Source organism: Ponticaulis sp., assembly GCF_029210165.1.
In the GTDB taxonomy this organism is placed as follows: Bacteria; Pseudomonadota; Alphaproteobacteria; order Caulobacterales; family Hyphomonadaceae; genus Ponticaulis.
In genome coordinates, this window is sequence record NZ_JARGNT010000001.1 from 370,698 (window position 1) to 428,368 (window position 57,671).

Annotated in this window: 54 protein-coding genes (1 of these 54 only partly in view); 26 read left to right on the forward strand and 28 right to left on the reverse strand. The window is 56.3% G+C overall.

The annotated features are described in order from the left end of the window. Nucleotides 1-335: 335 nt before the first annotated feature. Nucleotides 336-1,640, forward strand: a complete 1,305-nt coding sequence (locus P1U45_RS01830; RefSeq protein ID WP_301057221.1) for a UDP-glucose/GDP-mannose dehydrogenase family protein — start codon at nt 336-338, stop codon at nt 1,638-1,640. Here the strand turns inward: P1U45_RS01830 and P1U45_RS01835 are convergent, their stop codons facing one another. Further along, nucleotides 1,641-2,759, reverse strand: a complete 1,119-nt coding sequence (locus tag P1U45_RS01835; RefSeq protein ID WP_301057222.1) for a PAS domain-containing sensor histidine kinase — start codon at nt 2,757-2,759, stop codon at nt 1,641-1,643. Nucleotides 2,760-2,839: 80 nt separating this feature from the next. Between P1U45_RS01835 and P1U45_RS01840 the strand changes: the two genes are divergently transcribed. From P1U45_RS01840 to P1U45_RS01875, 8 genes are all read left to right on the forward strand, one after another. Beyond that, nucleotides 2,840-3,022 carry a hypothetical protein gene (locus P1U45_RS01840; RefSeq protein ID WP_301057223.1) on the forward strand — a complete coding sequence of 61 codons (183 nt, stop codon included), beginning with the start codon at nt 2,840-2,842 and terminating at the stop codon, nt 3,020-3,022. Then, nucleotides 3,019-3,582 (forward strand): PIN domain-containing protein, encoded by a 564-nt coding sequence (locus P1U45_RS01845; RefSeq protein ID WP_301057224.1) that lies wholly within the window; start codon nt 3,019-3,021, stop codon nt 3,580-3,582. Before P1U45_RS01840 ends, P1U45_RS01845 begins: the two co-directional genes overlap by 4 nt. Before the next feature lie 60 nt (nt 3,583-3,642). Beyond that, complete coding sequence (ubiE, locus tag P1U45_RS01850; RefSeq protein ID WP_301057225.1) at nt 3,643-4,458, forward strand: bifunctional demethylmenaquinone methyltransferase/2-methoxy-6-polyprenyl-1,4-benzoquinol methylase UbiE; 816 nt, start codon at nt 3,643-3,645, stop codon at nt 4,456-4,458. After that, nucleotides 4,459-6,021, forward strand: coding sequence for an AarF/UbiB family protein (locus tag P1U45_RS01855; RefSeq protein ID WP_301057226.1), 1,563 nt, complete (start codon nt 4,459-4,461; stop codon nt 6,019-6,021). 104 nt (nt 6,022-6,125) lie between these two features. After that, entirely contained in the window at nt 6,126-7,016 is an 891-nt protein-coding gene (locus P1U45_RS01860) for a UrcA family protein (protein WP_301057227.1), read from the forward strand. Between the two features lie 123 nt (nt 7,017-7,139). Continuing rightward, the gene (gene coaBC / locus P1U45_RS01865) at nt 7,140-8,330 is read left to right on the forward strand and encodes a bifunctional phosphopantothenoylcysteine decarboxylase/phosphopantothenate--cysteine ligase CoaBC (RefSeq protein WP_301057228.1); all 1,191 of its coding nucleotides are present in this window, start codon (nt 7,140-7,142) and stop codon (nt 8,328-8,330) included. A gap of 30 nt (nt 8,331-8,360) precedes the next feature. Further along, nucleotides 8,361-8,825, forward strand: coding sequence for a dUTP diphosphatase (dut, locus tag P1U45_RS01870; protein ID WP_301057229.1), 465 nt, complete (start codon nt 8,361-8,363; stop codon nt 8,823-8,825). Nucleotides 8,826-8,903: 78 nt separating this feature from the next. Beyond that, entirely contained in the window at nt 8,904-9,140 is a 237-nt protein-coding gene (locus P1U45_RS01875) for a hypothetical protein (protein ID WP_301057230.1), read from the forward strand. Here P1U45_RS01875 and P1U45_RS01880 read toward each other — a convergent pair. Next, the gene (locus tag P1U45_RS01880) at nt 9,137-10,279 is read right to left on the reverse strand and encodes a serine hydrolase domain-containing protein (RefSeq protein ID WP_301057231.1); all 1,143 of its coding nucleotides are present in this window, start codon (nt 10,277-10,279) and stop codon (nt 9,137-9,139) included. The two genes, P1U45_RS01875 and P1U45_RS01880, sit on opposite strands and share 4 nt — an antisense overlap. A 143-nt stretch (nt 10,280-10,422) precedes the next feature. Here P1U45_RS01880 and P1U45_RS01885 point away from each other — a divergent pair, with 143 nt between their 5' ends. Beyond that, on the forward strand, nt 10,423-11,064 hold the full coding sequence (locus tag P1U45_RS01885) for an exopolysaccharide biosynthesis protein (protein WP_301057232.1): 642 nt from the start codon (nt 10,423-10,425) through the stop codon (nt 11,062-11,064). 74 nt (nt 11,065-11,138) lie between these two features. Continuing rightward, nucleotides 11,139-11,681 (forward strand): disulfide bond formation protein B, encoded by a 543-nt coding sequence (locus P1U45_RS01890; RefSeq protein ID WP_301057233.1) that lies wholly within the window; start codon nt 11,139-11,141, stop codon nt 11,679-11,681. A gap of 2 nt (nt 11,682-11,683) precedes the next feature. On the opposite strand, the gene P1U45_RS01895 is transcribed toward P1U45_RS01890, so the two are convergent. Next, a complete protein-coding gene (locus P1U45_RS01895) occupies nt 11,684-12,547 on the reverse strand; it encodes a hypothetical protein (RefSeq protein ID WP_301057234.1) in 864 nt (287 codons plus the stop codon). A gap of 338 nt (nt 12,548-12,885) precedes the next feature. Here P1U45_RS01895 and P1U45_RS01900 point away from each other — a divergent pair, with 338 nt between their 5' ends. Next, nucleotides 12,886-15,126, forward strand: a complete 2,241-nt coding sequence (locus P1U45_RS01900; RefSeq protein WP_301057235.1) for a TonB-dependent receptor — start codon at nt 12,886-12,888, stop codon at nt 15,124-15,126. Nucleotides 15,127-15,178: 52 nt separating this feature from the next. Here P1U45_RS01900 and P1U45_RS01905 read toward each other — a convergent pair whose 3' ends face one another. The 5 genes from P1U45_RS01905 to P1U45_RS01925 form a co-directional block, all read right to left on the reverse strand. Beyond that, on the reverse strand, nt 15,179-15,658 hold the full coding sequence (locus P1U45_RS01905; RefSeq protein ID WP_301057236.1) for a 2TM domain-containing protein: 480 nt from the start codon (nt 15,656-15,658) through the stop codon (nt 15,179-15,181). Between the two features lie 115 nt (nt 15,659-15,773). Beyond that, entirely contained in the window at nt 15,774-16,634 is an 861-nt protein-coding gene (locus P1U45_RS01910) for a TauD/TfdA family dioxygenase (RefSeq protein WP_301057237.1), read from the reverse strand. 187 nt (nt 16,635-16,821) lie between these two features. Then, nucleotides 16,822-17,484, reverse strand: a complete 663-nt coding sequence (locus P1U45_RS01915; protein ID WP_293607828.1) for an OmpW family outer membrane protein — start codon at nt 17,482-17,484, stop codon at nt 16,822-16,824. A 195-nt stretch (nt 17,485-17,679) separates the two neighbouring features. After that, nucleotides 17,680-18,984, reverse strand: coding sequence for an MFS transporter (locus P1U45_RS01920; RefSeq protein ID WP_301057238.1), 1,305 nt, complete (start codon nt 18,982-18,984; stop codon nt 17,680-17,682). Between the two features lie 57 nt (nt 18,985-19,041). Further along, on the reverse strand, nt 19,042-20,610 hold the full coding sequence (locus P1U45_RS01925; protein ID WP_301057240.1) for a long-chain-fatty-acid--CoA ligase: 1,569 nt from the start codon (nt 20,608-20,610) through the stop codon (nt 19,042-19,044). A 112-nt stretch (nt 20,611-20,722) separates the two neighbouring features. On the opposite strand from P1U45_RS01925, the gene P1U45_RS01930 reads away from it, so the two are divergent. From P1U45_RS01930 to P1U45_RS01940, 3 genes are all read left to right on the forward strand, one after another. Then, nucleotides 20,723-21,313: a pyridoxamine 5'-phosphate oxidase family protein gene (locus tag P1U45_RS01930; RefSeq protein ID WP_301057241.1), complete on the forward strand. Its 591-nt coding sequence runs from the start codon at nt 20,723-20,725 to the stop codon at nt 21,311-21,313. Nucleotides 21,314-21,403: 90 nt separating this feature from the next. Beyond that, nucleotides 21,404-22,357 (forward strand): glutathione S-transferase family protein, encoded by a 954-nt coding sequence (locus tag P1U45_RS01935; RefSeq protein WP_301057242.1) that lies wholly within the window; start codon nt 21,404-21,406, stop codon nt 22,355-22,357. A gap of 71 nt (nt 22,358-22,428) precedes the next feature. Further along, nucleotides 22,429-22,677: a hypothetical protein gene (locus P1U45_RS01940; RefSeq protein ID WP_301057243.1), complete on the forward strand. Its 249-nt coding sequence runs from the start codon at nt 22,429-22,431 to the stop codon at nt 22,675-22,677. A 61-nt stretch (nt 22,678-22,738) separates the two neighbouring features. Here P1U45_RS01940 and P1U45_RS01945 read toward each other — a convergent pair whose 3' ends face one another. From P1U45_RS01945 to P1U45_RS01960, 4 genes are all read right to left on the reverse strand, one after another. Continuing rightward, the gene (locus P1U45_RS01945; RefSeq protein WP_301057244.1) at nt 22,739-24,691 is read right to left on the reverse strand and encodes a hypothetical protein; all 1,953 of its coding nucleotides are present in this window, start codon (nt 24,689-24,691) and stop codon (nt 22,739-22,741) included. Between the two features lie 67 nt (nt 24,692-24,758). Then, nucleotides 24,759-25,658: an MBL fold metallo-hydrolase gene (locus tag P1U45_RS01950; protein ID WP_301057245.1), complete on the reverse strand. Its 900-nt coding sequence runs from the start codon at nt 25,656-25,658 to the stop codon at nt 24,759-24,761. Between the two features lie 71 nt (nt 25,659-25,729). Then, nucleotides 25,730-26,251: a GNAT family N-acetyltransferase gene (locus P1U45_RS01955; RefSeq protein WP_301057246.1), complete on the reverse strand. Its 522-nt coding sequence runs from the start codon at nt 26,249-26,251 to the stop codon at nt 25,730-25,732. A 60-nt stretch (nt 26,252-26,311) separates the two neighbouring features. After that, on the reverse strand, nt 26,312-27,229 hold the full coding sequence (locus P1U45_RS01960) for a hypothetical protein (protein WP_301057247.1): 918 nt from the start codon (nt 27,227-27,229) through the stop codon (nt 26,312-26,314). Nucleotides 27,230-27,417: 188 nt separating this feature from the next. On the opposite strand from P1U45_RS01960, the gene P1U45_RS01965 reads away from it, so the two are divergent. After that, nucleotides 27,418-29,043, forward strand: a complete 1,626-nt coding sequence (locus P1U45_RS01965; RefSeq protein ID WP_301057248.1) for a carboxylesterase/lipase family protein — start codon at nt 27,418-27,420, stop codon at nt 29,041-29,043. A 56-nt stretch (nt 29,044-29,099) separates the two neighbouring features. On the opposite strand, the gene P1U45_RS01970 is transcribed toward P1U45_RS01965, so the two are convergent. The 5 genes from P1U45_RS01970 to P1U45_RS01990 form a co-directional block, all read right to left on the reverse strand. Beyond that, nucleotides 29,100-30,596 (reverse strand): MFS transporter, encoded by a 1,497-nt coding sequence (locus tag P1U45_RS01970; protein ID WP_301057249.1) that lies wholly within the window; start codon nt 30,594-30,596, stop codon nt 29,100-29,102. 162 nt (nt 30,597-30,758) lie between these two features. Beyond that, on the reverse strand, nt 30,759-31,097 hold the full coding sequence (locus P1U45_RS01975) for a Kazal-type serine protease inhibitor domain-containing protein (protein WP_301057251.1): 339 nt from the start codon (nt 31,095-31,097) through the stop codon (nt 30,759-30,761). After that, entirely contained in the window at nt 31,094-32,143 is a 1,050-nt protein-coding gene (locus P1U45_RS01980) for a LacI family DNA-binding transcriptional regulator (RefSeq protein ID WP_301057253.1), read from the reverse strand. Before P1U45_RS01980 ends, P1U45_RS01975 begins: the two co-directional genes overlap by 4 nt. Before the next feature lie 130 nt (nt 32,144-32,273). Next, nucleotides 32,274-32,594, reverse strand: a complete 321-nt coding sequence (locus P1U45_RS01985; RefSeq protein WP_293607815.1) for a 2Fe-2S iron-sulfur cluster-binding protein — start codon at nt 32,592-32,594, stop codon at nt 32,274-32,276. A 14-nt stretch (nt 32,595-32,608) separates the two neighbouring features. Next, a complete protein-coding gene (locus tag P1U45_RS01990) occupies nt 32,609-33,856 on the reverse strand; it encodes an FAD-dependent oxidoreductase (RefSeq protein WP_301057254.1) in 1,248 nt (415 codons plus the stop codon). 93 nt (nt 33,857-33,949) lie between these two features. On the opposite strand from P1U45_RS01990, the gene tsaE reads away from it, so the two are divergent. From tsaE to trxA, 6 genes are read left to right on the forward strand one after another with little or no spacing between them, the layout of a single operon-like run. Then, nucleotides 33,950-34,423, forward strand: a complete 474-nt coding sequence (gene tsaE / locus P1U45_RS01995) for a tRNA (adenosine(37)-N6)-threonylcarbamoyltransferase complex ATPase subunit type 1 TsaE (protein ID WP_301057255.1) — start codon at nt 33,950-33,952, stop codon at nt 34,421-34,423. Beyond that, a complete protein-coding gene (locus tag P1U45_RS02000; RefSeq protein ID WP_301057256.1) occupies nt 34,401-35,498 on the forward strand; it encodes a phosphotransferase in 1,098 nt (365 codons plus the stop codon). Before tsaE ends, P1U45_RS02000 begins: the two co-directional genes overlap by 23 nt. Before the next feature lies 1 nt (nt 35,499). Continuing rightward, entirely contained in the window at nt 35,500-36,225 is a 726-nt protein-coding gene (locus tag P1U45_RS02005) for a nucleotidyltransferase family protein (protein WP_301057257.1), read from the forward strand. Then, nucleotides 36,222-39,320 (forward strand): double-strand break repair protein AddB, encoded by a 3,099-nt coding sequence (gene addB / locus P1U45_RS02010; protein WP_301057258.1) that lies wholly within the window; start codon nt 36,222-36,224, stop codon nt 39,318-39,320. Before P1U45_RS02005 ends, addB begins: the two co-directional genes overlap by 4 nt. Beyond that, nucleotides 39,317-42,838, forward strand: a complete 3,522-nt coding sequence (gene addA / locus P1U45_RS02015; RefSeq protein ID WP_301057259.1) for a double-strand break repair helicase AddA — start codon at nt 39,317-39,319, stop codon at nt 42,836-42,838. Before addB ends, addA begins: the two co-directional genes overlap by 4 nt. Nucleotides 42,839-42,891: 53 nt before the next feature. Continuing rightward, nucleotides 42,892-43,215, forward strand: coding sequence for a thioredoxin (trxA, locus tag P1U45_RS02020; RefSeq protein WP_199285717.1), 324 nt, complete (start codon nt 42,892-42,894; stop codon nt 43,213-43,215). 10 nt (nt 43,216-43,225) lie between these two features. Here the strand turns inward: trxA and P1U45_RS02025 are convergent, their stop codons facing one another. From P1U45_RS02025 to P1U45_RS02050, 6 genes are all read right to left on the reverse strand, one after another. Continuing rightward, entirely contained in the window at nt 43,226-44,503 is a 1,278-nt protein-coding gene (locus tag P1U45_RS02025; RefSeq protein ID WP_301057260.1) for a folylpolyglutamate synthase/dihydrofolate synthase family protein, read from the reverse strand. Nucleotides 44,504-44,538: 35 nt separating this feature from the next. Then, nucleotides 44,539-45,483, reverse strand: coding sequence for an acetyl-CoA carboxylase carboxyltransferase subunit beta (locus P1U45_RS02030; protein ID WP_301057261.1), 945 nt, complete (start codon nt 45,481-45,483; stop codon nt 44,539-44,541). 11 nt (nt 45,484-45,494) lie between these two features. Beyond that, nucleotides 45,495-46,325 carry a tryptophan synthase subunit alpha gene (trpA, locus tag P1U45_RS02035; RefSeq protein ID WP_301057262.1) on the reverse strand — a complete coding sequence of 277 codons (831 nt, stop codon included), beginning with the start codon at nt 46,323-46,325 and terminating at the stop codon, nt 45,495-45,497. Beyond that, the gene (gene cutA / locus P1U45_RS02040) at nt 46,325-46,648 is read right to left on the reverse strand and encodes a divalent-cation tolerance protein CutA (RefSeq protein WP_293607805.1); all 324 of its coding nucleotides are present in this window, start codon (nt 46,646-46,648) and stop codon (nt 46,325-46,327) included. The genes trpA and cutA overlap by 1 nt, the downstream gene beginning before the upstream one ends. 22 nt (nt 46,649-46,670) lie before the next feature. Beyond that, the gene (gene trpB / locus P1U45_RS02045; protein WP_301057263.1) at nt 46,671-47,882 is read right to left on the reverse strand and encodes a tryptophan synthase subunit beta; all 1,212 of its coding nucleotides are present in this window, start codon (nt 47,880-47,882) and stop codon (nt 46,671-46,673) included. A gap of 67 nt (nt 47,883-47,949) precedes the next feature. Further along, the gene (locus P1U45_RS02050; RefSeq protein WP_301057264.1) at nt 47,950-48,327 is read right to left on the reverse strand and encodes a SnoaL-like domain-containing protein; all 378 of its coding nucleotides are present in this window, start codon (nt 48,325-48,327) and stop codon (nt 47,950-47,952) included. 181 nt (nt 48,328-48,508) lie between these two features. Here P1U45_RS02050 and P1U45_RS02055 point away from each other — a divergent pair, with 181 nt between their 5' ends. Then, on the forward strand, nt 48,509-49,183 hold the full coding sequence (locus P1U45_RS02055; RefSeq protein WP_301057266.1) for an FAD-binding oxidoreductase: 675 nt from the start codon (nt 48,509-48,511) through the stop codon (nt 49,181-49,183). Between the two features lie 18 nt (nt 49,184-49,201). Here the strand turns inward: P1U45_RS02055 and P1U45_RS02060 are convergent, their stop codons facing one another. Together P1U45_RS02060 and P1U45_RS02065 are read right to left on the reverse strand one after the other, a co-directional pair. Further along, nucleotides 49,202-50,128 carry a putative metalloprotease CJM1_0395 family protein gene (locus P1U45_RS02060; RefSeq protein WP_301057267.1) on the reverse strand — a complete coding sequence of 309 codons (927 nt, stop codon included), beginning with the start codon at nt 50,126-50,128 and terminating at the stop codon, nt 49,202-49,204. A 103-nt stretch (nt 50,129-50,231) separates the two neighbouring features. Continuing rightward, nucleotides 50,232-50,876 (reverse strand): phosphoribosylanthranilate isomerase, encoded by a 645-nt coding sequence (locus P1U45_RS02065; RefSeq protein ID WP_301057268.1) that lies wholly within the window; start codon nt 50,874-50,876, stop codon nt 50,232-50,234. 114 nt (nt 50,877-50,990) lie between these two features. Here P1U45_RS02065 and bioB point away from each other — a divergent pair, with 114 nt between their 5' ends. Further along, nucleotides 50,991-51,962 (forward strand): biotin synthase BioB, encoded by a 972-nt coding sequence (bioB, locus tag P1U45_RS02070; RefSeq protein ID WP_293607799.1) that lies wholly within the window; start codon nt 50,991-50,993, stop codon nt 51,960-51,962. A 24-nt stretch (nt 51,963-51,986) separates the two neighbouring features. On the opposite strand, the gene P1U45_RS02075 is transcribed toward bioB, so the two are convergent. After that, a complete protein-coding gene (locus tag P1U45_RS02075; protein WP_301057269.1) occupies nt 51,987-53,813 on the reverse strand; it encodes a protein-arginine deiminase domain-containing protein in 1,827 nt (608 codons plus the stop codon). Between the two features lie 249 nt (nt 53,814-54,062). Between P1U45_RS02075 and P1U45_RS02080 the strand changes: the two genes are divergently transcribed. Together P1U45_RS02080 and P1U45_RS02085 are read left to right on the forward strand one after the other, a co-directional pair. Continuing rightward, nucleotides 54,063-54,665, forward strand: coding sequence for a peroxiredoxin family protein (locus tag P1U45_RS02080; protein WP_293607797.1), 603 nt, complete (start codon nt 54,063-54,065; stop codon nt 54,663-54,665). Between the two features lie 100 nt (nt 54,666-54,765). Then, a complete protein-coding gene (locus P1U45_RS02085) occupies nt 54,766-55,563 on the forward strand; it encodes a hypothetical protein (protein WP_301057270.1) in 798 nt (265 codons plus the stop codon). On the opposite strand, the gene P1U45_RS02090 is transcribed toward P1U45_RS02085, so the two are convergent. Both P1U45_RS02090 and hemN read right to left on the reverse strand, forming a co-directional pair. Continuing rightward, nucleotides 55,560-57,506: a hypothetical protein gene (locus P1U45_RS02090; RefSeq protein WP_301057271.1), complete on the reverse strand. Its 1,947-nt coding sequence runs from the start codon at nt 57,504-57,506 to the stop codon at nt 55,560-55,562. The genes P1U45_RS02085 and P1U45_RS02090 overlap by 4 nt on opposite strands. 87 nt (nt 57,507-57,593) lie before the next feature. Continuing rightward, on the reverse strand, nt 57,594-57,671 hold the end of the coding sequence (hemN, locus tag P1U45_RS02095) for an oxygen-independent coproporphyrinogen III oxidase (protein ID WP_301057272.1). Its footprint extends 1,281 nt past the window's final position; 78 of the gene's 1,359 nt are visible here — the last part of the coding sequence; its start codon lies beyond the right edge, outside the window; its stop codon occupies nt 57,594-57,596.

Below are 57,671 nucleotides of genomic sequence, written 5' to 3' on the forward strand. Positions count from 1 at the left end.
TAAAAACAAGTTTGCCTCTCTTTTTTTATTACCAAAAAACGAACGGTCGTTTTTCCGCTTCCAAAAGTGGAAGCACTTAATACAGAAAAAGGGTCATTTTATACTGAAATCAACTAAGACTACGCTATACATGTTCAAAGCAACTCTCAGGGGAACTTTAGTTTTGTAACGACTTTCAGATCATCGGACGGGGTAGAGAAAACCACACAGCCGATCTGTCGCGCCGTGTTTATGCCCTTTAGACTTGACGTTCGCGCCTAAAAAACGCACCCCTCCGCCATTAGATTTCCGGTGTAATATCGCCGAACGCCATCGCATCCAGACGGAGTATCCCAATGCGTGTAACAATGATCGGAACGGGCTATGTGGGCCTTGTCTCTGGCGCATGTTTTGCAGATTTCGGGCATGTTGTGACATGCGTGGATAAGGATGCTTCCAAGATCGACAAGCTGAAGGCGGGTGAGATTCCGATCTTTGAGCCTGGCCTTGATCAGCTGGTTGAGAAGAACGTCAAGGAAGAGCGCCTCTTCTTCACGACAGACCCGACTGACGCCATCAAAAATGCTGATGCTGTGTTCATCGCGGTTGGTACGCCGTCACGTCGCGGTGATGGTCATGCGGACCTTTCATACGTCTATGGCGCAGCGGAAGAAATTGCCGGCCTGATGGACGGCTACACAGTGATCGTCAACAAATCGACGGTTCCGGTTGGAACAGGCGATGAAGTCGAAGCCATTATCAAAAAGACCAATCCTGAGGCTGACTTTGCCGTCGTCTCTAACCCGGAATTTCTGCGCGAAGGCGCAGCGATCAAAGACTTCAAGGTTCCAGACCGCGTAGTCGTCGGCACAGATGATGAGCGCGCCAAAGAGGTGATGACAGAGCTTTACCGACCGCTTTATCTCAATGAGACGCCAATCCTCTTCACAAACCGCCGCACATCCGAGCTGATCAAATACGCAGCCAACGCCTTCCTCGCGGTGAAGATTACTTTCATCAACGAAATTGCAGACCTGTGTGAGAAGGTTGGCGCGAACGTTCAGGAAGTCTCCCGCGGCATCGGGCTTGATAACCGCATCGGGAAGAAATTCCTCAATGCCGGCCCTGGCTATGGTGGTTCATGCTTCCCGAAAGACACGCTGGCGCTTTCCAAGACGGCCAATGATGTTGGCGCTCCGGTTCGCATTGTCGACACGGTTGTTGAAGTGAACGCCAACCGCAAGAAAGCCATGGCCATGAAGATTATCGACGCGATGGGCGGCGATGTCTCCGGCAAGACAATCGGCATTCTGGGCCTCGCCTTCAAACCCAATACCGATGACATGCGCGATGCGCCAAGCCTCGATATTATTCCAGCCCTTCAGGAAGCTGGCGCAAAAGTCCGCGCCTATGACCCTGAGAGCATGGAAGAGGCGAGCCATTCGCTGAAAGACGTGATGTTCTGCGATGGCCCGTATCACGCGCTGGAAGGCGCTGACGCGATGGTCATCATTACAGAGTGGGATCAGTTCCGTGCGCTCGATATGGAACGCGCCAAGTCCATCCTCAACGGCAATGTCGTTGTGGACCTGCGCAATATCTACACCAAGGCAGATATGACCAAGCGCGGCTTTGACTATACGAGTGTAGGTCGGCCTTAATCAGTCGACCGCGTGGGTTTTAGGCTCACGCAGCTGAACGACATCTTTCCACGGAACTGAAATACGGAATTCAGCGCCCTCATCAGGGGTGCTGAAAGCCTGAATGCTCCAACCATGTTGAGCGATCAGTTCAGCACAGGTTGCCAGGCCAATGCCCGCGCCCTCGCGTTCATTACTGAGGCGACCGAACAACTCGAAAATCTGCTCGGCTGCGTCTTCCGGAAAACCAATCCCGTTATCGCGAACGACGATTTCAGCGCTCTCCCCCTCACCGGTCGCAAGGACTTCGACCTTTAACGGTCGGTCATCTGATTTGAACTTCAGCGCGTTCGAGAGAAGGTTTTGCAGAACGATCTCCATCAACGCCCGGTCAGCATGAACGATTGGCAAATCGCCTACTTCAAGCCAATCACCATCGCCAGGTGCCATCAGGCTTGCGCCAACGCTTCGCACGATTTCGGTGACATCAACGTCCTGACGCGCCAACCCACGTGAAGAACTTGTCGAATAGTTGAGAAGTCCGATAAGCAGGCGCTCCAGTTCACCGGCAGACGCCTCTGCCATCGTCAGAAGTTCTTCGCGGGTCTCCAGCGCGACATGCTCTTCATCATCACGGTATAATTCAAGCGCCATCCGAATATTTCGCAAAGGGCCGCGGACGTCATGTGCCACCCGGTGCGCGAAGGACGTTAGCCTCTCATTGGTTGTCCGTAGTGTTTTGGAAGCACGCCGTTCTTGCTGCGCGTTTATTTTCGCGCTTTCAAGATCGTCCTGAAGCCGCGTCACTGCGCGCCTCTGAAGCGTTTCGTGAGACAATTCCACCGAGTACAGCATGCTCTTATCTGCAGGCTGTAATCTGATGGCCCTCATATCGGCCACTTCATCATTTGCTACGACACGTGTGACGAAAGAGTCCGTCCAGGCATCCTCCCGGTCGGCCATCCGGAACATATCATCCAGAACGTCCGTCTCGAACAGATAGTCTGCCGGCATACCGGCGATCTCGTGTCGATCCTTTTTCAGGAACTGGCAGGCCGAACGGTTTGCGTCGATGATGGATCCGCTAGCATCAATCAACAGGAAGGCTTCCCGGGCACGAAAGAAAAAAGACTCAAACATTTTGCCAACCCGACGCGAAGATGCGGTTTGCAGCACTTCCGTTAAAAAGTATTCTGACACCAAACCGCGGAGCAGAATGCATGTCTGAAAAAATCAAAAGTAATAAAGGACGTGCCCTGAAAGCCCCGGAAATCAAGAACGACAACCAAGGTTTCCCGAACAAAAAGCACAGCCTACCCAATACAACGATTACAGAAAATACCACACTTATCAAGCTCATTAAGGCAGATTACACGGCATGGTTGAAAGTGAGCCCACAATGATCCGTGCAGTAATCGACGCCTGTATTCTGGCGGGCACAATCAGGCGACACATGGTGCTGCTGTTTGCCCATGAAGGCCTTTTGGAGCCGGTCTGGTCACTGCGAATTCTGCATGAAACTCAGCGCGCTATCCCGAAAACACTCAAGGCGAGCGGCATGGATAAAGAGACGCTCGCCAAGCATGCCGGGACAGTGTGTGACCTGATCCTCGAGAGCTTTCCTGAAGCGCTACAGGAACCTCAATCCATGACACTTCGAGCGCCCCTTCCCGATCCTGATGATGAACATGTGCTAGAACTCGCGTTATCGGCAAAAGCGTCCGTCATTGTGACCGAAAACCTGCGCGACTTCCCGAAAAAGGCCCTCTCCGGCACAGGCATACGCGCCATTAATACAGATCACTTCCTCACAGAACTGGCAGAACAGTCTCCTGATGCGGCGCAACGCGTCATGGCTAATCTCATCCAGATCATTGATAACCGCGTTTTCGATGAAGCAGCCTGTCTTACCCGTTTGAAACAGGTTGGCCTCAAGCGATTGGCAAAAACGTTAGCGGCCTAAAATGCCACCCGCGCCAATCTGGCGCTTTTCTCAATGGCCAACCGGGTTTAGAGGATAGTCATGACTGATCAGATCCAAAACACCGCCGACACTCAAGCGCCAGCTGAAGAGAAAGTCTCTTTCGGTTTTGAAGACGTAAGCGCAGATGAAAAAGTCTCGCGCGTCAAAGGCGTGTTCCGCTCTGTCGCGGGTAAATACGATCTGATGAACGATCTCATGTCCGCCGGCGTTCACCGCGTCTGGAAAACCATGACAATGGACAGGCTGAACCCGCAACCGGGCGAGTCCTTCCTTGATGTCGCTGGTGGCACGGGCGACCTGTCCCTCGCCTTTCTGAAACGCGCCCGCCTGCAGGGTGAGCGTCATGGCCGCCATCATGTCCGCGCTAATGCCATTGTCTGCGATATCAACGATGCCATGCTGGCCGCAGGTCGCGAGCGTGATGATGTTGCCCGCGTTGCTGATCAGATGAGCTGGGTATGCGGCGACGCGATGGCTCTGCCGTTTGAAGATAATACTGTCGACGCGCTCGCCATTTCCTTTGGTATTCGCAACGTGGCTGACATTGATAAAGCCTTCCGTGAATTCCGCCGCGTACTGAAACCGGGCGGGCGCTTTGCCTGCCTTGAGTTTTCTCACATGACAGCGACGCCGCTGCAAGAAGCCTACGACCTTTATTCCTTCAACGTGATCCCGAAGCTCGGCGACTGGGTGGCAGGCGATGCGCCGTCTTACCAGTACCTTGTTGAGTCTATCCGCCGTTTCCCGAAACAGGATGAAGTGCTTCGCCGCATTGAAGAGGCAGGCTTCAGCAATGTGTCCTGCACCAACTTTACCGGCGGCATTGCGGCGCTTCACTTCGGCTGGGCTGTCTAGATGTTTTCAGCGATTGCAGATTACTGGCGCCTCATGCGCGCGGGCGTCACGCTGGCACGTCATGATGTGATCCTGCCTGCAGAATACGCCAGCCGCATGCCGCTTCCGGCCAAGGCATTCGGCGGCTTTCTGCGCGCCACTGGCGGCAAACCGAAAGGGCGCCCTGGCGAACGTCTTGCTGCTGCTCTGGAATCGCTTGGCCCCGCCTATATCAAACTCGGCCAGTTCCTTGCGACGCGCCCTGATGTATTCGGCGTGGAGACGACAACAAACTTGTCACGCCTGAAAGACAAGCTGCCGCCGTTTGGCGATGAGAAAGCAAGAACCCAGCTCAATCTGGAATTCGGTGAGGACGAAGCGAAACGTCTCTTCCCCGAAATCGGGCCTGCCATCGCTGCGGCGTCCATCGCGCAGGTTCACCGGATGGAAACACCGGACGGCACGCGCGCGGTCAAAATTCTCCGCCCTGATGTCGAACGCCTGATCCTGACCGAACTTCGAGCGATGAAGCGCGCGGCCCGCACTATCGAAACGGTGGACCGAAATTCCAGACGCATGGAGCCGGTTGCCTTCGTTGAGACGGTGGCGACCTCTATGGAAAAAGAGCTCGACCTGCGCCTTGAAGCAGGCGGCGCATCAGAGTTTGCAGAAGTCTCGGCAAAGTCCGGCGGCTCTTTCCATGTTCCGGAAGTCGACTGGGAACGTTCGGGCAAAACCGTCCTCACAACAGACTGGGTCACCGGCACAAGCCTGACCGACACCGAAGCCCTCGCAAAGCGCGAGTTCAACCGCATCGAGCTTGCGAACAAAGTCACACGCGGATTCCTTCAGGCCGCTATCGGTCATGGCGTGTTCCATGCGGATATGCACGAAGGCAATATGATCCTCGGTGATGATGGCGAGCTGTATCTGATCGACTTTGGCATTGTTGGCCGTATCGGCATGGCCGAGCGCCGCTTCCTCGCTGAAATCCTCGATGGCTTCATCCGCCGGGATTACAAACGCGTGGCTGAAGTGCACTTCGAAGCCGGATATGTTCCGCCAGACCGGTCTGTCGGTGACTTTGCACAGGCACTGCGCTCCGTCGGCGAGCCGATCCACGGCAAGTCTGCGCAGGAAGTCTCCATGGGCAAACTTCTGCTCCAGCTTCTCGATTTCACCCACACATTCGGTATGCATTTGCGCCCTGAACTGGTCCTCCTTCAAAAGACCATGGTGCAGGTGGAAGGCGTCGCGCGCACACTCGACCCAACCCACAATATCTGGGACGCCGCCAAACCTGTGGTTCAAGAATGGATACGTCAGGAGTTCGGCCCTGCTGGCATTGCCAAACAGTCCGGCATCGCACTTCGAAGCCTTGCCCAGCGCGCGGTTCAGCTTCCGGAAATTCTGGACCGTGTCGACCGCGTTCTGGAAGCGCAGGACGCTCATGCCCGCCAGAGCAAATCCATGCGTTTGCCCGGCTATATCCGAAAGCCAGTGACCAGCCTGATCGTGCTCTCAGGCACGATCATTATCAGCGTCGTGGTCGGACTGTCTCTCTATGAGACGTTTTTCTCCTAAAACGCGCCTTCCTGAACAGTCAGGTGCGTCTACTGGATTCTTAAGTTGCTGAACTTCCCCTTTCAGTGGTAACTTCTTGTTAACACTTTGGAGAGGGTGAATTGATGCGCGCTGTAAAACTTATCTGTTCTGCTGTACTTGCGATGACTGCAGTCAGCCTGCCTGCGCTGGCTGGCGAGCCGGGACCGAACTTCCATCCGGCACCAGCGCCGCAACCTGCGCCTGCCCCGCATGGGCACGGCTATCACCAGTCTGAGCATGGATGGGGCCACTCCCAAGGCAGCGGCACCAATACGCGCGACCTCAACATTCAGTCCATGCACTCCATCCACACCGTGCAGCCTGCGCCCGCAGCGACGTACAGCTACTCGTCCGGTCATGCTTCCGGCTATTCTTCTGCGTCCAGCTATTCGTCAGCACCGACGCGCACCTACACGACGACAACATCTGGCTGCTACACGCCAAATCCATGCGCGAGCCACCACGCCGCGCCAACGCGCACAACCACGACGACCCGCACTTATGTGCGCAGCGTGCCATCCGCGACACCTTGCTACACGCCAAACCCGTGTGCAGCGCCGCCCGCGCCAGCCGTCGTCTACCACCAGCCTGCTCCGGCTCCACAACCTGCTCCGCAAATCGTTCGCTATGACTGGCTGGCAATCGAGCAATGCCGTGAGAACACAATCCGCCGCCTGTCCACCAGCCGTGATGGCGAACGTTCTTACGCTGTCTGCTATGCGGACCTGATGCATCTGTCAGATTACGACCGTAACTCCGAGCTTCTGGAGCGTATCGAGACAGCATCCCGCCGCGCCTGCCGCGATCAGGGGATCAGCGCTTTCTATTCATCCCGTGCACGCCGCGAATGCCGCGACGAAGCGACCGAGGATGCCGTTTATGCTGCAAACCTTCCGAGTCTGGTTGATCTCTACAACCACCGCGAGGGCAATTATACGCCAAACGTGAATGTGGGCCGCCCGATCATGAACTGATCACGGCGGTTTTGGGGGAACGACAGGGGGAGCAGCCACGCGCTGCTCCCTTTTTGTTTACGCCGCTTCCATTTCCCTTTTCTTCAGCTCCGCTTTATAGAAGCGAAGACGAAAGAGGTGTTCATGTCAGATCGCAGCATTCTTCTCATTATCACGGGCGGTGTCGCCGCGTTCAAAAGCCTGGAGCTGATCCGCGAGCTGGGCCGTGCGGGTGTGAAATCGCGCGTCATCCTGACAAAAGCCGCGCAGGAATTTGTGACGCCGCTGTCGGTCTCTGCCCTATCCGGCGAGAAGTGTTTTACAGAGCTTTTCGACCTCGATGATGAAGCGGAGATGGGTCATATCGAGCTGTCACGTTCGACCGATCTTGTTGTCGTTTGCCCGGCCAGCGCGGACATAATGGGCAAGGCGGCGAACGGCCTCGCCAACGACCTCGCTTCGACTGCGCTTCTCGCGACGGACAAGCGCGTCCTCTACGCACCGGCCATGAATGTGCGCATGTGGGACCATCCCGCCGTGAAGCGCAATGTCGAGACACTGCGCGCCGACGGATCCATCGTTCTGGAACCGGATGAAGGCCTGATGGCATGTGGCGAATTTGGCCCCGGCCGCCTGCCGGAAGTCGCGCGCCTCAAAGAAGAAATTCTCACTGCACTAAGCCCTGACCGCTCGCTCGAAGGTAAGCATATCCTCGTGACAGCGGGCCCGACACGCGAACCGATTGATCCGGTACGCTATATCTCCAACCACTCTTCCGGCCGTCAGGGCTATGCGATCGCTGCCTCCCTGCGTGACCGTGGCGCGAAGGTGACCCTTGTCTCCGGCCCTGTGTCTATTCAACCGCCAGCGGGTGTTGAGTTGCAGAAGGTCGAAACGGCTCTGGAAATGCTGGACGCTGTCGAAACTGCTTTGCCCGCAGATGCCTTTATCTCTGTTGCGGCCGTGGCAGACTGGCGACCAGCGACTGCGTCAGACACCAAGCTGAAGCTCAAAGGCGGCGATGAGCCCGTCTCCATGACCTTTGCTGAGAACCCCGACATCCTCAAAACCATCTCGAACCTCGCTGAGAACCGCCCGGGCCTCGTCATCGGCTTTGCCGCCGAGACCAATGACGTTTCTGCCCATGCGCAGGGCAAACTTCAGCGCAAGGGCTGTGACTGGATCGTCGCCAATGATGTGTCCGGCGACGTGATGGGCGGCGAAAACAATGAGGTGAGCCTCTTTACGAAAGATGGTATGGAGGCCTCGCCCCGCATGTCCAAGGCACAGATTGCCGATTGGATCGCGGCGCGAATCGCGAAAGCCCTCTCATAAACAACACCGCCACTTTTCGGGGGAAATTATATGTCCGCTGCCACCATCACACTCCACGTGCGCCCGCTTCCGCATTTTGAAGGTCTCAACCTGCCGAAATACGAAACCGCAGGCTCTGCCGGGATGGATGTGCGCGCAGCAAACCCCGAAGATGAGGACATCATCCTGAAGCCTGGTCAGCGCGCTCTGGTGCCAACCGGCCTCTCAATGGCGATACCTGACGGTTATGAGATGCAAGTCCGTCCACGTTCGGGCCTCGCCTTCAAGCATGGCATCACCTGCCTCAACACGCCGGGCACGATTGATTCTGATTATCGCGGCGAGCTGAAAGTCCTTCTGATCAATCTTGGCGATCAGGCTTTCACCATTGAACGCGGTGAGCGCATCGCGCAGCTTGTCATGGCACCTGTCACACAAGGCCTCTGGGAAAAGGTGAACGTTCTGCCTGAAACAGATCGCGGCGAAGGCGGTTTTGGATCCACCGGCAAGGGCTAATTGAATTTAGCCTCTTCACAGCACCTGATTCTCATCTTATATTATCGATATTCAATAATGGATCGAAAGATATAGAAGATGTTTGGAATGGAAGCGCCGTTCACTATGGTCGTGCTGATCGTGATCATTGGCGTTGGCGGTGGGGTCATCAACAACTGGATCAAAGCGAAGCGCGATCGCGAGGCCGCTGTTGGCAGCGGTGAAGTCGACAGCCTGCGCCGTGAAGTCGCCGACCTGCGGGAGCGTGTTAAAACGCTCGAAAAGATCGCGACTGACTCAGAACGCAATCTCGCCCACGAGATTGGCCGCCTCTAATCGAGGCAGTCATACACTGCATCAAACAGTCGTTGTGCGCGCGGGTCGCCCTGCAAATACGCCGACTGTTTGTTCATGACATATGCGCAGGAGAGCCGGTTATCCGGATCTCCGAAAGCAGCTGAACCGCCCCAGCCCGAATGGCCCCAACTATTCGGGTTTGGCCCGTAAAAGCCGGAATTATTCCCCATCACGCCCGCAGCGAACTCGATATTGAATGGCAGGACACGGTCCTGCCCTGTCGTGCGGACCGTCAGAAAATCATTCCAGGTATCGCTGCTCATGAGCGGTGATTTCACCACGCCCTGATCGGCAAAGGCTGAATAAAGCCGCGCAACGCTTTGCGCGCTGCCATGACCATTCGCCGATGGAATTTCCACTTCCCGCCAGACTTTCGTACCGCGCTCCGGCGCTGACCATGCCGTCAGGAATGCCGCCTTGTTGCAGCGATTGAGATCTCCAAGCTTCGGCATTTCCTTCGGACGCATGATCTCGCTGATCCGGTCATGCTGACTTTCCGGTGTGCCGACCCAGAAGTCGATCACATCATCGCCGCCCGCTGCTGTGCCGGTAATATCATCGGCCAGAACTGTGCCAAGCGAATGACCCGCAAGACGCTCGACGATTTCACCCGCCAGATAGCCCCATGTAAGTGGATGATAGCCACTCGTACCATCGGGAACCGGTGACCAGAGAGGAGTTGTTTCTGCAAGCTTTGCGCTCAGTTCACGTGGCTTCAGCCAGAGCGCTGGATCAATCCGTTCTTCAAAGCCGCAAAGCCCTGCCTGGTGGCTCAGCAAATCTGCGATAGTGAGATCGTCTTTCCCTTCGGCGGCAAATTCCGGCCAGAACTCTGCGACACGCGTATCCAGCGTGATGCCGGGCGCCTGATCGACCACATGGCCGACGACCAGCGCGGCGATCGGCTTGGTCGTAGAATAAACCGGTGTCAGCGTATGCTCGTCGAAAGGTCTGGTTTTCGCGCGGTCTGCAAAGCCGCCCTGCAGGCTGATAATGCATTCGCCATCCTGATAGGCAGCAAAGCCTGCACCCAATTCACCATCATCAGCGAAATTCTCTTCGAACACGCGACGTACGTCTTCGAAACCGGCTTTCACATGTCCGCGAGAGAGTTCCATATCACCTGCCTATCCAAACCTGCTGCAGCATATGGCTTAAATCCATTCCTCCCTGCATTCAAATACTGCAGCCGCACAGATTTTAAGAAAGCCGGTAATTTGGGAGTTTCCCCTTTGCGCCAGATGCGCGTAAGAGTTGCCATATGACCGACACCGCCTCCATCGAGAACGAAGATACATCGATCCTGACCGCGCTTGACCGTTTAAGCGAGAGCGCGCCGGAAGAGGGGCTGACACTGCGCGAAATTTTCGATGCGCTGGACGAACGTGCATTCGGCGCAATTCTGTTTGCCCTTGCGCTGCCCTGCTGCATCCCGTTTCTCTACGCCGTGCCGCAGATCGTGTCCTTGCCGATGGCAGCTATCGCTTTTCAGATGGTGCTTGGCCGGAATGAACCATGGCTTCCTGAGAAATTCGCTGCTCGCCGTATCGACAAGGCAGGTCTTGAGCGCATTTCACGCTCGGGACGCAAATTCTTTGGCTGGGCCGAAAAGATTGCGCGCCCGCGTCTGACCTTTCTTGTCCACTCTGCCGCAGAGCGCGTGATCGGCGCGTTTCTTTGCCTGTTCTGCGGATCAATTCTGGTTCCCCTGCCGCTAACCAACACCACGCCTGGCTTCGCCGTTGCACTTGTCTCCTTCGGCTTAATGGCGCGTGACGGCGCGATGATGATTGCCGGCCTGATCATCGGCATCAGCTGGATTGGAATGTTGTTCATTCTCGGGCCGGTAGCTCTCAAAGAATTAATCAAAGGCGTGCTTGCCATGATGGGAATTGGCGGCTGATAAAGTGATGCCTGCGGTCTCCGGTCGCAGTGTCACATTTGCAAATCACTGTCATTCTCTCAGGAATGCCTGAAATGAAGCTAAAGCCCGAATCCTGGCCGGTACTGGCCTTCATCGCCTCTGCCGCCCTGATCGCAGGCGCGCACGCATTCGAGCGTTTCGGGCACTATCTTCCCTGCGAGCTCTGTCTTCGCCAGCGCGAAATTCACTGGGCTGCGATGACCATCGCTGCAATAGGCTTTGTCGTCGTAAAGCGCTGGTCCACACCACGTCTGCTCGGCGCGGTGAATGTGCTTCTATTCCTCATCTTCATGACGAGCCTAGTCGTTGCCGCCTATCATGCTGGCGTCGAATGGGAGATTTTTGAGGGGCCTTCGGGTTGTTCATCCACCGCGGGTGGCGCAAGTGCTTCAACTATTCCGAATGGTATTCCGTCGTTTGAAGACCTCAACCGACCTATCGGGACCGTGTCTTGTGATGTTGCAGCCTGGCGCCTGTTCGGCATTTCCATGGCCGGATACAATGCGCTTATCTCGCTGGTACTAGCGGGTGCGTCAGCCTTCTTCGCGACCAAAGCTCTCGCCCGCGCAGACAAACCAATCGACCCGGTTTACTAGGACTAGCGACACCCTTTCGGATGGAACTGGCCAAGCGACGCATCGAGCGGCGAGCTGAGCTGTATATTGCAGCTTGTCCCGCTATCTGCCCGCGCAAACATGACATCTCCATCGAACCAGACTGCTGCCTGCTCGGATGAAACCGGATCAAAGAAGCCGAGTTCACCGGTATCGACTTCCGCTCCGCATTCTTCATAGCGGCCCACCCCATCAACGAGGATCATGCCGACCGTGCCTTGCTCTCGCGGATAAAGCGCGCGCACAAAACGCGGTCCGTCCGCAGCCTCAAGACAAGCATCAATCGCCTCAATCGAGCCCGGAACGAGTTGATACCAGAGAGGCAGGTCACCGCCATCGCGAACTTCGGTCGTCTCCATTCCGGCGCACCCGACATACTCGGCATCTTCAAAGAGGACGGTGACGCTGAGCTCACTATCAGCCGCTTCGCATCCACCCGTCGCAAGCGTGATATCGAGGCCCTCAGTGTTAAACCGCATGCGTCCATTGCCAGCGTCTGGCAACTCAGGAATTGGCACTTCGATCAGCGGAAGTCCGGGCCGGTCGAGCGTGATCCAGCCGCCTTCAAAACTGCCTGACCAGAAAGGCTCTGTACCGGACATAATAATTGGAAGATCAACGCCGAGAATCTCATCTGGCATATTGAGCACGACAGGTTCCTCAATGACCGGTGCTGTCACGCGTTCAGTCTCTGACGCAATCACGACCGGGCGCTCAATATTGCCGGCCTGAGTCGTTGGAGACGCCGCGTCAGACCGCTCTTCTGACTCTGTCCCGCCACATGATGCCAGTGCCGACGCCGCCGCAGCGCCGAGCATGAACTTTGAAATATGCCTGATGCCAGTCATATCCATCTCCCCCCGGTGAGACTCAAAGTTTACCACGTTTCGCGTGATCGAACAGATAGATCGCTATGCATTGTCGATGAGCCCCTATGCTCCGTACACGACGCATCTGGCGCGACAGGAATTTAGCCCCGAAATCGGCCTCATATTGTGACGCGAAAAGCACGATGTGACTTAATAAACACGTTAATGCCGCTCACCCTGCATTTCAGTCTTGCTCTGATGAAACAGTTTATGACTTACACACCCCAAGGCTGGAGGAAGCCCCGTTTTACATAGAAGTCATCCGGAACTGTTTCGAGATGACCGGTCTCACCCACTTCTCAAACAGGAACGTGAAAATGACCTCGATCAAATCTCTTTGCAGTACATCCGCTATCGCCCTTCTCGCACTCGCCGTGTCTCCAATGGCAACTGCGCAGGAAGAAGAATCCCGCCTCGATACCGTTACGGTTTCAGCCCAGCGCCTTGAAGAAAGCCTTCAGGACGTTCCGCTTTCCGTAAGCCAGGTTTCCGGCGAGCGCCTCGACGTGATCTCGTCTGGTGGCGCTGACATCCGCTTCCTGTCTGCACGCGTTCCTAGCGTCATCGCAGAGAGCTCTTTCGGTCGTGCATTCCCGCGCTTCTACATTCGCGGCATCGGCAACACAGACTTCGACCTGAATGCGTCCCAGCCGGTTTCTCTGGTTTATGACGATGTTCCTTACGAAAACCCGATCCTCAAAGGCTATCCGGTTTTCGACATTGAAGACATCGAAGTTCTGCGCGGCCCACAAGGCACGCTGTTCGGCCGCAACACACCAGGTGGCATCATCAAATTCGACTCAGTTGCACCAACTGACGAGTTCGACGCTTATCTCGACGTGACCTACGGGTCTTACAACACCGCCGAAATCGAAGGCGCTGTCGGTGGCCGTGTTCACGAAGCCCTCGCTGTTCGCCTGTCCGGCCTCTACCAGTACCGCGACGACTATGTCGACAACGCGTTCACGGGCTATGACGACGTCTATGAAGGCTTCCAGGAATACGCCGTTCGTGGTCAGGCACTCTTCACGCCATTCGACAACGACTTCGAAGCGCTCTTCAACGTTCATGCACGCTCAAACCGCTCTTCAGCGCGTCTTTTCCGTGCGAACATTATTGATCCGGGCACAAACGGTGTCGGCTCCAACTTCGACCGCGACACGGTTTACTTCGATGGTCAGAACGGTCTCTCCCAAAACGCCTGGGGCTCAACCATCACACTGACGAAATCTCTGTCTGATGCGATCAACGCAACTTACATCTTCAGCTTCGAAACTGCAGACGTTGAATCTGTTGGCGACATTGATGGCGGCTTCGGCGCGGCCTTCCTCGGCGCTGGCAATTTCGGCCCGGGCTTCATTCCGTTCCCGTCTGAAAGCGGCGGACGCGTCAACAATATCGACCAGTACACAAACGAGCTTCGCCTTGCCTATGACAATGGCGGCCGTCTGACAGGTCAGGCTGGTTTCTTCCTGTTCGACGAAACGGTCGATATCACGTCTACAAGCTTCGACACGCTCTCACCGGGCAACCCGCTCAACGGTGAAGCTGTCCGTACTGGCGACACAGAATCTTCAGCTCTGTTCGCGTCTCTGACATATGATCTGACTGAGCGTCTCTCCGTTCAGGCGGGTGCGCGTTACACCCAAGAAGACAAGACCTTCTCTGTTGCACGTACGCTTGGCCCGTTCGGCGCACCGCCACTCGGCCCGATCGACGGCGCGACAGGCGATGACTTCATCAGCTGGGACGTCACAGCGATGTATGACCTGAACGAAGACACCAATGTGTACGGCCGTGTCGCACGTGGCTTCCGCGGCCCGTCCATTCAGGGTCGTCTCGTATTCGGTGACCTCGTCTCTATCGCTGACACTGAGTCCGTTATCTCTTACGAAGCGGGTGTGAAGTCTGACATTCTGCCGAACGTTCGCGGTAGCGCGTCCGTCTTTTACTACACTCTGGAAGACCAGCAGCTGACAATCGTTGGCGGCCTGAACAACACAGTTGCTCTGTTCAACGCAGACGAAGGCCGTGGTTACGGTTTCGAGGCTGAAGTTGAAGCGGCGCCGATCGAGAACCTGCTTCTCACAGGTGGCCTGTCTTACAACAACACCGAGATCCTTGATGACGTACTTGTTGCACCGGGCTGCGGCGCGCCATGTACCGTTCTTGATCCGGAAGTTTACGACAGCAACAACAACTTCCTCGGCTACAACATCTCCGGCAACCCGTTCCCGAACTCTCCGGAATGGATTGCTAACTTCACAGCACGCTACGCGATCCCATTCCGTGAAGGCGAGTTCTTCGCTTACACAGACTGGGCTTACAAAGGCGACACTAACTTCTTCCTCTATGAGAGCGTCGAGTTCTCTGAAGACGGTTACTGGGAAGGCGGCCTGCGTGCAGGTTACGCAAGTGATGCTGGCTGGGAAGCTTCTGTGTTCGCACGCAACATCACCGATGTTGAAGTGCTCGAAGGCGCAATCGACTTCAACAACCTGACAGGCTTTGTGAACGAGCCACGCATTGTTGGCGTGTCCTTCTCGATCCACAATTAAGCGTCAGCGATAACCTGATACGAAAAGCCCGCTCATCCGAGCGGGCTTTTTTTTATTTCTGTCGCATGCGCTTTTCAAACTCGCGCTGTTCCCACTCTCGCCCCAAAACGATCCCGTCTCCGAACACAAACCAGGCATGCGCTGCGAGACCGAAAATCCACGGCAAAGTCATATAGATCACCCAAATATCGTTCGGGTACGTCAGCAAATTGAACGCCAGCATTCCAGCATTAAAAAGAATAAAGCAGACGAGGTGGAGGTAAAACTCTTTGATCGCTTCGACTTGCTCGATGACCTCCTGCTCGCGGTCAGTTCGCGGTGTTTCGGGCATAGTTTGGACAGGCATGGGTTGCTGCTCCTCAATGAGAGTGCTGACACTCGTTTCCAGTACAGCAGCCAGACATTTCAGAGATTCCAGACCGATCTTATTCCCGCTTTCCGCGCGCTGAATTGTGCGCACGCTCACGCCGGAAACCTGAGCAAGGTCTTCCTGTGACCATCCTTTTTCCGTGCGTCGTGAAGCAAGGCTCATTGCCGGTTTCCCTTTTCGTCTGCTGCCAGACTGACATCGTGCGAAGAGGCGCCACGTACCACGACAGAAACCCGACAAAAACCCGCCAAACAGCTTTGGCGGGGCTCCGTTTAACCTATCTTTCCGGATCGAAGAAAGGCCTGTCACCGGCAATAGTAACACGCTCCATAACGCGGCGCTGCGGGAAGTAGTCACTCGCGGCGTAATGTTGGCAGGCACGATTATCCCAGAAGGCGAGGCTACCGGCTTCCCATCGGAACCGGCATTGATGCTCAGGAACAGCCGCGAAGGTGTAGAGATGCGCAAGCAGCCAGTCGCTCTCCTTCTTTGAGAGCCCGACAATCTGGTCTGTGAAGGCTGTATTCACATAGAGCGCTCGACGCCCTGTTTCCGGATGTGTCCGAACGACCGGATGCTCTTGCACCGGATATTGGGCGTGAAGCTCTTCGATGGACTTATTGAGCCGTCCTGCAAACACGCGGGCAATGTCATGGCGAGCAGTAAGGCCACTCACCCAGTCTTTCATGGCAGGCGAAAGCGCATCATAGGCGGCATACATGCATGAAAACAGCGTATCACCGCCAAAGGGTGGAACTTCACGTGCACGCAGAATTGAGCCCAGTGACGGCTCCGGTCGCCATGTAACATCCGAGTGCCAGGCATTCTCGCGGCCTTTAGACGTCTCATCATGCGTGATGCGAAGGATTTCCGGGTCCTCCTGCCCTTTCGGTGTGGCAGGGTGAATTTCCAGATCACCGAACCGGCGTGCAAAAGCGATATGCTCTGCAGCCGTCAGCTCATGCTGGTCGCGGAAGAAGACGACTTTAAATTCCAGAAGTGCGCGGCGAATTTCCGAGATTGCCGCATCAGGCAGGTCACCTGACAGTTTAAGACCGGAGAGCTCGGCGCCGATCATGGGCGACAGCTGTTTAATCTCAAAAAAGGTGAAGTCCGCCGGATTAACGTTCACGGTCATGCTTTTTCCTCCCGATATTTTATTTTGCAGGGAGCGTAACTCCAAAGCCGGAAATCACGAAACGGCACAAAAAAATCGGGGCGGATTGCTCCGCCCCGTATCGGGTCCAGTTAGTTGCTGACCTGTAGAATGGACCCAAGTTCAAAACTGCTGGGAGGATGTTGCAGTTTAAACTTTGTGTCCGTTCCTAGTAGCGGTAGCCAAAGCCTACGCCGACCACGAGCGGGTTGATGTCCACGTCAGCGTCAACTGTTGCGCCGAGCGCAGTTGTGAAGTCGACGGTCACGTCTGTGTTGATCCAGATTTTCTTCACATCGACGTTGAACAGCCAGCCACCCGGCTCACCGTCGAGGTCGTAATCGAGACCAGCCTGCAGAGCGAGGCCGAAGCTTGGGTCATAGTCGATGTCATCAGCAACCGGACCTGCGTTCTCGTTAAAGAAAAGCGTGTAGTTGAGGCCAACACCTGCATAAGGCGTAATGTTGGTTTCGTTGTTGAAGTGATATTGCAGCGTCAGAGTTGGCGGCAACAGTGTCACGTCGCCAAGGTCAACGTTTGCACCACCGACAGCCGCAACGTTTGTTGCTGTCACATCGTGTGGTGTCACACCGAGGATCAGCTCAGCTGCGATATTGTCTGAGAAGAAGTATGTGATGTCGAGCTCAGGAACGTATCCTGCATCGATATCAGCGTCACCGCCGAGAGGTGCACCACCTACGCTGAGGTCAGCACTTTCGGACGGGAAAACACCGAGTACGCGACCACGAATCTGCCATGGGCTTTCTGCCATAGCAGACGTTCCCAGAAGGGCTGTTGTGAGTGCGAGAAGGGCATATTTAGATTTAGACATGAAGCGCTCTCCGTCTGCGCGTTTTGTTGATGCCCCCTTGTGCACCCATATAACCCGCATAAAAAGTGCGTGTTTTGACGCGCGTCATCCTGTCACTCAGACGACTGAATTACTTGACTTTCTAATTAATACCTACAAGGTTATTGTGGGTAATCTGCGCATTTTTTAGGGCAACGCGCAGGATCACCTAGCCTGCTAATCAGACTGAACTTCTTCCAATTTTACAGCCATCAGCGCAGCACCGACACACATCAGCGCGAAGATGCCGAGCACGCTCAACGCACCAGCAAATGATGCGATAATGCCGAACACGCCGCCGGCTAAAAGCACGACACCGATGATCGTATTTGAAAGCGCCGTATAAGCTGCGCGCGTATCTTCATTGGCCATGTCGACAAGATGGGTAGACCGGCCGAGACGGACGCCCTGATAGGCAATCATCAGTCCGAACAACAGAACCGGCAAAAGAAGCGGCACCCCAAGATAACCCAGAGCGCCCGCAACCGACGTCGCAATGAGCGCAACCGCGCCTGCCACCGCGGAGAACATCAGAACCTTCCGGCTCGACCTGTCTGCCAGATAGCCCCAGACCGCGCTGGAGACGAGAGAGGCAATTGCAGAGGCCAGAACCAGAAACCCAAGACCACCATAACCATCGGTTCCGCCCTCACCTGCCGCTGTAATCATGAAAGGCGGTGCAAGCGCCGTAGCCGTCAGCAGACCGCGCGTGATGATGAAAAGCCTTAGCTGGCGGTCCTCCTTCAACAGCGTGATATTTGAAACGGCCGCTTCCAGAGAATTCTTTCCGCCGTCCGTCGCGCCTTTTTCCTCACGAAGTCCGGTGAAATTCAGCGCGGCAATCATCCAGAACAGCCCGGCGAGACTGATAGCGCAGAGCACGAGAAGCTCACGCTCTACCAGATCAAAGGTCAGGATGAGCGCAAATATAATGACCGCGCCCGCAGAGAGCGATCCCGCCAGCCCTGTCGCCGTGCCCCTATGGGATTTATCGACCGTCTTACCAAGCACATCCTTATAGCTCACCGAGCAGACACTGCGCGCGACGGCCAGAACGGCAAGCGAGCCGACAATTGCCAGCCCAGCCTGTAAGCCCGACAGGAATAGTGCTGAGAGCGCGATTGCCAGCGCAGACAAACCCTGCACAAGTGCGCCAAGCGCCCACGCCCATTTGCGACGCGGCAGCTCACGGATTTTCTTGGCTGTCAGAAGCTGGGGAAGTAGAGCACCCGCCTCGCGCACCGGCACAAGCGCGCCGATTAGATAGGCAGGCGCGCCGAGATGGGTAAGAAGCCAGCTAAGCACCAGCTTCGGGTCGATCAGGCCATCAGAGCTTTTAGACAGAGTGAGCGATACAACATGGCGGAGGAAGTTGTTTCCTTCCTCCCTGCAGGCGCTTTCTGGAATATCCCGGCAGGCGCGTCCGGCATCATCAATTTCAATCGCCTGCATGGCCGGTTTCAGCCAATCGGGAGTGCTCATCCTGTCGTCCTTTCGTCTTCCCTCACGGTGTATATGCAGGGAAGACAGAAGAACGCATCAGCTGACGCGACGTTCCCGTCCTTCCCAATAAGGTTCCCGCAAATCTTTACGCAGGATCTTACCGGACGGATTGCGCGGCAATGCCTCAATAAAATCAACCGATTTAGGCGCCTTGTACGCTGCGATGCGTTCTCGCGTGAAAGCAATGATGTCTTCTGGTGCTGGCTCTTCGCCCGGCGCTTTAACGACAATGGCTTTGACTTCCTCGCCCCACTGGTCAGACGGGATGCCGATCACCGCGACATCTGCCACACCAGGATGGCTGAAGATCGCATTCTCGACCTCTGCCGGATACACATTCTCACCGCCGGAGACGATCATGTCTTTCACGCGGTCATGGATGTAGAGAAAGCCGTCCTCATCGAAGTAACCTGCATCACCAGTATAGAACCAACCATCACGAACGGAATCGACGGTCGCATCCGGCTTGTTCCAATAGCCCTTCATGACAAAGTTCGACTTGATGACGATCTCGCCGACTTCATGCGGCTGGGTCGGGTTACCGTCACCATCGACAGTGCGCACCATTGCGCCCGGCCATGGCACGCCGCATGAGCGAAGCTTACCCCAGCTCGGGTCATGCGCTTCGCTTGGCAGATAGGTCGCTGCGCCCGCAGTTTCCGTCAGACCGTAGAGCTGGGTGAATTTACAGCCCATAATATCGATAGCCTGTTTTAGAAGGTCTTCTGCAATCGGAGAGGCCCCGTAGGACACGCGTTTCAGGCTGGAGAAGTCAGTTGAATGGACTTCTGGCAATTGCGTCAGCATCAGAATGACGGCTGGCACCCAGAAGGCATGGTTGATCTTCTTCTCTTCAACCAGCTTCAGGATTTCCTGCGGAATAATCTCGCGCAGGATGACCACCTCAGCGCCTTGTACCATTCCGAAAATGCCGAAATTGACGCCCGCCACATGGAAGAGCGGCATGGCGTTCATGACTGCTTCGCCCGCGTCATAATGAGCCCAGTCGACAAAGTTCAGCTGACCGAACATGCCCATATAATTGCTGCCCGTAAGCTGCACGCCCTTCGGGAATCCGGTCGTGCCGGATGTATAGAGCTGGACGACATCATCATCTGCCGGATGCGGCAGATCGAGCGGTGCATCAGAACCTTCAGCGACCATACGGTCATAGCTCAGCCAGCCTTCGCGTTCGCCTTCAACGCAGACGATATTTTTCAACTTCGGGCATTCAGACTGAATTTGCGCGATCACATCGAAGAATTCAGGCGTTACAAACAGAGTAGACGCGCCGCTATCATTGATCGCGTAGACAAACTCCGGCGCAGCGAGGCGGTTATTGATACCGGTCATCGCGCCGCGCACTTTCACAGTACCCCAGAGGATCATGTAAAAATAATCGGTATTCTTACCGAGATAACAGACCCGCTCACCCGGCTGCACACCAAGTTCCAGCAAAGAATTCGCAATTTTGTTGGAGATCGCCTCGGTCTGGTTGAAGCTGGTTTCGCGGCCTTCAAACCAGAAGGCTGTCGCGTCTCCCCAGGTTTCAGCGGCATAGCGGGGAATATTGGCGAAGTGGCCAATCTTCTCGATATCAATCATTGTGTCCTCCCAGACGAGCGACGGTGCGACGAAGGCACTCTTTTTTGTTTCGCGTTTCGCCGCCTATACAAGACCGACTGCACGACATGATCAATACTGAAACAGAGCTCTTATGACTGACCAGATCGACCGTTTCGACAAAACACCCAGCCTGATGCCTCTTCGCCGTGATTTATTGCGCCGGCTCGCCCATGCTGCGGATGAGACAGGCTCTCCTTTGCGGCTGACATCATTTGCCAGCGTGTCTCCTGACGGCACGCCTCAGGTACGCACCCTGGTGCTCCGTCACTTTGATCCTGAAACAATGACGCTCCGGTTTTATACGGACGCGCGCTCACCCAAGGTCGCCGATCTGGAAACACACCCCGAAGTGCAGGTTCTGATGTGGGACCCGGACCATAAAGAGCAGGTCCGCATTACCGGCACAGCCGAACTGCATATTGGCGACGAACTGGCCGACCAGCTCTGGTCTACGGTTCCGGAATACGGTCGCGGCGACTATCTCACGCGTCTTCCACCGGGTTCACCCCTCAATGACCCTGAAGAACATGGTCAGGACGAAACGTTTGGCGGCCGGAATTTCACGGTGATTTGCGTGAAAGTGAGCTGCATTGACTGGCTGAAACTGTCTGCACAGGGCCATCGCCGTGCACAGCTGCGCTGGGTTGGTGACGAGGTCGCCGGAGAATGGCGTACGCCTTAATCCACGCTTTCCGGTGGAACGGGCCTTTCCACGCATCCAAAACCAAGCTTAACTGAGCGAAACACAAAATCGCACGGAGGCTTCTCGGTCATGGCAAATGCGCAATCAATATTGCTGCATCAATACGGAAACTCTCCGTTTTCAGAGAAGGTCCGCCTTGCACTGCGCCTGAAAAATCTGGCCTGGGGCAAGGTAGAAATTCCGAGCATTATGCCAAAGCCGGACCTCATGCCGCTGACAGGTGGCTATCGCCGCACGCCGGTTATGCAGATTGGCGGCGATATTTATTGCGACACCGCCCTCATTCTTCGCATGATTGAAGCTCGCTTTCCTGAACGTGCGCTCGGGTTTGGCGGCCATGAAGGCGTCCAGTCCATGGTTGCGTCATGGACGGACAAGCAATGGTTTCAGACGACTGTCGGCCTCGTTTTCGGCTCGCTGGGCGAACACATTTCAGAGGAATTCAAGGCAGATCGCTCTGCGATGAGCGGTCGTAAATTCGACACCGAAAAGATGAAGCTTTCTGTGCCGCTTCTCATGGATCAGTGGCGCGCGCAGCTTTCATGGGTGGAAGAACGCCTTCAGGCATCGAAAAGCTCCGGCATTGGTGACTGGCTGCTCGGCTCTAAGCCGGGCCTGACGGACATCCACGCCCATATGAACATCTGGTTCCTCAACAAAAACCTGCCACAAATGACGCGCGAATTCCTGCGCGATGCCCCGCGCACAGAGGACTGGTTTGACCGTCTGAACGCAATTTCCGGTCCTGAACCGGAAGAGATCTCTTCTGCTGATGCGCTAGAGATTGCCGAAAACTCAGCCCCACGTCTTCTCGCCGCTACGGTTGGCACCGAGCCACAGGGTCTTGCACCGGGCGATCATGTCAGCGTTGCACCTGACGATTATGGTCAGGTCTGGGTGACAGGTGAGCTCGTCTCAGCCCAGCCAAATAAGATTACACTTTTTAAAGTAGAAAACGCGATTGAGAGCCTGCACATTCATTTCCCACGGGCGGGGTATCTCGTCCGCAAAATGGAGAGCTGATCTCTCCCCTGTGGCAAGGGGCTGGAAATGAAACACGTAAAACCATAATTGCAGCGACCTGCGCGCTGACGATGGCGGGCTGTATCTCAACAGAAAGCTATAGCCGTGATCAGGCCTATTCGGCCTGTCGAAGCGAAGGCGTGACGGACATGAATGAGTGCATTCGTGATCGTATGGCCCAATATTCCGAAGAACGCATGGCGGCCGTTGAAGAGCGCCAACGCAGGGAAAACGAATGCAATCAACGCCGCGCCGAGGCTGGTGCGCGTGGTGTACCTCATGATCAGGTCCGCTGCGATGGCGAAGTATTCACGGATTGAACAATAAAAAACGGGGAGCCTAAAGCTCCCCGTCTCTGATTATCTGGTTCTGAACCAGCGCTTATGGCGCTGTGTATTCAAACTCGAAGCCAAGGAAATCGAGAATGGCCTGCGGGTCATCGCCCAGCTGCATGAGCTGCGCTTCAGACTGAGCACCAAGCGGCTCTTCCGGATCGAGCGCGACGCGTAGTGCGCCACCATTCATGACGAAGTCAGCGATACCGTTGATATAGCCAACCGCTGGCGGGAAGACCTGAGCCGCTTCCATACCGCCCATGCGTGTCAGACCGCTGACGAGCGCACGAAGCTCTGCAGGTGATGCGTTGCGGATCATCGCCGCTTCGGCGTTGTCTTCCGGCATAAGCTGGGCAATCGCGATTGCCAGGCCGAAGACTTTGTCCATGCCGCCATCATCGGCGATTTCGAAGTCGAAGTCTGTCAGCGCCATTTCAGACGCCATCAGTTCTTCAAGAGCCGCATCGAACGGGTCTTCCGACATACCGTCCTTATCGCTGTCATCTGCGCCCTTGCCTGCGTCTTCGTAAGCTGTGACGAACTCGCTATAGCTCGGCATGTAACCGGCAAAGCCCATATTCAGCGTACCGAAGCCATCTGCGTCGGTTCCGAAGTCGAAGCCTGTCATGCCTGTGTCGGCATCCCAGTCGAGGCTCATGCCCATGTCCATGTTGATGACGTCCATGTCGAGGTCGACAAGCGCCTCACGTACAGAGCCGAACATTGCGAAGACTTCGCTAGCTTCCGGATCTTCGGCGACTTCCGGCATGTCCGCCATGAAGCCTGTCATGAAGTCCATATAACCGCCGAGATTGTAGCTGATGTCCTGACCTTCAAAAGCGATACGCTCAGGCACGAACCAGTTCCACTCGGACAGATCAACCAGCGCACGGCCAACTGTAGAGATCGTCACGCCATTGAGTGTGCTGACAGAATCAAAGCTCTCGAACTGACCAAGGCTCATCAGCTCCTGAATGCCGGCATCCGGCACTTCCTGACGCTCGAGATAACCCATCAGAACACCCAGGTTCATACCGGACATGGTGCTGAGGCCAACAGAACCGCCTGATGCGAACTGAATCGGCTGGGACAGCTCTTCAGCCGCAATGCTCATAGACAGATCGTAAGATGTGCCTTCAGACAGTGCGAAGCCGAAATCACCGCGATCAATGTCTGAACCCGCAGACAGCGCGATCACCATGTCCATAACCATGTTCTGCTCGGTCTCACCGTCGTCGATATCCATGTCGATAGACATGTCCATGTCATACATGGCGTATTCGTCGATCTCGACTGAACGATAGAAACGAGCCAGTGGGGCGAAAAGAGGCCACGCATTGTCTTCACCAGTTTCAGATGCAAACAGCGCATCAATACCAGCATTCACTTCGTCAGATGCGGCATGCCATACAAACCCGTCCAGCACGATCTGGTCGTAGGTCAGTCCGTATGAGTTGATCGCGAAATCAGCGCCTTCGAGTTCTGCTTCTACTGCATCTTCCGGGATCAGACCGGTCGCAGTTTCTGACATTTCGCTCGCAATAGCGTCGACGATCGATTCAATGCCGACAAGGCTTACATTTCGCAGGTCGATACGCGAGCCAAGCTCAGCTGTTTCGTTGGCTGCGAGTTTAGCAACTTCGCTGTCTTCAAGACCGTAGACACGGAACTCGCCAATATTGACGCCGAAGCTAATATCTTCGGACAGGCTGAACGAGATCGTCACGTCAGTTGCGACATCGCCGCCATTCTCAGACGCGAAACCACCATAGCTGACTTCCAGCATGTCTGGCAGGTTTGAGAGAAGCGCCTGAACAGACGCCTCTCCTGCAAGACGGCCGCCCGGAGCTTCCGTGCGCAGCGCCTGATAATTGGCGAGCTGGCTGGAAACTTCGTAGCCCCAGGACGCTTCCTGCGCGAGTACAGAAGGCGCACCAACTGTTGTCGCAACACTTGCGCCCATAAGAGCCAGGCCAGCTGAGAGAGATTTCAATTGCATCATATTCCCCTTGTAACTTTGCGTCCCTTCTAAACGACATTTATCGTTTTGGCAACAATAATTATCGTTATTCGGTAAGTCCCGTCATATCCCGATAAAATGTCCACACCATACGCTCGGTTGTAATAAAGCCCCAATTCCAATCCGAATGATAGTCTGCGAGCGGGGTAGCTGCCTGAATTTCCTCAAGCGTTTTCCCCTCAGACACGAGTGCCATCACAGCCTCCTGACCGGCGTTCAGCATATCTACGCTGGCCTGCAGGTCGGCGACACTCGCCATGGGACCATGTCCTGAAATGATGACAGTGTCCTCATCGGCCTGCGCGATGATTTTCTCCATACCGCGGATATAGCCCTGCACCGAACCGCCATTGTCGAGGTCAATGAACGGGAAGCGGCGGTTAAAGAGAAGGTCACCGGCATGGATCACATTGGCCTCTTCAAACACAACAAACAGGTCACCATCGGTATGGGCGTTAGGCGCGTGGTAGAAGCGCGCCGTCTGGCCATTCATTGTGACGGTATCGCCTTCATCGACATTTACGGTCGGTAGTGCCAGTCCGGACAGGGCATCAGGCGTACGACCGGAAAGCGCCATAAAGTTCGGCTCGATCAGGCCCGGTCTGACATTCGGGTGCGCCATAACCGTCGCGCCGCGTTCCGCGAAATACGCATTGCCGAGAACATGGTCGCCATGAAGGTGAGTGTTCAGAACAAGGTCGACATCATCACCCTCAGACACAGCATGAATTGCGTCCTCCAGCGAAGGCGCGAAGATTTCCATCTGCGTATCAATCATGAAGACGCCGTCCGGACCGGCCAGAATGCCGACATTGCCCGCGCGATCATTTGTAAGCGCGTAGATTCCATCGCCCAGATCATGGGTTGTGACCGGCGGAACATCCTGCGCGAAAGCCGGCGCAGCGCAGAGCGCGATAGATGAAAGTGCGTAAGTGATCGGGCGCATGGTAAATCCTCCAAAGTTAAACACATTAAGTGCGGCGTTCAGAGGATTGGGCAAGCCAGTTCAAGCGAATGTCATGAGTTCCGGATGTAGAGATATTCCGGATCATAGTGCGTGCCCACCCGGTATTTATACTCTTTGAGCAGGCCAAAGCCGTAGCGGTGATAAAAACGCTGGGCACCTTCATTGAATTTATAGACGCTGAGATAGAGCGGCGCACGCCCGTTACTGTCGATCCAGGCCAGCATCTCGTCCATGAGCTTGCGCCCTGTACCCTGCCCGTGAAAGGCTTCATCCACGTAGAGCCGTGCGATCTCCATCGCCCCCTCAGGACAATCGTCCACAGGCAGCGTGCACGGACCTGCAACCGCGTATCCAGCCAGCGCGCCATCGTTCGCAACAGCAACCCAGATACGCGTTCGCGGATCGCTGAGCGCTCGCTGATAAGCTTCAACGCTATGACTCTCATCCAGAAACTGCTGCAGGTCTTCCGGCTTGTAGAGATGAGCAAACTTGTCAGAAAACGTCTTTGCGCCGAGCGCGGATAGCGCTTCAGCATCAGAGGCTACTGCAGTGCGGATCGTAAGGTCAGACATATCAGCCTCTTAGCGAGTGCGCTGCATCAATTGAACCCCATTTTTGAGGCGGGTCGTCAATTATGCCTGAACAGGCTGGGATACCCAGATGGAGGGCGGCATAGCGCGGCGCAGATCATCCTCAAACTGGCCGAGCTCTTTCTCCAGCTGTTTCAGCTCCTTATCGGTATTCTCGTAGAGCTTTTCGCTGTCTTTATCATTTTGCTTAAAGCCTATGGCCCAGCGCTTCACATCCCGAAACGCATCGCGCAGCTCTGACGTGAGCCCTTTCACAAAGTTGGTGAACTCGAGATCGCCGCGAAGCTCCATAGCCTCCGGCGTCTGATCGAGCCTCACACGTTCATACTGCATCACAGCTTCCTGTCGCTGCGTGTCCGGTAGATTGTCCACCTCGGCATCAGCAACAGGATCAACGTCGTCTGGCTCATTGATGTCAGAGTGCGCCGCCGCTTCATCTTCAGAAACATCCTCTCCATCGGCAGACGCTCCAGTCGCCATGGATGCTCCGAGACTACCGACATCAGGCATAACCATGCCGCCACCGGCTGCGCCGCCCTGCAAATCGGCGAGTGCTTTCTGGACCTTTTTATAGTCGCTCAAAACCTCTTTCAGTTCTTTAGCGAGGCGCGCAATCTGCTTGGCCATTTCGCGAGGCTGGAATTGCCAGACCTTTCGCATGAGTTTGATTTCTTCCCTGATACGCAACAGCGCTTCGCGCGCACGTCCCTTCTCTCGCGAGAGCGCCTCGATGCGGGCATCATCTGGTGAGGACTTTTTCGCGTCGCTTTCCGCGGCGGTTTGAGCCAGAGGCGAAAAATTCACTTCATCACGCGCGATAGAGAATGAAGATCGGTTTGTTTCTGAAGGAACCGTCTCGACCGCCTTGTAGGCGGATACGCCAGCACGGCGCACGCGCGCCGCGTCGGTATCACTTCGCAAGGATACACGCGGCATTAGCTGGTCAACGGTCAGGCTCATTTTCTGAGCTCCTTTTTATGGTCCGCATTCTGCGACAATGGTCCGACCATAAATCAGAGCCTGTTAAGGCCCACCCTGCGCAATCTCACAAGTTTGCGTAAAATTATACGTGAGATTGCACCGAAGACGCTAGACAAAATAGTCAGCTACACTGACACTCCCACCAATAATAACGGGAGGACATATCCATGAAATCAGCTTTGAGATCGGGCATCGCCTTTGCCTGCCTCATCGGCGCAGCCTGCGCCCCCGCCAACCTGTCAGCCCAGGAGGCCGCTCCAGCCGAAACATCCATGCCGGCTGAACGCCCTGTTGCAGCGACGCAATATGGCGCGGTGCGCGGCACAGTCGAGGAAGGCATTAATGTCTTTCGCGGCATTCCTTACGGCGCAGACACGCGCGACACCCGATTCCAGCCTGCAAATCCACCCGAACCATGGGATGGCTTACGCGACACTGTAGACTTCCCGGACAGCATTGTTCAGCTCGGTAACAATAATGGTCTCTTCCGCTCATGGGCACCTGATCCTACGCCGGGCATGAGCGAAAATGCGCTCGGCCTGAACATCTGGACACCCGCGCTTGATGATCACGAAAGACCCGTCATGGTTTGGCTTCATGGAGGCGGCTTCCAGAACGGCAACGGATCGAGCGCAGCCTATGAAGGTATCAACCTCGCCACGCGCGGCGATGTGGTTGTCGTCACAATCAATCACCGCCTCAACGCATTTGGCCATCTCTATCTGGCGGGACTGACAGATGATCCGGCCTATGCAGATAGCGGCAATGTCGGCAGCCTCGATATGGTCATGGCGCTGCAATGGGTTCGCGACAATATCGAACACTTCGGCGGCAATCCGGACAATGTGACCATCTTCGGTGAGTCCGGTGGCGGCCGTAAAGTCTCAACCATGCTCGCCATGCCACGTGCGGAAGGCCTGTTCCATCGCGCTATTGTACAATCAGGCTCGCACCTACGGTTTCGCGAACCGGAAGAGGCAACTGAGCACACTCTGAGCTTCCTCAACATTCTGGGCATTTCACCGGACAATCTGGATGCGCTGCACGATGTGCCTGCAGAGACATTCAGGGAAGCGCTCCGCACAGCAGCAGGCGAGCAAACAACATCGCTCTTCTGGAGCCCGGTGCGTGACGGAAATTCTCTGCCGCATCACCCGTTTGAAGCGGAAGAGAACGAACCGAGCCAATCGGTTCCGATGCTCGTCGGCTCCAACAAGGACGAACTCTCGCTCTGGCTGGTGCGGCCCGGCAATATGCCAACGCTCGACTATGCAAATGCTGAGGGTCTGATCGGCGCCTATGCGACTGAAGACGAATTCCACGAGTTCGTGGCCGGGTATCGCGAGATTTATCCGGACTATACAGACGCCGATCTCATGGTCGCGATTACTTCAGACCTTCGCTATTCGGGCAATGCCTATCGTCAGGCACGCCTGCGCGCTGCGCAGGATGGCGCTGCTCCTATCTGGGTTTATCAGTTTGATTGGGAAACACCGGTTGCCGGCGGCATATTCGGCGCGCCGCATGCGCTCGAAATTCCATTCGCCTTCGATACACTTGGAAATTCTGAATCCATGGTCGGCGATCCGGCGGCGGCTCAACCGGTCGCAGATCAGGTGAGCGAAGCTTGGATTTCCTTTGCCCGCCATGGCGACCCGAATGCACGCGGCCTGCCTTACTGGCCCCCGGTTTCGATCGATCAGACGCCAGCTATGCGCTTCAACATGGAATCAGAAGTCGATGAAAATTACTTCTGGGACGAGATGAAGGTGATCTACCGATACGACCGGTAGTCAGTCCTGATCTTCATATAAAAGGCGGCTCTTGCGGGCCGCCTTTTTCATATCCATCAGTCTTTATTGTTCGGCATGGAGAGCATATCCCGCTGCAGCGTGCGCCCTGCGAGCAGGTAATGCACCGATGCCCAAAGATAGAGGCAGGCAAAAATCACAATGGCATACTGCAGCCCTTTTGCGTCTGTACGCTCACACATCGCGGCCTGCGCTTCGGTGAGGTTTACCGCCGCCGTGCACACTTCAAGTGAAAGCCCCAGATCAGAGGTCGAGAGCATCAGCCCCTTCAAGGTCGTAGACAGAATGCCTGACGCTGGCGGACCGAGGGCCAGCCCCACAAGGTTCACCACGAAAAGAGCAACCGCAACTGAGGTCGCCCGCATACGGCTATCCACCACACCGCCAAAGACCGCATACATCGGGCCGAGATAGAAATAGTGGAGCAGCGCCGCCGCGCAGAGCGGGATGAGCGCAATGAACAGCTCCGGCACGAGGAAGCCGATCACGTACAGCGGTACAGAGATCGACATGCCGAGTGCTGGCAGCCAGGACAGCGCATTCGGGTGACGTTTGGAGATCCTGTCGGAAATCCAGCCAGATGAGAACACGCCAATCGCCGCAAACAGCCCCATGACGAGGCTATAATAAATCGCTGCTTCGGTAAGCGAGAGACCATGCACGCGGCGAAGAAACGCTGTCACAAAATGACCAATGCCATAGCCGACAAATGACGCGATGGCCGCACCAAGAACCACATGAATATATGCCGGCTTGCTTTTGAGAATGCGCAAAACTTCAGAGAGCTTTGCGGTTTCTTTGCTTTGCGCTGAGACCGGATCGGTATACCCGCGCGGCGGCTCTTTCAGGGTAAAGATCAGGACAAAACCAAGCAGAAGCCCCGGCAATCCAACGGCAGCGAACGCGATCCGCCACCCTTCAAGGGCAATCACATTGAGGCTGACGGCAAGCTCTTCCAGCCCCATAGACGCCATAAGATTATAGACGTTCTCGCCCGTCACATAGTCGTTGATCGGGCCACCGGCGACGCCTGCAAACATAGCGCCCAGAGGTACGCCCAGAGCGTAAATTGACACTGCAGTCGCGCGGCTGGACGGTTTAAAATAGTCAGCAATCATAGACTGGGCGGGCGGCGTGCATCCAGCCTCACCAATGCCAACACCGACACGCAATAAGAAGAGCATCAGGAAGCTGGTCGCAAAGCCGCAAAAGACGGTCATCAGGCTCCAAAGCGTGAGAGCCGTAAGGATGATCCATTTGCGGCTGCGAGTCTCGGATATACGGGCAATCGGGATACCGAGCGTGACGTAGAACAGCGCAAACGCTGTGCCGCCAATCATGCCCATATGCCAGTCTTCAAGCCCGAGCGAGATTTTGATCGGGTCGTTCAGAACGGCCAGAATGGCGCGATCAATGAAGTTGAAAATATAAACGAGAAGAAGGGATCCGAGCACATAGGCGCGATAACCGCGCGATCCATACCCTTCATTGATATCGGACGCCACCGCCTCTCCAGGCGTTGCCAGACTTGCCATTTTTCACTCCCTCGAATGGGACAAGGTCTGCCGTTCAGCCCCGGCGCCCGTCCTCATTTATGTACCCACAGGTAATCATCTGGCGCCTTGAAGCGCCAGACTTAGTTTTTATACGGGTGGGTAAACGTATTCAGTCGCAGGAAGTGGCGCGACTGGCAGTCTCTATTCGCAAGCGCCCTGAGACGCGACGCTCACACCGGCCGCCGCCGCGCCGCAAGCGTTGGAATAAGTGCGCCCGTCACAACCGCACACAGGCGCATATTCCATAGTGCAGATTTCCGGACGCGGTGTGCATGTGCCCGCTGCATCGGCAATGGCCATGCAGGTATTTGCCTCCATCGCGCAGTAATCGGTAGCAGAGCCGCATTGGAAGCCTGCAATCCCGCCGCAAATACCGCTCGTTTCGCCCGGGCCCGGACCAGCAGGAGGCGCTGGCTCAGTCGCGCAACCGACCAGGAGCAGAGCGAACAGAGAAAGCGAGAATGTGCGAAGAAAAATCATTTCGGAGGTGCCACCGTACTACGCTCGACAATTTCGATTGTCTGAACCTGCAAGTGCTTATCTGACAGGAACCGGACAGCCGGATCATCTTCGCGGATTTCAACATTTGAGATCAACTTTACCGCAAGATTGGCCATGAGTGAAATCGGCTGGCGCACCGTCGTCAGGCCCGGAAACGCGATCCACGAAATTTCAGAATCATCAAAGCCTGTTACGGACAGATCATCAGGCACAACCATTCCGCGCCTGTTTGCCGTCGCCATAACGCCTGTCGCCATGTCATCATTGGCGCAGAAGATTGCGGTTGGCGGATCCTCAAGATCGAGAAGGTTATTCGCCAGACGTGCACCCGACAGAAGCGAATAATCACCTTCAATGTAAAGCTCTGGCATGAGCGGCAGATCATGATCGGTCAGGGCCAGATCAAACCCCATTTTGCGCGCACGGCTCGCCGGGCATGAGGCAGGACCAGACATAAATGCGATCCGCTTATGGCCTTTCTCGATCAGATAGCGCGTCATCGCCCGCGCACCGCCTCGATCATCAAAACTGACCCGGCTGATATCAGGGCTGCCATCCATATCGCCCAGCATGACGAGCTTGGTATTCAATTTGGAAAGGTTATCAATCAGCCCGGCCTGCTGCATTTGCAGCGGCGGCACGATCAGACCATCCAGAGAGAGCACATTCAGGCGCGTTGTGGTCGTTTCACCGTCAAACGTGCCATCCGGCAGCTCGTCAATGTCTTCCACGACAAGGTGATGTCCAAGCTGGCGGCTTGTACGCAGCGCCGAGACCAGAAGCTGGCTCAGATAGGCCGAGCTGGTATTGTGATATAAAAGCCCGAGCAAGAGCGACTGGCCCCGTGCAAGGCTTCGCGCCATCGGGTTCGGGCGATAATTCAGTTCGGCAATCGCAGCCTGCACACGCTCGCGGGTGTCCGGCTTCACAGACGCAGACATGTTCAGCACGCGCGAAACAGTCATCTGTGAAACGCCAGCCAGATCGGCTACGTCCTTGATTGTTATGGCGCGTCGTTTAGGCACGCTCTCCCCCTGGCCATGTCGTAGCTGATACCCGCCCCGCGACAACACGCCAATCCTTACTGCACAGCGTATAGCCGCCGGTCAACAAGCCTGTCCGGCGGCGTACATAATAATCCTGTGAACTAAAAGCCTAGTGCTGGCTTTCCGGGGTCGTGACCTTCATGCCTTCCAGCTCTGCACTGACAGAGATCTGGCAAGAAAGACGGGAATTTTCCTGAACGCCGTCAGCGAAATCGAGCATGGATTGTTCCATAGCTTCCTGCTCGCCGGTTTTAGGCAGAAACTCAGGGTCCACATAGACATGGCATGTCGCGCACGCGCACGCGCCGCCACAGTCAGCATCAATGCCTGGAATATTGTTGCGCACTGCCGCTTCCATCACGCTCTCGCCAACATTGGCGTCGACTTCGCGCTCAGTACCTGAGTGGTCGGCATAGATGATTTTTACCATTGGGGTTTGCTCCTCTATTTCTGGCCAGCCATAGCTTCAGCCAGAATGTCCTTCATTGTTTTTGTCTGATCAACAACCAGTTCCGGTGAGATGTCAGCATTCGCGGCGATCAGCCTCTTTGCCGTCAGAAACTCTGCCGGAGCGTTAACAGCATCCACAGAGATCAAACGTCCTGAGCGGAAATAGAACACTGCGAAACTGTTTGTAGTTGGTTCGCCGCGAACAACGGCTTCGTCATAGTCCTGAGACAGACCTGCAATCTGCAGCTTCACGTCATACTGGTCAGACCAGAACCATGGAACGTCTTCAACCGGACGCTTGGCGTCCATGATGTGCGCCGCGACAATCTTGCCCTGCTCGATCGCGTTGTGGACGCTCTCAAGGCGTCCGTCGCGACCGTAATGTACCAACGGACGGTGCGCGCAGTCACCAATTGCGTAAACACTCGGGTCGTTCGTGCGTGCATCGCGGTCGACCAGAATACCATTCTTGCAGGCAATACCGGCTTCAGAGGCAATTTCTTCATTCGGGAGAATGCCGATGCCGACAAGCACAAGATCACATGGAATCACGTCACCGGATTTCAGAACACCGGCCGTAACCGCCCCGTCCTGCGTTTGCAGCTCAGCGAGCATAGCGCCCGTCTTGATCGTCACGCCGTGAGTTTCGTGCAGTTTCTGGTAAAACTCAGACATGACCGGCGAGGTAACACGCGCCAGAACGCGGTCCGCCATCTCAAGCACAGTGACTTCCAGACCAAGTTCACAAGCTGCCGCAGCGGCTTCGAGGCCGATATACCCTGCGCCAACGATCAGAAGGCGGCGACCTTCCTGAACATTCGGTTTGAGCACATCAATGTCTGAAAGCGTACGCAGGTCGAACACGTTCGAGGATTCCGCACCCGGCAGAGGAAGCGCACGCGGGCGAGACCCTGTCGCGATGATCAGCGTGTCATAGTCGAGTGTCTCACCATCGCTCAACGCGACCGTCTTTGCGGCGCGATCAAGCTTTTGCGCGCTGACGCCGGTCTTCAGCGTGATATTGCTGTCTTCATAGAATTGGAGCGGTTTCAGGAAGAGACGTTCGCGGTCGAGCTTGCCTTTCAGATAGGCTTTGGACAGCGGCGGACGCTGATATGGCGGCGCAGGCTCGTCACCAACCATGGTGATCATACCCTCAAAACCGGCCTGACGCAGCGAGGCAGCAGCCTGACCACCAGCCTGTCCAGCGCCAATAATGACGATCTTTTGATCCGCAGACATTTTCCAACCCTATACTTCACCGCGATTTATGACGCCTGCGTCATTTTTTTGCAAGTGCTTGATTGCCTTTTATCTTCACCCTAATCAGATCAGATGCGACAGGACCCTGATATTGAAATTTCCCTCGCCGGGGAAGAAGCCACCATCGATTTGGGGGCAAAGCTCGCATTGAATTTACGAGCAGGTGATTGCATTTCGCTAATTGGCGACCTTGGCGCGGGTAAAACCACCCTGTCTCGGGGGCTGATTCAGGCGCTGTTGGGCGCTGATACCGAAGTGCCCAGCCCGACCTACACCATCGTTCAGACCTATGAGACAGACCCTGCGCCGATCTGGCATTTCGATCTCTACCGGATCGAAAGCCCTCACGAATTGATCGAGCTGGGGTTTGAAGACGCCGAAGACGATATCATGGTCATTGAATGGCCTGAAAACGCAGGCAGCCTTCTGCCGTCACAGCGACTCATCGTAGAGCTGATCTTCACGGATAACGGGCGATCTGCCCGCCTGACCGGCACCACGCCAGAATGGAAGCAAAGACTGAATGACATCTTCAACCGGAGCTGACCGCAACGCGGCCATTAATGCGTTTCTGGCCGAAGCCGGATGGGGCGGCGCCGAGCGTCGCTCGCTGGGTGAAGATGCGTCCACGCGCCGATACGAACGCGTCTATCAGGGAAGCGATGTTGCCGTTCTTATGGACGCCCCGCCCGCCGCCGAAGGCAAACCAAGCGGGCCTGATGCAAGCGTCCAGGAACGTATTCTGGCAGGCTGGAATGGCCGGACACGTCTCGCAGCCTGCCGCGTGGATGCCTTTGTCGGCGTTGGCGAGCATTTGCGCTCACTTGGCCTTTCAGCGCCTGAAGTCATCGCCTTTGATGTCGAACAAGGCTTTGCCCTCCTCGAAGACCTTGGCGACACGATCTACAAAACCGAGATCGAAAACGGTGCCAGCGAACGCGAGCTTTATCTCGCCGCAACGGCTGCTCTGGCGCATGTCCACAACGCACCGGCGCCGGAAATCGTCAGCGCTGCTGAATGGCGCTGGCCGATCCTCGAATATGACACTTTAGCCCTGACGACAGGCGCAGACCTCTTCCCGAAATGGTATCCGGCCTATGATGAGGGCGTGGCATTCTCTGGCAGCCTGCAGCTGGAATTTGACGGTATCATCCGCGCACTGAGCGACCATCTGGCGAGCCTGCCGCAAGTTCTCATGCTGCGTGACTACCATGCTGAAAACCTTCTCTGGCTTCCGGAACGCGACGGACTGAAAAAGGTCGGCATCCTCGATTATCAAGATGCGGTTCGCGGCCCTGCGGCATGGGATCTCGCCATGTTCATTCAGGATGCCCGCCGCGATGTGTCACCAGCTGTCGCCCGCGAAGTTTTCCGCGGCTATCTGGCCCTCACCGGTAATGAGGAAGAAAGCTTCCAGCGCGATTTCGATATTGGGGGGGCCATCAACGCGCTTCGCATTATCGGCGTGTTTGCCCGCCTCGTTCGCCGCGACAACAAGCCGAAGTATGAAGCCTTTCTGCCGCGCGAGTGGGGGCATCTGAAATCCAGCCTTCAAAACCCTGCGCTAAAAGATTTGAAACGCGTTCTTGAGATCGCTGCGCCACAGCTGAGAGACGCCTGACATGGGACAGCCCATCCGCACCGCCATGTTTCTTGCTGCGGGTCTTGGTAGCCGCATGCGCCCGCTCTCCAACGAGACGCCTAAGCCGCTGATCAAAGTCGCAGGCAAAGCGCTAATGGATTACTATCTCGATCAGGCTGTTGAGGCTGGCGTCGAGCGCGTCGTGGTGAATGTGCACTGGCTGCCCGAGCAGGTCGAAGCGCATATGGCGGCTCGCACCGATGTTGAAGTCGTCCTGTCTGATGAACGCGAGGAGCTTCTGGAAACGGGCGGCGCCATCGTAAAAGCGCGTAAGCTGCTCGGCGATGATCCAATCTTCATGGTGAACACAGACGCCTTCTTTGCGAGCGGCAACGGCAATCCGTTCGCAGCGCTGGCCGCCTCTTATGATCCGACACGCATGGATGATCTGCTTCTGCTGGCAGACCGCACAACCAGTATCGGCTTTCCGGGCCCTGGTGATTTCTATCTGAAAGAAGGCGGCCAGTTGGAGCGCCGCGGCGACCGCGAAACAGCGCCATGGGCGTATGCCGGCGCGCGCATCACCAAGGCTAGCCTGTATGATGGCGAGGCCCTTCGCCCGTTCTCGGCCAATATTATCTGGAATAGAATCCTCACAGAAAATCGCCTCTTCGGCCTACCCTTCAAAGGTCAATGGATGCATGTTGGTGAGCCGGCCACCATTCAGGAGGTTGAGGACTGGATGAGGACGCACCCGACAGCATGACATCACATCTCTCAGACGCGCTTTTTGGTGACACCCGCGTATTCACCCTGCCTGCGGGGGCAGACTTTCTGGGAGACCTCGCAAAAACGCTGATTGATGTGACCGGTGCGCGTGAGCATCCCGAACAGCTTTCAGATGCACTTGTCTTTGTACCGAACCGCCGGTCTGCGCGCGCGCTCGCCGCACGTCTGTTTGCAGAACTGAACTCCCCCGGTTTTCTTCCGCCGGATATCCGCCCGCTTGGCGATGCAGGCGATAATGACCCTGCACTCCTCGGTGAACTCACGGATGTGGATGTACGCCCGCCAATGCCCAAAGGCTCTCGCCTTGGCGCCCTCACTCTATTGGTCAATCAATGGCATGATACGCGCGGCCAGCACATCACGCTCGCCTCGGCCTTGTCCGTTGCGCGCGATCTCGCTCGCCTTCTGGATCAGGCCGCACTTGCTGGCGACGTTCGCTGGGAAGAACTTCCAAATCAGGTCGAGAATGCAGAGCTTGCCAAGCACTGGGAAATCTCAGTCGAGTTCCTGTCCATCCTCACGTCTGTCTGGCCCGACTTTCTGGAAGAGAAAGGCTTCTCTGACAGTAATGCGCGCGACCGAATGGCTGCAGAAGCGCTCTGCCAGCGTTGGGAACGCGAGCCACCAAACTCGCCCGTTATCGTCGCAGGCTCCACAGGTTCAAGCCCGTCCACGCGCCTCTTAATGGCCGCAGCAATGAAACTGCCGAAAGGGGCTGTCCTCTTTCCCGGCCTCGAACATGATGTGGATGCCCAGACATGGCATGCCATCTCCAATGCACCGAGCCACCCGCAATTTGCTTTTGCCGAAACGCTGTCTGCCCTGCGGAGCCATCCGGATATGGTCCGCCTCTGGCCGGGCTATACCGAACGCTCTGCGCTGCAGCCACGTCGCCAGATTATTCAGGAATCGCTTGCGCCTGCTGACACGACAGCCGACTGGGTGACACGCCTCAAACAACGCGCAGCGCCTGCTTCTCCGCAAAGCCTCACCACCAATGGCCTGAAAGGTCTGTCGCTGATCGAAGCCGCGAGTGAGGCAGAAGAGGCGAATGCCATCGCATTGTTGATGCGCGAAGTTCTTGAAACACCGGAACGCACAGCCGCGCTGGTCACTCCGGACGCCACGCTGGCACGCCGCGTTTCCTCGCTTATGGAACGCTGGGATGTGCATGTCTCGCCATCGGCGGGCTGGCCAATCCTGCAGACACGTGCAGGCCGGTTCATGATTGCCGCGCTCGACTGGGCGCTTGATCCCGGCGGGCCGCTGGCACTTGCGCGCCTTCTCAAACATGAGCTGACCGTCCTATCTGACGACACGGCGCGAGACGCGTCTATCTCTGCACTGGAACGCGGCCTTCTGCGTGATCTGCGCAGCTGGAAAACCCTGTCCGAACTTGGCGACAAAGCCGTCTCGCAGGCCGAGCGCGCCAAGCAAAAGCCCAAACATGCTCTGGTGTCCGAAGACGAGTACGACCTCGCCAACCATCTGATCGAAGACCTGCACACACGTGCTGAAGGCAAGATCGAACCGATCCTCGAAATGATCGAGGACAAGTTCGAGCTACGCGCCTTCATAGAAGCCTTCGCAGAGCTTTGTGACACGCTTACCCGCCATCCGGACGATGAAGGCCCGTCCCTCCTCTGGTCTGGCCAGGACGGCTCGAGCCTTGCCCGTTTCCTTGAAGAGATAGCCCAGATGGGCGACTTCCTGCCGCCAATCGAACAGGATGATTTGCGGCCACTAATTACCCAGCTGGCGGGCGACCTGCGCGTTGTGGATGACCTGCCATCTCATCCACGGCTCAACATTTGGGGGCCGCTGGAAGCGCGCCTTCAGAGCTGCGATCTCATGATCCTCGCAAGCCTCAATGAAGGCTCATGGCCCGAAGCTCCGAGTACGGACGGTTTCCTGCCGCGTAACTTCAGAGCCAATATCGATCTACCCGACACAGAGGCCCGCGTTGGCCTCGCCGCGCACGACTTTGCACAGCTTGCCTGTTCGCCGGAAGTAGTGCTGACGCGGTCCGAGCGAGTCGACGATAAGCCTGCGGTCGCCTCACGCTGGCTCTGGCGGCTGCGTATTCTGGCAAGTGGCGCGCTTGAGAGCCTTGAAGACACAGACGCTCTTCTGCACGCGCCAACCGCTCATATTCTTGACTGGGTAGCACATCAGCATGACGCCAAGGATGCGCCAGCCGTCACCTCTCCGGCACCCAAACCGCCTGCCGACAAACGCACAGACACAATAAGCGTGACAGAAGTCGAAACGCTGATCCGCGATCCGTATGGCTTCTACGCGAAGAACCTGCTTGAGCTTGAACCGCTGGATCAAATTGATCCGGACCTCAGCCCGATGGCGATTGGTATCGCCATGCACAAAGCGCTTGAGAGGTTCGACACTCTGAAAGCGCCTTATGTCACTGCAGACAGCATGGTTGCCAGCTTCGGGGACGAACTTACCTCCGTTGGCGCGGATGATCTCTTCATCGCGGAACGGGAAATGCTCTGGCAGAAGGCTGCTAATGAGTATCTCGACTGGATGCGAAGCCGCGATGAGATCGTCGCCACGCGCAATATGGAAGTGAATTACTCAGTCGATCTCACCGTCAAAGGCCGCAGCGTTTACATGTCCGGCCGCGCCGACATGGTTGAAACCCTGCAGGACGGCAAGATCACCATCACCGACTTTAAAACCGGCAGCCCGCCGTCGGCAGCGCAGGTCGCATCGGGCCTTGCGCCGCAGCTTCCATTGCTGGCGGCAATGGCGCGTATCAGCGAAGATGAAGCGAAGCCCAAAGGTGAACCGGCAGACCTCTTCTATGTCGGCTTCGGGTCTAGGAATGGCGTCACGCAAATTGCCGACAGAAAGGGCAAACGCCCAATCCCTGAGCTGGTGGATGATGCATTTGCCGGTCTGAAAGATTTGCTTTCTGTTTTCGCCGATGCGGACACCCCTTACCTTTCCGGCCCGCGCATCCAGTTCCTCTCAAAATATAGCGATTATGACGGCCTGTCGCGCAAAGCTGAATGGGCAGACCCCGGCCATGAAGGCATGGAGGACGCACGATGAGCGAACAGATGACAGCTTATGACCGCGTCGTTGCCGCCCAGAAGCAAGCCGCCCTGCCAGAAGCCTCTATCTGGGTTTCGGCGAATGCCGGTTCGGGCAAGACCAAGGTTCTGATCGACCGCGTTGCGCGCCTCCTTCTGACGGGTGTTCAGCCGGACAGCATTCTCTGTATCACCTATACCAAAGCCGCGGCGAGCGAGATGCAGCAGCGTCTCTTCAAGCGCCTCGGCGCATGGTCCGTCATGGGCAATGACGAACTCGCGAGAGACCTGAAAGACCTTCAGGGCATGGACTATTCCGGCGACGGGGAAGCTCTGAAAGCGGCACGGGCCCTGTTTGCTAAAGCGCTTGAAACGCCAGGTGGGCTTCGCATTGAAACGCTTCACGCGTTTGCTGGCCGCGTGCTGCGCCGTTTCCCGCTGGAGGCACGTGTTCCCCCCGGCTTTAAAGAGCTGGACGAGGTAGACAATAAAGCGCTCTGGACTAAGGCTGCGCGTAAATCCTTCGACAAGCTGAAAGCCAATCCGCACCGCTGGCCGCTCTTTGCCGACCTCATGAATGAGATTGGCGGTAAGCGCTATGATGGCGCCATTGAGGTGATCACGGGCAGCGCATCCAAGCTGCACCGTTTCCTTCATGACGCAGGCACACCAGAGCGGCGCTTTGAAGCGATCAGCACGACATTGGCCGCGCCTCTTGTCCCCGCCGGTGAGGTGCTCGGTGAACTGATGGATACCGGCCTGCCGCGTCAGGAGTTAACCGCCGCGATCAACGAACTACGCACCCTCGGCAGCACGAATGATATCAAATTCAGCGACCAAATCCTGTCCGTCATGGACGCGGCAGACCTGAAAGCGGCGATGGAGGTTTATCGGAAAGCCTTTTACGACTCCAAAGGCAATCAGCGCGAAAAGCCGCCATATACCAAAAAGCTGGAAGGCACGATTGTCGAAGACCTGTTTGCACCGGGCACCGGCCGCGAAGTTGATCGCTTTCTGCGTCTGGAGAATGAAGTCAAAGCTGCACTTCTGCGCGACCGAACTGTCACCCTTCTGGAAATCGCCGCGGATGTCATGGCGGAGCACGACCATGAGAAGCGCATACGTGCCGGCCTCGACTTTGATGACCTGATCGCCAACACGCGCGACCTGCTCACCGGGCCGGGCCTTGCCGAATGGGTGCTGTACAAGCTTGATGGCGGCATTAGTCACGTCCTGCTCGACGAGGCGCAGGATACAAGCCCCGACCAATGGGTGATCGTGAACTCTCTTGTGGAAGAGTTTTTCTCCGGCGCCAGTGGTCATGATCTGATCCGTACACTGTTCGTCGTGGGTGACGAGAAGCAATCCATCTACTCATTTCAGGGCGCTGACACGGCAAAGTTTCAGTCCGAACGCCAGCGTTTTGCCTCCCGTCAGACTGACGACACGATTGGCGGTAAAATCCACCTCCCGCAGGTGGAGATGTCTTTCCGGTCCACCCAGCAAGTTCTGAGCTTTGTCGACGAGGTCTTTAACGGACCCGCATCATTTGGCTCGGCGCCATTCTCGACCGCGCCGCCAAGCGAAGCCGATAAAATCTCGCATCAGGCTTTCCGCGAACCGCATAGAGGGCTTGTCGAATTCTGGCCTCTGGACGAGCCGGAAGCTGTGCCAACCGGCGTGCCATGGCATGCGCCTATGGATATGGAGCGGCAGGTATCAGCGCCTGCGCAACTCGCCGGCAAGCTGGCAAACTGGATTGACGCGCGGCTCGCATCCGGCGCGCCAGCGGTCTATGAAGAGGGCAAGGATGGAAAGCCTCGCCCCGCGCGGCCAGGCGATATCCTGATCCTTGTCCGTTCCCGAAAGGCACTTTTCCATTCCATTATCCAGCAGCTGAAAGCCAAGGGGCTTCCTGTGGCTGGCGCCGACCGGCTCAATCTTCAGGATACGCTGGCGGTACAGGATGTTCTGAACCTTGTCCGCTTTGCCCTGCTTCAGGAGGATGATCTGACGCTTGCCGAAATCCTGAAAGGTCCATTCCTCGGCCTTCTGGATGATGACACGCATCTCTTTCCGCTGGCTTATGATCGTGGACAAAGCAGCCTTTGGCAGCGCCTTCAGGAAAGCGACCACGGCGAACACCAGAGGGCAGCTGCCTTTCTGAAGACGGTTCTGGAACGTCGCCGCCTGCCCGCCTTTGAATTCCTCAGCTGGGTCATGAATACGCGACACTCAGAGCTCGGCCAGACAGGTTGGCAGATGATCAATGCGCGTTTCGGTTCACCAGCGCATGACCCGCTTGAGGCTCTGATCTCCATTGCGGCCAATCTGGAAGATGCAGAAAGCGCCAGCCTGCAAACCTTCCTTGCCGCCGTTGAGGCGCAGGATAGCGAGATCAAACGCGAACAATCCGGCCCTGCCGATGAAATCCGCGTTATGACCGTGCACGGATCAAAGGGCCTGGAAGCGCCTATCGTCATCCTGCCGGACACGACCGGTGTCGGCAACAATACGCTCTCCGGCAATCTTAGCTTCACCGAAGACGGCGTGCCCGTCTGGATGGTGAAGAAGGACGAAGACTGCGCCGCCAGCGCGGCCATTCGTGCACAGGAAGAAGCGAAATCCCGCGCCGAGGCGAACCGGCTTCTCTATGTGGCACTCACACGCGCGAAAGATCAGCTTCTCATCTGTGGTGCATGGAATGGCGCGAAGACCGGTCAGGGCTATAAGGATGGAAGCTGGTATGATCTCTGTCAGCAGACCATTGCGACATGGGCGTTGGGCGACGCAGAACGCGATGAACATGGCATCTGGCGCTTTGGCGGCCTGCCGCAGCCTGAAAGCGATGCGCCTGTTGCTCGCGAAAAAAAACCTGTTGCCACGCTGCCGGACTGGATTTTCAAGCCGCGCCCTGTGAGTTCATCCGAACATCAGGATCAGTTACGCGCGCCGAGCTCGCTTCTACCCGGCGACACACCTGTGCTTCCGCCATTCGGCAAAGACCATGTGCGCCGCTTCCAGCGCGGCAGGCTCATCCACGCGCTTCTGGAGATCTTGCCGGACACTCCATACGAAGATCGCCGTGCGCGAGCCTCTCGCTTTATTGATACCTGTCTCGATGCCGATCAGGCGCACCTCAAAGACGATATCATTGATGTGACCTTCGCGGTTCTGGAAGCGCCGGAACTTGCCCCGGTCTTCGGACCGGGCGGGCGTCCCGAAGCGCCTGTGGTCGGGCGTGGACCGAACATTCCAAAGGGTGTGATCATCAATGGGCGGGTCGACCGGCTGCGCGTTACCGAGGATGAAGTCTGGGTGATTGACTATAAAACCGACAGGCCGCCACCCAAGCGCGCAGAAGACGTGGCCATGCCATATCTGGCTCAGCTTGGCGCCTATAAGGATGTCCTGTCTGTTACTTATCCTGACAAGTGCGTTAAATGCGCTTTATTGTGGACTGACGGTCCCCACTTTATGGTCCTTGACGAATCCGCCATGCTGGCGGCGCTCGTGAAAGCGAAAGAAACAGATTGACGCGATGCGGGAGACGATTAACTCCCATCGCTAACTAGATGACGGAGACGCAAATGGCGGCGCTTGAGATTAACGACGATACTTTTGACACCGAAGTCCTGGCTTCTGAGGTTCCTGTAGTAGTGGACTTCTGGGCGGAATGGTGTGTGCCTTGTAAAAAGCTCTCACCGAACGTTGAGCGCGTTGCAGAAGAAATGTCTGGCAAAGTCAAAGTTGCCAAGCTGAACGTAGACGAGAACCCGATCACTATGACGAAGTTCGGCGTGCGCGGTCTGCCAACACTCATCCTGTTCAAGAACGGCAAGGTTACAGCTACGCACCTTGGTGACATGAGCAAAGACAAGCTGGAAGAGTGGATCAAATCCGAAACCGCTTGATCGGCAGGTTTCAGTCGATCACTTCGCCGTTCAGGCGCAGAATATCACCGGCAAGATAAAGCGATCCGCAAATCAATGCGTGGTCGCTTTTTTCTTGGGCGAGACGTGTGAGCGCCTCATCAATGTTGGCGAAAGCAGTCGCCGGAATGCCGAGTGATTTTGCAATCTCGCAAAGTGTGTTCGGGTCGGCGCCATTCTGGCTGGTCTGCATTGGAATGCAGGCCAGATGGCTGATCATCGGCGCAAGGTCTGCAAGATAGGATCTGGCATCCTTATTCTTCAGCATGCCAAATGCCACCGGCATAGGCGCATAAGGCGCGATGGATTTTGCGACCGCTGCTGCGGCGTGCGGGTTGTGCCCGCCATCCAGAATAACCGTTTTACCCGGAAGCTGGCGCGTTAGCGGGCCATCCGCCAGCGTCTGCATGCGCGCCGGCCATTCTACGGCTTTGAGGCCTTTCAGCGTATTCTCAGGCGTCAGTTCAAACACGCCGGCACGCTTCAGCCCCAGCAAAGCGAGCATGGAGTTTGAAACCTGATGCGGGCCTTTCAGGCCAAGTTCGACGCCCTCAAGCATAAGGTCGTCGATTTGCATGGAAATGCGGTCACCCTCGACGCGCGCTTCACCAGCATCCGCCACGGCGTGGAACGGCGCACCCTTATAGATCGCTTCGGCTTTCAGCGTGCGCAAAACATCGGGCGCCTGACCGCCAGTGCAAACAGGCGCATCCTTCTTGATAATGCCCGCTTTTTCCCAGGCGATCTGGCAGATATGGCGACCCAGAAATTCCTTATGGTCGATATCGATCGGCGTGATCACGCAGGCTGCCGGATGATCGATCACATTAGTGGAATCAAACCGGCCACCAAGCCCGACTTCAACCAGCGTCAGGTCAGCCGGATTCTCGGCGAAGGCCAGATAGGCAACGCAGGTCATGCCTTCAAAGAAGGATAACGGCTCGCCAGCATTCGCCTCAAGCACACGTTTTGAAAGCTCCATCAGATACGCATCAGAGATAAGCTCTCCGGCGATACGGATACGCTCATTCACGCGAACCAGATGAGGTGACGTATCGACATGCACTTTCAGCCCGTGTGCTTCGGCAATGGCGCGCATAAAGGCTGTGGTAGAGCCTTTGCCATTCGTACCGGCGACATGGATCGCAGGCGGCATTTTATCTTGCGGACGGCCAAGCCGCTCCAGAACCCGCTGCACTGGTTCTGTCGTCAGTTTGAAAACGCTCGGTTTTGGGAGTGCATCATAGGCTGACAGAAGGTCTGTCAGCACACTGGATGTATCAGTCAGGGCTTTGCCCCCAATAGCTACTCGACGACGTCTACGCGCGGCTGGGATACGGGCGGCACGCCTTTGGACGAGCTTTTGCGGCGGGACATAAGGTGGCCCAGAATGCTGCCGATGACCTTGCCCATTTCGCGGCGGTCAACGACCATATCCACGACGCCTTTATCCTTCAGGAACTCAGAACGCTGGAAGCCTTCCGGCAGTTTCTGGCGGATTGTCTGCTCGATCACACGCGGACCGGAGAACGCAATCATGGCTTCCGGCTCTGCAAGGTGCACATCGCCCAGCATCGCGTAGGACGCAGATACACCGCCAGACGTCGGGTCTGTCAGAACCACGAGATATGGCAGGCCAGCTTCACGGACATCGTCGATTGCGAGCGTCGTGCGCGGCATCTGCATAAGAGACAGCGTGCCCTCTTGCATACGCGCGCCACCAGATGCCGTGCAGACGATCAGAGCTGCATCGCGGGCAACCGCTGTTTCAGCCGCTTTGATGAAAGCCTCACCGGCAGCCATGCCAAGCGATCCGCCCATGAATGCAAAATCCTGCACCAGAACCACTGCCGGCTTGCCGCCGATCAGGCCGATCGCAGCAGCCATACAGTCATCCTGAATGATGTTTTCGCCATTCGGATCAGCTTTATTGCGTTCCGAAATCTTGGCTTTTGCGCCTTTCAGACGGTCAACATACCGCTTGTCGTCTTTGAATTTGAGCGGGTCACGCGGCACGTCCGGCAGTTCAATCGCTTCCCATTTCTGGTCGTCGAACAGGGCGCGAAAGCGGACCAGCGGTCCGACGCGCAGGTGTGCGCCTGAAGGTGTTACCCAGTAGCTCGCTTCGAGGTCTGGTTTAAAGATAAGCTCACCTGATTTCGGGCATTTTACCCAGAGATTGTCAGGTGTTTCACGCTTACCAAATACCGATTTGAGGCCCGGTGGGCTGATATTGGAAAGCCAGTTCATGCGTTTCTCCGTCAAGCGACGCCGCCATTTCTGTTTAGACCAGAGCTCAGTTCACGTGTGAGACGGGCAACCGACTCAACAATCTCTTCACGTGACTTACCCTGCTCCATCTCAGATATAATATCAACGAAGGCCGATCCAACCACAACGCCATCGCTGATCGCTGCCATTTCACGAGCCTGCTCACCTGTTTTTATACCAAAACCAACGCATACGGGAAGGCCGGAGATGCGTTGAGCTGACTGGACGCCCGGCGCAATGTCGCTGGCAACAGGTTTTTTCGCACCCGTTACACCCGTAACAGACACGTAATAAAGGAAGCCGCTGGCACCGTCTGCGACGGTTTTCATACGGGCTTCATGCGTCGTCGGTGTGGCCAGACGGATAACCGCCAGCTCAGACGCCGCATACGCCTCGCGCAGAGGCATATCTTCTTCCGGTGGAAGGTCGACAATGATCGTACCGTCAATGCCTGCATCGCTCGCCGCGTCCGCAAACGTCTCATAGCCCATCAGGTGAACCGGGTTTGCATAACCCATAAGGATAAGCGGCGTCGTCTGGTTCGTTTCGCGAAAGCGCTTGGCCAGCGCCAGAACGTCTTTCAGCGTTGTGCCTGCTTTCAGGCTGCGCTGACCGGCACGCTGGATAGACGGGCCATCCGCCATCGGGTCTGTAAACGGCGCACCAAGCTCGATGACGTCAGCGCCGTTCTCGACGAGCGCGTTCAGCACCTGATAGCTGGTTTCCAGATCAGGGTCGCCAGCCATGACGTAAGAGACCAGCGCAGAGCGGCCGTCAGACCGGGCTTTGTCGAATGCAGCGGAAATACGGGAAACTGGCATTAATTGGACCTGGTGTTTTCTAGAAGCCACGCTTCATAACGGGGATTTGCTGATACGCAAGGCGTAGCAAGAATGGCGGGGGTGTCAGACGGGTGCAGCGCCGTCACCAATTCATGGACAGCGTTCCACTGGTCTTTGCGGGTTTTAAGCACCAGCACGAACTCTTCATCCTGCTGGACGACACCGTCCCAGCGATAGACCGAGCGGACTGGCCCCTCAATATTGGCACAGGCCACAAGGCGGCCATCCACACAGGATGACGCCAGCTTGTGTGCCAGCTCCTGCGAGGGGCAGTTCACACGTATGAGAATAATATCAGTCATGATCGCTCCAGACGGGGCGGCGTTACATATCGATGCCAAGATGACCGGCAACAGAAAAGATATCCTTATCGCCGCGACCGCAGAGGTTCATGATGATAATCTGGTCAGGTCCCATCTCTTTGGCGACCTCGCCAATACGGGCAAGCGCGTGAGATGGTTCGAGCGCCGGAATGATACCTTCAAGACGCGTACAAAGCTGGAAGGCTTCAAGCGCTTCGTCATCGGTACATGTCAGATATTCAGCTCGACCTGAATCGCGCAGGAAGGCGTGCTCAGGACCGATACCCGGATAGTCGAGACCAGCCGAGATCGAGTGCGCATCGATGATCTGGCCGTCATCATCCTGAAGAAGATATGTGCGGTTGCCATGCAGAATACCTGGCTTGCCACCATTCAGCGCAGCTGCGTGCATGCCGGTATCAACGCCGTGGCCGGAGGCTTCAACACCAATCAGGCGAACGCCTTCATCTTCCACAAACGGGTGGAACAGCCCGATCGCGTTAGACCCGCCACCGATACACGCCATAACGGCGTCCGGCAGACGGCCTTCACGTTCCAACATTTGCTCCTTGGCTTCGCGGCCAATGATGGACTGGAAGTCGCGGACGAGTTCCGGATACGGGTGCGGACCAGCCGCCGTGCCAATGCAATAGAAGGTGTCATCAACGTTGGTCACCCAGTCGCGCAGCGCTTCGTTCATCGCATCTTTCAGCGTACCCGTGCCGCTCTCAACGGGAACAATCTCGGCGCCCAGCAGACGCATACGGAAAACGTTCGGCTTCTGGCGCTCAACGTCTGTTGCACCCATGAAGACAACACATTGCAGGCCGAAGCGCGCACAGACAGTCGCTGTCGCGACGCCGTGCTGGCCTGCACCGGTTTCCGCGATGATACGCTTTTTGCCCATACGCATCGCAAGCAGAACCTGCCCGAGGCAGTTATTGATCTTGTGCGCGCCAGTGTGGTTCAGCTCGTCGCGTTTGAAGTAGATCTTCGCGCCGCCGAAATGATCGGTCAGACGCTCTGCGAAATAGAGCGGAGACGGACGGCCGACATAGTGCTTCCAGAGGTCATCCATCTGAGCCTGAAATTCCGGGTCCTTCTGAGCGGCCCGGTATTCTTTTTCCAGATCCAGAATGAGCGGCATCAGCGTTTCAGCAACATAACGCCCGCCGAATTCACCAAAGCGGCCATTCGCGTCCGGCCATTTATCCCAGGTATTGCGTAGATCCATCTTCAGACATGTCCTCTGTACGTCAGGGGCCTTTAGTCCTCCCACATAGCCCCGACGTCAAGACAGACTAGGCCTCGTAGAAGAATTCCTCGCGAGTTATTTTACCATCAAGCACGGAATAAAGCGCAATTTCACGTGCCTTGGTGCGCTCTCCGCTCTCTTTATCGGTAAAATCCATATTGAAAATCACCGTGAACTGATTGTCCCCGAAGCAGAACGGCCCTTCGGCTTTTGTCTCGTGAACTTCGTGAGCATTGTTCCACCAGTCATGCTTGGCTTTAAGATCTCCAAGGCCATAGGTCTCACGCTCCATGCCGGGCATGGCCGCGGCTTCGACCGAAACCACCCCTTCATCATACAGCGTGGCGAGCGCTTCGGCTTCTTCACCCTTATTGCAGAAATCGATCAGTTGATTGGCAACGGTTACCAGTACCGGATTGAACATTTGCGTGCGTCCCTTAGCAGCTTCTCCTGAGGCCTCATCCTGACTCCGAAAAAGGAACAAAACAAGAACATATATTTGCGTTTGCGACGTTACTCACAAGTGTCAGCTGGCGGGTTTTCCGGAACTCTGCGCCGCCCCTTCGCGTTGAACTGTCAGATACACGCAAAAAATGGAGCAAGATTTGACACACCAGATCACGCTGAAATCAATCGAACCCGTAACGCACGACACCCATCATCTGGTCTTCACCCGTCCGGACAATTTTGATTTCGAGCCGGGTCAGGCGACAGATTTTGCACTCGACAAAGACGGCTGGCGCGACGAGCAGCGCCCCTTCACTTTCACCAGCCTGCCTGAAAAGGACACGCTGGAATTCGTCATCAAATCCTATCCGGACCATAACGGCGTGACAGAGCAGATCGCCAAAATGGAGCCCGGCGATAAGGCCCTCATCGAGGACCCGTGGGGCGCTATCGAAGATGAGGGCCCGGGCACGTTCATCGCAGGCGGTGCAGGCATCACGCCCTTCATTGCGATCCTGCGCGAACGCCTCGAGAAAAAAGGCACGCTCGCAGGCTGTACGCTGATTTTCTCAAACTCTACCGAGAAGGACATCATTCTCCGGAAAGAGTTTGAGAGCATGCAAGGGCTGAAAACCATCTTCACCGTGACCGATCAGGACGATGCGTCAGTCCATACAGAATTCGTCGATAAAGACTTTCTGAAAGACCATGTCGATCCGACGCTCGGCAAATTCTACATTTGCGGACCGGATAAAATGGTGGACGAGATTTCAAAGACGCTCAAAAGCTTCGGCATTGAGGATGAGCGCATCATCCACGAAGATTTCGAGTAAACAGTCGCGCCGCGTTGGTTATGCCAGCGCGGCGATTTTCTGATAGCTCGCAGCTGCCGTCTGGATCTGCTGCTGTAAAATAGCGTTCAGCTCGCGCCCGTTTTCACGAACCTCATCGGAGCGGGCGTCTGCGCTGTCGCGATCATCATCGCGTGGCGGCTCGCCGGACCTCTGAGCAGATGCTGCATCAAGGCCGGATGGCTTATCCTGACCGGATGCCTTTCCGCCATTCTCAGCTGCAGGGCTAACGTCCGCCGGCGGTGCAGCATCCAACGGCTCCACTCCCTCGATCGGCTCACCCTCACCTGCCTCGCCAGTGCGTTCAGCGCGCGACTCCGCGGCGAGTTCTGATTGGGCTTCACGCAAAGCCGCAGCGGCGGCCTGAGCAACTTTACGATCCTGATCTGATGGTTCTGCTGGCGCGAGCGCCGCGGCCTGAACCTGCTGCAGTTTCTGGATCGTGGCCTGCGGATCGCCTTCGACCGGCGCGGTGTCAATTTTCACCTCACCGCCAACCGCATAGCGCTTTCCGTCAGGCCCGACCTGATATTCATAAGACGGGGAACCGGCAAAGCTACCACCTGTTGCGGCGTGCGCTGCCTCGTGTGCGCGGACTTCAGCGTCGCGTTCTTTCAGATCTTTAACCTGCGCCTGCTCTTCGTCACTCAGTTCGTTCTTGGCTTTGGTGCTTTTGTCGCCGCAGCTATTGCAGATACCAGCAGCGCATTCAGGGCATTCTTCGGCTTTCACCGTGGTCTGCGTCTCGGTGACTTTCGTCACTTGCACCTGCGTGGAGTCCGCAGCCTGGAGTGCCGCGTCAGAGATTTCGACACGGTCAACCGGATTGATTGCGGATGGAGGCGGCGTCGACGCAGGCGTCTGCGCGGCAGGGTTTCCTGTCGGCAGAGGAATAAACGATGTCTGCGGCGAACTGCTGATCTGCATGGCAATCCCGAAGGTCGAAAGAGTGCCAAGTATACATGTTCAGTCTTCATCAGCCCTGACCGGCCGGAGGTAATTTTGGGTCGATGGATTCATGGTCCGATAACTATAACTTTCCGCAGAAAGATTTAATCAGCACAACGTCTTTCACGCCCTTTTCGGACTCCACACCGGAAGAGACATCGACCGCCTTCGCGCCCGAAGTCTCTACGGCCTCTGCAACATTGTCAGGATTAAGCCCACCTGCCAGCAACCATGGACGGTCACAGGAGAAATCTTTCAGTATGGTCCAGTCAAAGCTGTGGCCCCAACCGCCGGGCCTGTCTGCATCTTTTGGTGGTTTTGCATCGAACAGAAACCGGTCAGCTGCCGGAAAGTCGGCAACAGCCTCAAGGTCAACGGGCGCAGAGACCGGCAGCGCCTTCCATATCTCACCGCTTTGGCGACGCGCACGGATATCTGAAATCAGCTGGTTGTCCTCAGAGCCATGAAGCTGGATGTGATCGACACCCCATTCGTCGGCAAGACTGACAGCCTCATCCACCGTCGGATTTACGAGCAGGATGACCGTCTCAACATCAGGGTTGATCGACTTGACCGAGGCCACAAGTTCAGCCCCCTCACTGCGCAGCACATGGCGCGGGCTTTTTTCAAAATGAACAAAGCCGACCCAGCGCGCTCCGGCTTTGATCGCCTCACGCACACTGCCCCGCTCTTTCAGGCCACAGATTTTGATATCAGTCTCACTCATGGCCCTTCATGTGCGGTAGAAGTGATGAAGGTCAATCCGTCTGGGTCTTGCTTTTAGCGATGCCTCACGCAAAACATGCCCGCTGAACCATGTTTTGAGTACAGGATTTGAGCCATGCCTTTTGATATGCCCCGCCATGACTGGAGCCGCGACGAGATTAAAGCGCTTTACGAGCTGCCTCTCGACACGCTGATCGGCAGAGCGCTGGCTGTGAAACAGGCCAACTGGGCTGACGGCAAAATCCAGAAATCCCAGCTTCTGTCTATCAAGACAGGCGGCTGCGCGGAAAACTGCGGCTATTGCAGCCAGTCAGCGCATTTCGATACCGGCCTTGAAGCTTCCAAGCTGATGCCACTCAACGAGGTCGTTGAAGCCGCACGCGAAGCCAAAGCAGGCGGCGCAGACCGGTTCTGCATGGGCGCAGCCTGGCGCGAACTGAAAGATCGCGACCTGCCAAAAGTTGCTGACATGATCCGCGCGGTAAAAGCCGAAGGCATGGAAACCTGCGTAACGCTCGGCATGCTCGGCGAAGGACAGGCTGAAAAGCTCGCTGAGGCCGGGCTCGATTACTACAACCACAATCTCGATACCTCGCGCGAATATTACGACAAGGTCGTCACCACCCGCACCTATGAGGACCGGATCGATACGCTTGGCAAAGCGCGTGAGGCTGGCCTGAACCTCTGCGTTGGCGGTATTCTCGGCATGGGCGAAAGCCGTGAGGACCGCATTGGCCTCATCCATGAGCTGGCACAACTCACGCCGCATCCGGAGAGCGTTCCGATCAACATGCTCGTACCGATCGAAGGCACGCCGCTCGGTGATTCTCCTGAAATCTCAGTTACTGAAATGGCGCGCGCGATTGCCGTTTGCCGCGTTGTCTTCCCGAAAAGCTGGGTACGTCTTTCCGCTGGCCGCGAAGGCATGAGCGAAGGCGAACAGGCGCTCTGTCTGCTTGCGGGCGCGAACTCCATATTCGTGGGCGCACGTCTTCTGACGACCGACAATCCGGGCGAAGACCGTGACGCGTCACTTCTGAAGAATACCGGCTTTGAAGCCGTCGCCCGCGACGTGATGCAAGTTTAAGAAAGCCCGCGGCGTTCTGGTGGGCTAGTCCCACCAGAGGCCTGTTGTGTCGCGCGTGACATTGGTGCCGCAATGCACCTCCCCGCCCCACCAATGGTGGGACAGCCAGTCATCGATCGACCACACGGTGATACCTGCTTCAGCATAGGCCTCGGTGACTGCAGCCTCCATAATGTCGACGCCATCAATCACCGGCCCCCATTGCTTGGGCGGAATATAGTTCTCGCGGTCCAGCAAGAGCCCGTTCACGGCCGCTGGATAGAAGGCGATCATATGTCCCTGAGAATAGGTGATGTATTCGCGCGGCGTCACTTCAGCGTCCGCCATACTATTATCGGATGGACGAAGGGGCTGTTCGTCACGCACGCCCGGATGCGGCGCGACATCTGAAAATCCTGAATACTCGAACAAGCCTGGAATGCGCACGACCTCACTTTCCGGCAGCCCCGTCTCTGCGAGCAGAATTTGCAGGTTCAGCTCAACACGGCGGCGTGCGAGCTCATTATCTTCACTAAAGGCTTCATCGGCGAGCAGTTCATCAATTGTCATTTGCGGCGCTTCAGGATGCGAGAAAACCTGCGCCTCTCCATGCCCTGCCGCCTGCGCCTCGCGGAGCACCTCAAACGCCGCTGGAACGTCTTTGATCGCAATCGTCCAGCCATAGGCATTATCAGCAGGCAGGAACTGAACGAATTCGTCCACATGCGCGATGATCAGCCAGGAGGTGTCGAGCACGACAGGCTCCTGCACCCATTGCGCGTCAAAGAAGTTCGTAAAATCGGAATGCGGCGCATAACCATCGCCTGCATCGCCATAAATCACACGGCCTGCCGGATAAGACACTCCGTCCAGCTCGTATGGCGGGATCGTCTCCAGATTACCGAAGGAGTCGGCCTGATGGTAATTGTCGCCGCCTGTCTGAACCACGCCAAAGCCCGGCCCTTTCAGCGCAAAGAGCGAGCGACCGGCAGAACGCGTTGGCTGCGGCGAGCGGATCGCGACGCGGATAATCTTCGCCTCACCGTCAGGGGCGGGCATGCTCATATAGCCGAACTCGACAAAGTCCTGCGCCCAATTGTCGATGGTGTCGAAACGAGCGAGCGGCGCCGTGAAGCCCGCTTCTGTCAGCGCACCGGCGAGATCATCAACGAACTCACGATGCACGGGGAGGTCGCTTTGCGGCACATAGACTTCGTTCGCCCGCTCCAGATGGTTATGAATAACCACCGGCGCGACACGCATGGTAACACGGTCTGTCAAAACGTCAGCGCCATCTGTCACGGTGAACTCGAGCGTAGTCACGCCATTCCAGATGTCTTCGCTGCGGATAATGTCACGGGAATCGACACCGAATGTCAGGCCCGTACTCAGCTCTTCAGCAGAGAGCTGCATGTCGCGCGTGAAATACTCCCAGCCGTCCTCACGGCGAATGAAGATACGGATATTCTCATAGCCCACACCAACCGCCGCAACGGTGCCAAAAGCATCATCGCTCAATCCGTTGACGGGCAGCGTTCGCACGGGCGCAAAATAGTCCGGCGCATGAGGCAAATCATCCGATGCATCATGGCAGGCTTCCAGCTCGTCATCGCTCAGGCTGTCGTCATCCGGTCCTGCGCAGCGCCCTGCAGTGTCACCGATGTTGGCCAGAATGATTGCGCCGCGTTCGGCAGACCAGTCCGTCTTATCGTCGGCATCGAGATCGTTCACGCGACCATCCCGGTTGGTATCAGCAAGAATGGTAGCTACCGGTTCAACAGGTGCAGCCGTCAAAGGCTCCTCTGACGAACAGGCCGCAAGAAGAATGGTGAGCGTGCCCATAAGTGCGGACGCCGAGCGGATAGAAGACATGAGTGCCCCGAAGCAGAGTGTTTTATTTTGAAAGCACTAAGCGATGTCATTCTTCTCCCTGCAAGTCATTGCGAACAGAAATTCTGCTCACAGCGTCGCCTCGCCCTGTCGCCGACATGTTTTGCCTGTCCAAAGCGCAACACATCACTCGGCCCTCACACCTCTGTCATTGCTCGTCAGCGTGAGTTTATTCGCGCTTGGGGCTGGCATCACCTAGGGTCAGGGCTCCAAACACACCGGAGTTTTCACATGATCCGCACATTCCTCGCCGCATCCCTGATCGCGGCTTCCGCCCCAGCAGCCCTCGCACAACAGGCCATGGCTGACGAAGCCCCGATGGCCGACGAAGACCAGATGATGATGCATGTTGGTCCATCTGTTGGTGACACATTCGCTGACTTCACCGCGCTTTCTACAGCGGGCGAGGCGCAAACGCTGGCAAACCTGTCAGGTGAAGCAGGAGCGGTCATTGTCTTCTCCCGCTCGCTGGACTGGTGCCCGTTCTGCCAACGCCAGGCGATTGATCTGAAAGATGCAGCTGCGCCGCTCGCCGAGCTCGGCTGGGAGCTGAACCTCATCACTTACGATGATCCGGAGACCCTCGGTGATTATGCGGGCGACAACGAAATCCCTTACACGCTGCTCTCCGATACCGATTCAGCGATGATCAACGCGTTCCACCTTCGCAACACCGAAGTACCCGCAGGTAGCCGCTATGACGGCATCCCGCATCCAGCCATCATCTTCCTCTCTCCGGAAGGCGAAGTACTCGCCATGCTCCGTGAGGAAGGCTACCAGAACCGCCCCCCTGTAGATGTGGTTCTGGAAACCGCCGGCGAACTGGCGAGCTGACGCAGAAACAGGGAAGCGGCGAAATCGCCGCTTCCTGCGTTGACTTGAGAGCGCCACCGGATGAAGTTTCCTCCCGATCCAAATCATTTCGGGGGCTCTCTTGGATACGATCTACACTCTTCACCATTTTGCGTGTTCCGGCGGCACGGTGCTGTCACGCATTATCGGCGGTATTGATCGCGCAGTTGTCCTGAGTGAAATCCATCCGGACCGGCACCTGCCGCAGCCGTTCAACCCGATTTCCCAGTTTCGCAAATCTTATGGCCTCGACACGCCCGAAGATCAGGCGGCATTCGACCATGTTTTCGTCGAAGAAATCCGTGCCATTCAGAACATCTGCAAGCGCGAGAACCGCGTTCTGTTTGTGCGCGACCATTATCACCGGGACATTATCGTCAACCGCCGATCAGAGAGCCGGCTGACTGAAGTTCTGCTGCCTCATTTCAACATTAAGCGCATCTACACCTTCCGCGATCCGCTGGAAGTCTGGACAAGCATGAAGCTGAAAAACTGGCTTGAGGGCGCGAGTGTCGATGAATTCCTCGACCTTCAGGTACATGCCCTCAACGAATTCAGAGGCGATCTGAACCTGAACTACCATGACGCCTGCGTGCGGCCCGGTAAGTTCAAACGCGCCGTATTTGATTACGCCGGCATGTCTGAAGCTGAAGGCGATTTCGGCGGCCCGATGGATGATCGCCCACATTATACCGGCCAGAGCGGGCGCTTCGGCAAGGAAATGGCGCCGCGCCCGACACGGTGGGGCGCATTGTCAGATGGCGACATTCTCGCCTTCGCGAACTCTCCTGTTTACGCCGAACTATGCCAGAGGACAGGCCTGAAACTGATCCCTGACCGGGATATTCCACCACGCGTCCAGCGACTTCTGAACGCCTAGTCGGTCGAGATAAGCCCTTCGCGCTGAAGAAAGTCTGTCATAGGCGTCTCGACATAATATGCTGACAGATCAGACGTTTCCCACATCGCAAGCAAGTCTTCGGCATCGATGAAGTACTGCTTAAGCGCCGCGAAGATGGCTTCTGCGGAAACCTCATCAATCGCGATGTGCGGCGCGTTGGCGACTTTCGCGATCTGCTCCATCGTGCTGCCGTGTGGCACCACCGGCAGAACATTCAGCTCGATGGCCTCAATGATAATACCGGATGACGAAGACTGATACCGGTCACTATATGGCAACAGCACAACGTCTAACCCTGCAAAAGCGCGATAGTATTCATCCTGCGTCGCGAAGCCGGAGCGTATCGTGACGTTTGGATCCTGCTCCAGCCTGTCGATATCAGCCTGCATGAAGGGCTGGTCACGAAAATCGCGCGCCTGAACCTTATCAAACTGCAACCGCCATTCGACCGGAAAATTGCTATCATCCGCCAGCGATATAAGGTCTGGCAGCACGCCATAACCCTTATCTTCGCGGGTCGCGCCCATCACGCCGACCCGAATTTTACGCGGCACGTCCTCAATTCCTCGCGGGCGTCGGCGAGCACGCGCCGTCGATGCCACAGGATATACTGCTTTTTTGAACACCTGCCCGCGCGGATCACGTTCGCTGAGTTGCTCGGAAACAGCACTGAACTCAGAATGCATAAGCACGCTGATCGTTCTTAGTTCGGCAAGTTTATCGAAGGGCTGAAGCACCAGCTCGGCCATGCGTGCATTGGCTTCCCGGTTAAGCTCCGTTGGCACAAACGCGACGGGCAGAAAATCGATAATCACACTGAATGCATGCTTGCCATCACATTCAGCTAACCAGTTATAGACAGCCTTGAGCATGCTTGGCGTGACCGTCTTGAAGACGATCAGATCAGCCTTTTCAGGATTGAGTCGCTCCAGATCCTGACGCAGCCATTTATTCATGCGGTTGGGAAACCGCCCCAGCTTGTTGCCATGCGGTACGCCCGCATAAGTCCGGAAGGACAATTCGTTACATTGCAGAACGTCGAGTTCATCGACCTGACGGCTTTCAAGCGAGGTCAGCACACTGATCTCATCGCTCGCAATACCCACGCCATTCAGATAGCCAATCATATGCGTCAGTGAGGCCAGATGATGGGAATGCTGATAATGGATCGCACCTGTATCGATGATCCAGACACGCTTCTTCTGAGCTTCGACCAGGCCTTCCGACTGAACGTCCAGCGCCTCAAAATATTCAGGCATGAGCCCAGACATGCCCACAGCGAATTCAGCACGGAGGTTACGCCCTCCGTTTTTCGCGGCATCGGTCTGAAGCCATTTGCGTACAAGGTCTTCAGCAGCCTGCCACTCACGAAAACGAACCAGAATTTTCGCGATCTCGATCATCATATCAGGCGTCAGCTGATCGCCCATGGCGTCCAGTTGCGGTGTAAACGCGCCGGAGTTTTCTTCTTCAAAAGGCCTGCCATTATGATCCGCAGCCCAAAGCGTCAGAAGCGGACACGCCGGCGGATGCGCATCGAGATAGTCGAAGAAGTCGTGCACCACCTCATTTTCAATGAACATGATATGGTTGGTCGTCAGTTCTTTGAGTACGGTGAAGCGCATATCCAGATCGAGCGTATCGTAAACCTCAACAAATCTGGAAAGCTGGCCCGCCTTGGATGCAGCGCGCAAAATCCCAAGTAACGGAGCCGGATTGCGGGGCTTGGCCCTGTGAGCGGCCAACCAGGCGTGCATGGCACCTTCCCAGCGCCCCTCAAGCTGGGCCTCCCACGCAAGCGAGCGGAATGTCTGAACACCGTCCGGGTCGAGATCTTCGAGCTGTGCCCGCACACCCGAAATTTCAGCAAGGTTACTTGATCGGATGGCCGTCACTAGACGTTGATGCAACTCGCTAAGCAATGAGGCGCTCCTGTTTCTCAACAGCAATCACACATCAATTTGCGGGCTTTGTCAGCGCCTCAGCTGAACAGAGCTGTGAACTAGTCGCTAAACTGCTTTTGCGTGGCGGTTGGCAGGCACAGCATTGGGCGAGGAATAGGCATCAAAACACTGGGCTACACTACG

Coding starts and splice junctions, on each gene's coding strand:
- P1U45_RS01910 (WP_301057237.1), bottom strand. CDS start 16,634: ATGACCGTGAACGTTAATCCGGCGGACTTCACCTTTTTTGAGATTAAA.
- P1U45_RS01915 (WP_293607828.1), bottom strand. CDS start 17,484: ATGTCTAAATCTAAATATGCCCTTCTCGCACTCACAACAGCCCTTCTG.
- P1U45_RS01955 (WP_301057246.1), bottom strand. CDS start 26,251: ATGTCTGACCTTACGATCCGCACTGCAGTAGCCTCTGATGCTGAAGCG.
- P1U45_RS01970 (WP_301057249.1), bottom strand. CDS start 30,596: ATGGCAAGTCTGGCAACGCCTGGAGAGGCGGTGGCGTCCGATATCAAT.
- P1U45_RS01935 (WP_301057242.1), top strand. CDS start 21,404: ATGGCAAATGCGCAATCAATATTGCTGCATCAATACGGAAACTCTCCG.
- coaBC (WP_301057228.1), top strand. CDS start 7,140: ATGTCAGATCGCAGCATTCTTCTCATTATCACGGGCGGTGTCGCCGCG.
- P1U45_RS01890 (WP_301057233.1), top strand. CDS start 11,139: ATGAAGCTAAAGCCCGAATCCTGGCCGGTACTGGCCTTCATCGCCTCT.
- P1U45_RS01845 (WP_301057224.1), top strand. CDS start 3,019: ATGATCCGTGCAGTAATCGACGCCTGTATTCTGGCGGGCACAATCAGG.
- P1U45_RS01945 (WP_301057244.1), bottom strand. CDS start 24,691: ATGCAATTGAAATCTCTCTCAGCTGGCCTGGCTCTTATGGGCGCAAGT.
- bioB (WP_293607799.1), top strand. CDS start 50,991: ATGCCTTTTGATATGCCCCGCCATGACTGGAGCCGCGACGAGATTAAA.
- P1U45_RS01925 (WP_301057240.1), bottom strand. CDS start 20,610: ATGATTGATATCGAGAAGATTGGCCACTTCGCCAATATTCCCCGCTAT.
- P1U45_RS02050 (WP_301057264.1), bottom strand. CDS start 48,327: ATGTTCAATCCGGTACTGGTAACCGTTGCCAATCAACTGATCGATTTC.
- P1U45_RS01900 (WP_301057235.1), top strand. CDS start 12,886: ATGACCTCGATCAAATCTCTTTGCAGTACATCCGCTATCGCCCTTCTC.
- dut (WP_301057229.1), top strand. CDS start 8,361: ATGTCCGCTGCCACCATCACACTCCACGTGCGCCCGCTTCCGCATTTT.
- P1U45_RS01985 (WP_293607815.1), bottom strand. CDS start 32,594: ATGGTAAAAATCATCTATGCCGACCACTCAGGTACTGAGCGCGAAGTC.
- P1U45_RS01940 (WP_301057243.1), top strand. CDS start 22,429: ATGGCGGGCTGTATCTCAACAGAAAGCTATAGCCGTGATCAGGCCTAT.
- P1U45_RS01920 (WP_301057238.1), bottom strand. CDS start 18,984: ATGAGCACTCCCGATTGGCTGAAACCGGCCATGCAGGCGATTGAAATT.
- P1U45_RS01960 (WP_301057247.1), bottom strand. CDS start 27,229: ATGAGCCTGACCGTTGACCAGCTAATGCCGCGTGTATCCTTGCGAAGT.
- P1U45_RS02000 (WP_301057256.1), top strand. CDS start 34,401: ATGACATCTTCAACCGGAGCTGACCGCAACGCGGCCATTAATGCGTTT.
- P1U45_RS02030 (WP_301057261.1), bottom strand. CDS start 45,483: ATGAACTGGCTTTCCAATATCAGCCCACCGGGCCTCAAATCGGTATTT.
- P1U45_RS02005 (WP_301057257.1), top strand. CDS start 35,500: ATGGGACAGCCCATCCGCACCGCCATGTTTCTTGCTGCGGGTCTTGGT.
- P1U45_RS01975 (WP_301057251.1), bottom strand. CDS start 31,097: ATGATTTTTCTTCGCACATTCTCGCTTTCTCTGTTCGCTCTGCTCCTG.
- trpA (WP_301057262.1), bottom strand. CDS start 46,325: ATGCCAGTTTCCCGTATTTCCGCTGCATTCGACAAAGCCCGGTCTGAC.
- P1U45_RS02065 (WP_301057268.1), bottom strand. CDS start 50,876: ATGAGTGAGACTGATATCAAAATCTGTGGCCTGAAAGAGCGGGGCAGT.
- P1U45_RS01930 (WP_301057241.1), top strand. CDS start 20,723: ATGACTGACCAGATCGACCGTTTCGACAAAACACCCAGCCTGATGCCT.
- P1U45_RS01885 (WP_301057232.1), top strand. CDS start 10,423: ATGACCGACACCGCCTCCATCGAGAACGAAGATACATCGATCCTGACC.
- P1U45_RS02075 (WP_301057269.1), bottom strand. CDS start 53,813: ATGTCTTCTATCCGCTCGGCGTCCGCACTTATGGGCACGCTCACCATT.
- P1U45_RS02060 (WP_301057267.1), bottom strand. CDS start 50,128: ATGCAGATCAGCAGTTCGCCGCAGACATCGTTTATTCCTCTGCCGACA.
- P1U45_RS01880 (WP_301057231.1), bottom strand. CDS start 10,279: ATGGAACTCTCTCGCGGACATGTGAAAGCCGGTTTCGAAGACGTACGT.
- P1U45_RS01830 (WP_301057221.1), top strand. CDS start 336: ATGCGTGTAACAATGATCGGAACGGGCTATGTGGGCCTTGTCTCTGGC.
- cutA (WP_293607805.1), bottom strand. CDS start 46,648: ATGACTGATATTATTCTCATACGTGTGAACTGCCCCTCGCAGGAGCTG.
- trxA (WP_199285717.1), top strand. CDS start 42,892: ATGGCGGCGCTTGAGATTAACGACGATACTTTTGACACCGAAGTCCTG.
- addA (WP_301057259.1), top strand. CDS start 39,317: ATGAGCGAACAGATGACAGCTTATGACCGCGTCGTTGCCGCCCAGAAG.
- P1U45_RS01905 (WP_301057236.1), bottom strand. CDS start 15,658: ATGAGCCTTGCTTCACGACGCACGGAAAAAGGATGGTCACAGGAAGAC.
- P1U45_RS01855 (WP_301057226.1), top strand. CDS start 4,459: ATGTTTTCAGCGATTGCAGATTACTGGCGCCTCATGCGCGCGGGCGTC.
- ubiE (WP_301057225.1), top strand. CDS start 3,643: ATGACTGATCAGATCCAAAACACCGCCGACACTCAAGCGCCAGCTGAA.
- P1U45_RS01950 (WP_301057245.1), bottom strand. CDS start 25,658: ATGCGCCCGATCACTTACGCACTTTCATCTATCGCGCTCTGCGCTGCG.
- addB (WP_301057258.1), top strand. CDS start 36,222: ATGACATCACATCTCTCAGACGCGCTTTTTGGTGACACCCGCGTATTC.
- P1U45_RS01860 (WP_301057227.1), top strand. CDS start 6,126: ATGCGCGCTGTAAAACTTATCTGTTCTGCTGTACTTGCGATGACTGCA.
- P1U45_RS01835 (WP_301057222.1), bottom strand. CDS start 2,759: ATGTTTGAGTCTTTTTTCTTTCGTGCCCGGGAAGCCTTCCTGTTGATT.
- P1U45_RS02080 (WP_293607797.1), top strand. CDS start 54,063: ATGATCCGCACATTCCTCGCCGCATCCCTGATCGCGGCTTCCGCCCCA.
- P1U45_RS01895 (WP_301057234.1), bottom strand. CDS start 12,547: ATGACTGGCATCAGGCATATTTCAAAGTTCATGCTCGGCGCTGCGGCG.
- tsaE (WP_301057255.1), top strand. CDS start 33,950: ATGCGACAGGACCCTGATATTGAAATTTCCCTCGCCGGGGAAGAAGCC.
- trpB (WP_301057263.1), bottom strand. CDS start 47,882: ATGGATCTACGCAATACCTGGGATAAATGGCCGGACGCGAATGGCCGC.
- P1U45_RS01990 (WP_301057254.1), bottom strand. CDS start 33,856: ATGTCTGCGGATCAAAAGATCGTCATTATTGGCGCTGGACAGGCTGGT.
- P1U45_RS01875 (WP_301057230.1), top strand. CDS start 8,904: ATGTTTGGAATGGAAGCGCCGTTCACTATGGTCGTGCTGATCGTGATC.
- P1U45_RS01840 (WP_301057223.1), top strand. CDS start 2,840: ATGTCTGAAAAAATCAAAAGTAATAAAGGACGTGCCCTGAAAGCCCCG.
- P1U45_RS01965 (WP_301057248.1), top strand. CDS start 27,418: ATGAAATCAGCTTTGAGATCGGGCATCGCCTTTGCCTGCCTCATCGGC.